Origin of the sequence: Micromonospora sp. WMMA1363, assembly GCF_030345795.1 — a bacterium.
Lineage (GTDB): Bacteria > Actinomycetota > Actinomycetes > Mycobacteriales > Micromonosporaceae > Micromonospora.
Window position 1 is genome coordinate 454,526 of sequence record NZ_JAUALB010000001.1, and the last position, 57,671, is coordinate 512,196.

General features: G+C 70.0%; 49 protein-coding genes and 1 pseudogene (2 of these 50 running past the window's edge). 35 read left to right on the plus strand and 15 right to left on the minus strand.

What is annotated here, in order from left to right; translation table 11 throughout:
* The 6 genes from QTQ03_RS02200 to QTQ03_RS02225 form a co-directional block, all read right to left on the minus strand.
* Positions 1-174: the start of a hypothetical protein gene (locus QTQ03_RS02200; RefSeq protein WP_289276476.1), read on the minus strand. The gene continues 453 nt to the left of window position 1, outside the view; 174 of the gene's 627 nt are visible here — the first part of the coding sequence; the start codon lies at positions 172-174; the stop codon falls past the left edge of the window.
* Positions 175-632: 458 nt separating this feature from the next.
* On the minus strand, positions 633-1,838 hold the full coding sequence (locus tag QTQ03_RS02205) for a phage major capsid protein (protein WP_289276477.1): 1,206 nt from the start codon (positions 1,836-1,838) through the stop codon (positions 633-635).
* Between the two features lie 81 nt (positions 1,839-1,919).
* Positions 1,920-2,528 carry an HK97 family phage prohead protease gene (locus QTQ03_RS02210; RefSeq protein ID WP_289280636.1) on the minus strand — a complete coding sequence of 203 codons (609 nt, stop codon included), beginning with the start codon at positions 2,526-2,528 and terminating at the stop codon, positions 1,920-1,922.
* Positions 2,500-3,699, minus strand: a complete 1,200-nt coding sequence (locus QTQ03_RS02215) for a phage portal protein (RefSeq protein WP_289276478.1) — start codon at positions 3,697-3,699, stop codon at positions 2,500-2,502. The genes QTQ03_RS02210 and QTQ03_RS02215 overlap by 29 nt, the downstream gene beginning before the upstream one ends.
* Positions 3,696-3,848, minus strand: coding sequence for a hypothetical protein (locus tag QTQ03_RS02220; RefSeq protein WP_289276479.1), 153 nt, complete (start codon positions 3,846-3,848; stop codon positions 3,696-3,698). The genes QTQ03_RS02215 and QTQ03_RS02220 overlap by 4 nt, the downstream gene beginning before the upstream one ends.
* Positions 3,835-4,755 (minus strand): terminase TerL endonuclease subunit, encoded by a 921-nt coding sequence (locus QTQ03_RS02225; protein ID WP_289276480.1) that lies wholly within the window; start codon positions 4,753-4,755, stop codon positions 3,835-3,837. The genes QTQ03_RS02220 and QTQ03_RS02225 overlap by 14 nt, the downstream gene beginning before the upstream one ends.
* 89 nt (positions 4,756-4,844) lie before the next feature.
* Between QTQ03_RS02225 and QTQ03_RS02230 the strand changes: the two genes are divergently transcribed.
* The 3 genes from QTQ03_RS02230 (at position 4,845) to QTQ03_RS02240 (ending at position 8,837) form a co-directional block, all read left to right on the plus strand.
* On the plus strand, positions 4,845-6,263 hold the full coding sequence (locus tag QTQ03_RS02230; protein WP_502889681.1) for an IS1380 family transposase: 1,419 nt from the start codon (positions 4,845-4,847) through the stop codon (positions 6,261-6,263).
* A 585-nt stretch (positions 6,264-6,848) separates the two neighbouring features.
* Positions 6,849-8,267, plus strand: a complete 1,419-nt coding sequence (locus QTQ03_RS02235) for an IS1380 family transposase (protein ID WP_502889681.1) — start codon at positions 6,849-6,851, stop codon at positions 8,265-8,267.
* A gap of 378 nt (positions 8,268-8,645) precedes the next feature.
* Positions 8,646-8,837, plus strand: a complete 192-nt coding sequence (locus tag QTQ03_RS02240) for a hypothetical protein (RefSeq protein WP_289276481.1) — start codon at positions 8,646-8,648, stop codon at positions 8,835-8,837.
* Between the two features lie 219 nt (positions 8,838-9,056).
* Here QTQ03_RS02240 and QTQ03_RS02245 read toward each other — a convergent pair whose 3' ends face one another.
* Positions 9,057-9,509, minus strand: a complete 453-nt coding sequence (locus QTQ03_RS02245; protein WP_289276482.1) for a phage terminase small subunit P27 family — start codon at positions 9,507-9,509, stop codon at positions 9,057-9,059.
* A 1,142-nt stretch (positions 9,510-10,651) separates the two neighbouring features.
* On the opposite strand from QTQ03_RS02245, the gene QTQ03_RS02250 reads away from it, so the two are divergent.
* The 4 genes from QTQ03_RS02250 to QTQ03_RS02260 all read left to right on the plus strand — a co-directional run bounded on the left by QTQ03_RS02250 (position 10,652) and on the right by QTQ03_RS02260 (position 13,169).
* Positions 10,652-10,912, plus strand: a complete 261-nt coding sequence (locus QTQ03_RS02250) for a hypothetical protein (protein WP_289276483.1) — start codon at positions 10,652-10,654, stop codon at positions 10,910-10,912.
* Positions 10,913-11,069: 157 nt separating this feature from the next.
* On the plus strand, positions 11,070-11,732 hold the full coding sequence (locus tag QTQ03_RS02255; protein WP_289276484.1) for a hypothetical protein: 663 nt from the start codon (positions 11,070-11,072) through the stop codon (positions 11,730-11,732).
* 56 nt (positions 11,733-11,788) lie between these two features.
* Positions 11,789-12,049, plus strand: coding sequence for a hypothetical protein (locus QTQ03_RS30560; RefSeq protein WP_502889833.1), 261 nt, complete (start codon positions 11,789-11,791; stop codon positions 12,047-12,049).
* A 538-nt stretch (positions 12,050-12,587) separates the two neighbouring features.
* Entirely contained in the window at positions 12,588-13,169 is a 582-nt protein-coding gene (locus tag QTQ03_RS02260; protein WP_289276485.1) for a GNAT family N-acetyltransferase, read from the plus strand.
* Here QTQ03_RS02260 and QTQ03_RS02265 read toward each other — a convergent pair.
* Entirely contained in the window at positions 13,166-15,133 is a 1,968-nt protein-coding gene (locus QTQ03_RS02265; RefSeq protein WP_289276486.1) for a M48 family metallopeptidase, read from the minus strand. The two genes, QTQ03_RS02260 and QTQ03_RS02265, sit on opposite strands and share 4 nt — an antisense overlap.
* Positions 15,134-15,156: 23 nt before the next feature.
* The gene (locus QTQ03_RS02270; RefSeq protein ID WP_289276487.1) at positions 15,157-15,753 is read right to left on the minus strand and encodes a LemA family protein; all 597 of its coding nucleotides are present in this window, start codon (positions 15,751-15,753) and stop codon (positions 15,157-15,159) included.
* A 193-nt stretch (positions 15,754-15,946) separates the two neighbouring features.
* Between QTQ03_RS02270 and dnaE the strand changes: the two genes are divergently transcribed.
* Complete coding sequence (gene dnaE / locus QTQ03_RS02275) at positions 15,947-19,480, plus strand: DNA polymerase III subunit alpha (RefSeq protein WP_289276488.1); 3,534 nt, start codon at positions 15,947-15,949, stop codon at positions 19,478-19,480.
* A gap of 189 nt (positions 19,481-19,669) precedes the next feature.
* Positions 19,670-20,707, plus strand: a complete 1,038-nt coding sequence (locus QTQ03_RS02280) for an aminotransferase class V-fold PLP-dependent enzyme (RefSeq protein ID WP_289276489.1) — start codon at positions 19,670-19,672, stop codon at positions 20,705-20,707.
* Positions 20,708-20,747: 40 nt separating this feature from the next.
* Here QTQ03_RS02280 and QTQ03_RS02285 read toward each other — a convergent pair whose 3' ends face one another.
* Entirely contained in the window at positions 20,748-21,608 is an 861-nt protein-coding gene (locus QTQ03_RS02285) for an SPFH domain-containing protein (RefSeq protein WP_289276490.1), read from the minus strand.
* A gap of 308 nt (positions 21,609-21,916) precedes the next feature.
* Between QTQ03_RS02285 and ruvC the strand changes: the two genes are divergently transcribed.
* The 8 genes and pseudogenes from ruvC (at position 21,917) to QTQ03_RS02325 (ending at position 31,307) form a co-directional block, all read left to right on the plus strand.
* Positions 21,917-22,444 carry a crossover junction endodeoxyribonuclease RuvC gene (ruvC, locus tag QTQ03_RS02290; protein WP_289276491.1) on the plus strand — a complete coding sequence of 176 codons (528 nt, stop codon included), beginning with the start codon at positions 21,917-21,919 and terminating at the stop codon, positions 22,442-22,444.
* Positions 22,441-23,042: pseudogene (gene ruvA / locus QTQ03_RS02295) on the plus strand (Holliday junction branch migration protein RuvA). Before ruvC ends, ruvA begins: the two are co-directional and overlap by 4 nt.
* Positions 23,039-24,103 carry a Holliday junction branch migration DNA helicase RuvB gene (gene ruvB / locus QTQ03_RS02300; RefSeq protein WP_289276492.1) on the plus strand — a complete coding sequence of 355 codons (1,065 nt, stop codon included), beginning with the start codon at positions 23,039-23,041 and terminating at the stop codon, positions 24,101-24,103. The pseudogene ruvA and the gene ruvB overlap by 4 nt, the downstream one beginning before the upstream one ends.
* 136 nt (positions 24,104-24,239) lie before the next feature.
* A complete protein-coding gene (yajC, locus tag QTQ03_RS02305; protein WP_289276493.1) occupies positions 24,240-24,584 on the plus strand; it encodes a preprotein translocase subunit YajC in 345 nt (114 codons plus the stop codon).
* Between the two features lie 230 nt (positions 24,585-24,814).
* Positions 24,815-26,776, plus strand: a complete 1,962-nt coding sequence (gene secD / locus QTQ03_RS02310) for a protein translocase subunit SecD (protein WP_289276494.1) — start codon at positions 24,815-24,817, stop codon at positions 26,774-26,776.
* A 1-nt stretch (position 26,777) separates the two neighbouring features.
* Positions 26,778-27,959 (plus strand): protein translocase subunit SecF, encoded by a 1,182-nt coding sequence (secF, locus tag QTQ03_RS02315; protein WP_289276495.1) that lies wholly within the window; start codon positions 26,778-26,780, stop codon positions 27,957-27,959.
* A gap of 85 nt (positions 27,960-28,044) precedes the next feature.
* On the plus strand, positions 28,045-28,611 hold the full coding sequence (locus QTQ03_RS02320; protein WP_289276496.1) for an adenine phosphoribosyltransferase: 567 nt from the start codon (positions 28,045-28,047) through the stop codon (positions 28,609-28,611).
* A 239-nt stretch (positions 28,612-28,850) separates the two neighbouring features.
* Complete coding sequence (locus QTQ03_RS02325) at positions 28,851-31,307, plus strand: RelA/SpoT family protein (protein WP_289280638.1); 2,457 nt, start codon at positions 28,851-28,853, stop codon at positions 31,305-31,307.
* A 150-nt stretch (positions 31,308-31,457) separates the two neighbouring features.
* Here QTQ03_RS02325 and QTQ03_RS02330 read toward each other — a convergent pair whose 3' ends face one another.
* Both QTQ03_RS02330 and QTQ03_RS02335 read right to left on the minus strand, forming a co-directional pair.
* Entirely contained in the window at positions 31,458-32,237 is a 780-nt protein-coding gene (locus QTQ03_RS02330) for a peptidylprolyl isomerase (protein ID WP_289280639.1), read from the minus strand.
* A gap of 100 nt (positions 32,238-32,337) precedes the next feature.
* Entirely contained in the window at positions 32,338-33,228 is an 891-nt protein-coding gene (locus tag QTQ03_RS02335) for a peptidylprolyl isomerase (protein ID WP_289276497.1), read from the minus strand.
* Positions 33,229-33,498: 270 nt separating this feature from the next.
* Between QTQ03_RS02335 and QTQ03_RS02340 the strand changes: the two genes are divergently transcribed.
* The 8 genes from QTQ03_RS02340 (at position 33,499) to QTQ03_RS02375 (ending at position 42,461) form a co-directional block, all read left to right on the plus strand.
* Positions 33,499-34,218: an MBL fold metallo-hydrolase gene (locus QTQ03_RS02340; RefSeq protein WP_289276498.1), complete on the plus strand. Its 720-nt coding sequence runs from the start codon at positions 33,499-33,501 to the stop codon at positions 34,216-34,218.
* Between the two features lie 52 nt (positions 34,219-34,270).
* Positions 34,271-35,599, plus strand: coding sequence for a histidine--tRNA ligase (hisS, locus tag QTQ03_RS02345; protein WP_289276499.1), 1,329 nt, complete (start codon positions 34,271-34,273; stop codon positions 35,597-35,599).
* A gap of 90 nt (positions 35,600-35,689) precedes the next feature.
* Positions 35,690-36,625 carry an acyl-ACP desaturase gene (locus QTQ03_RS02350; RefSeq protein ID WP_289276500.1) on the plus strand — a complete coding sequence of 312 codons (936 nt, stop codon included), beginning with the start codon at positions 35,690-35,692 and terminating at the stop codon, positions 36,623-36,625.
* A 290-nt stretch (positions 36,626-36,915) separates the two neighbouring features.
* Positions 36,916-37,392 (plus strand): winged helix-turn-helix transcriptional regulator, encoded by a 477-nt coding sequence (locus QTQ03_RS02355; protein WP_289276501.1) that lies wholly within the window; start codon positions 36,916-36,918, stop codon positions 37,390-37,392.
* A gap of 180 nt (positions 37,393-37,572) precedes the next feature.
* A complete protein-coding gene (aspS, locus tag QTQ03_RS02360; RefSeq protein ID WP_289276502.1) occupies positions 37,573-39,396 on the plus strand; it encodes an aspartate--tRNA ligase in 1,824 nt (607 codons plus the stop codon).
* Positions 39,397-39,606: 210 nt separating this feature from the next.
* On the plus strand, positions 39,607-40,410 hold the full coding sequence (locus QTQ03_RS02365) for an SDR family oxidoreductase (protein ID WP_289276503.1): 804 nt from the start codon (positions 39,607-39,609) through the stop codon (positions 40,408-40,410).
* A 150-nt stretch (positions 40,411-40,560) separates the two neighbouring features.
* A complete protein-coding gene (locus QTQ03_RS02370) occupies positions 40,561-41,085 on the plus strand; it encodes a winged helix-turn-helix domain-containing protein (protein ID WP_289280640.1) in 525 nt (174 codons plus the stop codon).
* A gap of 2 nt (positions 41,086-41,087) precedes the next feature.
* Positions 41,088-42,461 carry an MFS transporter gene (locus tag QTQ03_RS02375; protein WP_289276504.1) on the plus strand — a complete coding sequence of 458 codons (1,374 nt, stop codon included), beginning with the start codon at positions 41,088-41,090 and terminating at the stop codon, positions 42,459-42,461.
* On the opposite strand, the gene QTQ03_RS02380 is transcribed toward QTQ03_RS02375, so the two are convergent.
* Positions 42,426-42,749, minus strand: a complete 324-nt coding sequence (locus tag QTQ03_RS02380) for a hypothetical protein (RefSeq protein WP_289276505.1) — start codon at positions 42,747-42,749, stop codon at positions 42,426-42,428. The two genes, QTQ03_RS02375 and QTQ03_RS02380, sit on opposite strands and share 36 nt — an antisense overlap.
* 326 nt (positions 42,750-43,075) lie before the next feature.
* On the opposite strand from QTQ03_RS02380, the gene QTQ03_RS02385 reads away from it, so the two are divergent.
* The 8 genes from QTQ03_RS02385 (at position 43,076) to QTQ03_RS02420 (ending at position 53,801) form a co-directional block, all read left to right on the plus strand.
* Entirely contained in the window at positions 43,076-44,572 is a 1,497-nt protein-coding gene (locus tag QTQ03_RS02385) for a replication-associated recombination protein A (protein ID WP_289276506.1), read from the plus strand.
* 2,420 nt (positions 44,573-46,992) lie between these two features.
* The gene (locus QTQ03_RS02390) at positions 46,993-47,616 is read left to right on the plus strand and encodes a hypothetical protein (RefSeq protein WP_289280641.1); all 624 of its coding nucleotides are present in this window, start codon (positions 46,993-46,995) and stop codon (positions 47,614-47,616) included.
* 152 nt (positions 47,617-47,768) lie between these two features.
* A complete protein-coding gene (locus QTQ03_RS02395; protein WP_289276507.1) occupies positions 47,769-48,230 on the plus strand; it encodes a DUF948 domain-containing protein in 462 nt (153 codons plus the stop codon).
* Positions 48,231-48,262: 32 nt separating this feature from the next.
* Complete coding sequence (locus tag QTQ03_RS02400; RefSeq protein WP_289276508.1) at positions 48,263-48,568, plus strand: hypothetical protein; 306 nt, start codon at positions 48,263-48,265, stop codon at positions 48,566-48,568.
* A complete protein-coding gene (gene alaS / locus QTQ03_RS02405; RefSeq protein ID WP_289276509.1) occupies positions 48,565-51,243 on the plus strand; it encodes an alanine--tRNA ligase in 2,679 nt (892 codons plus the stop codon). The genes QTQ03_RS02400 and alaS overlap by 4 nt, the downstream gene beginning before the upstream one ends.
* Before the next feature lie 73 nt (positions 51,244-51,316).
* On the plus strand, positions 51,317-51,778 hold the full coding sequence (gene ruvX, locus QTQ03_RS02410) for a Holliday junction resolvase RuvX (RefSeq protein WP_289276510.1): 462 nt from the start codon (positions 51,317-51,319) through the stop codon (positions 51,776-51,778).
* Positions 51,775-52,977, plus strand: a complete 1,203-nt coding sequence (gene mltG, locus QTQ03_RS02415; protein WP_289276511.1) for an endolytic transglycosylase MltG — start codon at positions 51,775-51,777, stop codon at positions 52,975-52,977. The genes ruvX and mltG overlap by 4 nt, the downstream gene beginning before the upstream one ends.
* On the plus strand, positions 52,977-53,801 hold the full coding sequence (locus tag QTQ03_RS02420) for a shikimate dehydrogenase (RefSeq protein ID WP_289276512.1): 825 nt from the start codon (positions 52,977-52,979) through the stop codon (positions 53,799-53,801). Before mltG ends, QTQ03_RS02420 begins: the two co-directional genes overlap by 1 nt.
* Positions 53,802-53,849: 48 nt before the next feature.
* Here QTQ03_RS02420 and QTQ03_RS02425 read toward each other — a convergent pair whose 3' ends face one another.
* On the minus strand, positions 53,850-55,091 hold the full coding sequence (locus QTQ03_RS02425; protein WP_289276513.1) for a cation:proton antiporter: 1,242 nt from the start codon (positions 55,089-55,091) through the stop codon (positions 53,850-53,852).
* Between the two features lie 179 nt (positions 55,092-55,270).
* On the opposite strand from QTQ03_RS02425, the gene aroC reads away from it, so the two are divergent.
* Both aroC and QTQ03_RS02435 read left to right on the plus strand, forming a co-directional pair.
* Positions 55,271-56,449, plus strand: a complete 1,179-nt coding sequence (gene aroC, locus QTQ03_RS02430) for a chorismate synthase (protein ID WP_289276514.1) — start codon at positions 55,271-55,273, stop codon at positions 56,447-56,449.
* A complete protein-coding gene (locus tag QTQ03_RS02435) occupies positions 56,449-56,952 on the plus strand; it encodes a shikimate kinase (protein ID WP_289276515.1) in 504 nt (167 codons plus the stop codon). Before aroC ends, QTQ03_RS02435 begins: the two co-directional genes overlap by 1 nt.
* A gap of 12 nt (positions 56,953-56,964) precedes the next feature.
* Here the strand turns inward: QTQ03_RS02435 and QTQ03_RS02440 are convergent, their stop codons facing one another.
* Positions 56,965-57,671, minus strand: the 3' portion of a protein-coding gene (locus QTQ03_RS02440; RefSeq protein WP_289276516.1) for an alpha/beta fold hydrolase. The gene runs 31 nt beyond the window's last position; 707 of the gene's 738 nt are visible here — the last part of the coding sequence; the start codon falls outside the window, past its right edge; it ends in the stop codon at positions 56,965-56,967.

The following is a 57,671-nucleotide window of genomic DNA, read 5'->3' on the forward strand; positions in this document are numbered from 1 at the left end:
TGTCTCAACGGTGGTGCGGGCCCCAACGACCACAGCAGCCGGGAACCGCTGCACCGTCAAGTCAGGATCAGCCGCCCGCAACTCCTGCACACCAAACAGGAGGCCGCCAACCACCTCAACGGCGGTCATGTCCTGGACGTCACCGCCGTCCCACCGCACCGCGTACACGCCCATTGGCAGCAGCCCGGCCGGCAGCGTCCAGCCGTCCCCGTCCGGCACGGCTGGCCCGGAAACCGTGGGATCAGTGGCACCGGCCCTCGTAACGGAAACCGTCACCGTGGACGGCGACAACACGTCATCACCATCTGCAAACACGTGCCGCAGGGTCACCGAACGGCCGGTGAGGTAGCGCGCCGCCATCACCCCACCCGCCGGGGACGCCCTGGACGTCGGGCGGTCGCAGTCTCCCGGGTATCCGCCGCAGCACTCCGGCCGTCGACGTCCACCAGGACGCCGTACCCATCCGCCGCTAGGGAGACGGCCAGCCCGTCTGGCAGATCCACCGTGTCACCCTCGCTGAGACGCCGCCCATGCGTGACGCCCGGCACCGGCCGGACAATCCGCAACCGCATCGATCCTCCCTCCAAAAGCAAAAAGGAACGGGACCGTAGCCCCGTTCCCCAACGATCGACTTAGGCGGTGACAGTAAGCGCCTTCACGGAATTCACGTCCAAGAGATCACCGGAACCGCGCCACGTGACCTTGAACGCCACCACGTCACGGTCATACCCGAATTCGTCCGACCGGATAACACGCAACGTCCGTACCTGCCGAATCAGATACTTGAAGGGGTCACCGAAAACGCCGACCTTCGCGCCAGCACCAGCAATGGCGATATTCGGGTCAGTCAGCACAGGCTTACCGAGCATCGCGTCAGGCTCGCCGGCCGTTAGGCTAGGCTGCCACAGATACCGGCCGTCGGCGTCCTTGACTTTCCGCAGCACAGAGACTGCAAGATCGTTGAACATGTACACGCCAGTACGCCGATACGGGGCGGTCACCGCATACTGCAAGTCCATCAGATTATCAAACGTGACGCTGTTAAGATCGGCAGCGTTCACCGCACCGGACGCCCTCGTGAACCAGCCCCACGGCTTATTTGTGCCGTCACCGATCATCAGATCAGTGAGAGCGGCATCCGCTACCGCCTCACCAGCGTCACTAGCGAGGATCGACAGAATCGGCAAAGCCGAATCAGCCACAATTTCGGTAGTCGCCTCCACGATCACACCGTACTTGTGTGCACCGATAACCGCCTTACCCCACGACTGGTCACCCTTAGGGTAGGCGGTGTTCTCCGTGATCCGGGTCGCACCCGACACTACGGGGGTAGCCGGATTCATCGCGTTCTTGACCGGCCATTCCAAATTCTCGCCGCCATCGGTGGTCAGCACCCGGGCGCGGCTGAAAAACTGCGACCGCTCCCGCATAGCCTCAAGCACCATCGCAACAAACGTGGGCGGTGCCGTGTTACCCGCGTTCGCCGGATCGCTGGACGTCGCCGTCCGGAAGTCAAAATCCACAGCCGGGACTTCACCTCGCGCCAACCGCCGCAGATGACTCGCCTCACTGCTCACACCGCCCCGGGATTCACCCCCGGCCGTCGTAGCGAGTGCGGCGGCACGCTCGTTCAGCGCCCGATGTTCCGCTTCCCGCTCCGCACTCCGCACATGCTGCTCAGCCTCCACCCCCAGGGCGTCAATCTCGCCGTTGATCCGGGCCGCCCGCTCATCCCGCTCCGCCGCAGACAGGGCAGCGTCGTCCTGGACCGCCCGGAGCTGCGCGAACGCCGCAGCACGCTTATCGAGGGCAGCGTTAGCCGCCTCCACAAAATCCATGTAGTCCAAACCTCATTCTGCCGTGATATGGGCACCAAAAAAGGGCCCACCCATCCGGGCGGGCCCTACCTGCTTTTCGGGTTAAGCGGCCAGACTGGATAGCCGTAGACGCATCCTCAGCGCTTCCCCGGCAACATCCGGCAGACACTGTGACCGGTCGGCGGCAGCAATAGCAGCCGCGCAATCAACCGCCCGCCTACTGATCGTGCTGGGGCTGGACGGATACGCCGGATACGTCACCGGAGACACATCAAACAACTTCATGGCCCGGATGGTACGAAGCGGAAACCCATCCGCGTCTCGCGTCCAACCCTCCCCACTGGGCGCAACCAGGAAACCAAAAGATGACTGCGTGACGTCGCCACGCTCAAGAGCAACCAGCAGATCCCGCACATACGATTGCCGCTCATCCACGAAGATTTCGTACTCAAGCCCCGTGGAATCCTCAGCCAGCCGCAACGTCCCCGCACGATTCCGACCCAAAATCAGATTCGCGTCGTGGTTGACAAGCGCCCGAATGTCGTCCTCGGCGATCGACTCTCGGCCCGCCCCGGAAGCAACCATCTCCCGGAAGCCGCCCAAATCCTCACTACGCGCATCAAACGTGTACGCGTACCCGACAACCGCGACACGATTATCACCGACCGAACGGGTTGCTACCTCAGATTGCAGAATCCGACGCTCCATCATCACCCCCCGCACCCAACTCCGCCACGTTCAACGGGCGCACATGCGCGCGGCCCCTACCATCGGGGATCGGCGGCATATCCTCCAATTCCCTCACTTCGTCCAATGACATGATCCCGTTATTCACAGCCTGCGCGTAAGCGGCGAACCGTTCCGTCGTGGTCGACCGCAACCGTGCGTCAACGTTGAACCGCAGATACTGGTTTACCGGCAGCAACCCAGAGAACGCCTGCTCAAGACGCACAAGCCACGGCACCAGGGTGTAGTCAACGAAAAACTTGTTTTGCTCCTCGACCCCGGACCCCCACGACGATTGCACCGTGGGATCAAGCATGTGCGGCGGCACCCGATACAGCGACGCGATCTCAAGTTTTTGAAACCGGCGGGTTTCCAAAAACTGTGCTTGCTCGGGCGTGATGCTGATCGACTTCCACGACGCGCCGCCCGTCAGGATGCCGACCGCGTGACTTTTCTTGACACCGGCGTGGCTGTGCCGCAGCATCCGCGCCAACACGGCAACCTCACCCGGCTTAGGGGTGCCGGGATGCTCCACCACACCACTCATCGTGGTGCCCTGGGCGAAAAACCGCGCCCCGAATTCCTCGGCAGCCAACCCCAGTCCAACCGCCTCACGGGCGTAATCGATCACCGACAGGCCACGCCGCTTACCGGGCTTCACAAACGCCGGGATGTGCAGCATCTCCCGGTCGGTGAACTCTTCACCGCCCACCTGATACACCGGCACCGGAGAGCGGTCATCGACGTGCACCAACTTCGGGTCGACCGCGTACACACTAATGACCTTTCCTGAGTCGTCACGGACCGTGCGAACGAACGCGTTCCCGTCGTCACCAATCAAACTGATCATCACCTTGTGCCAAAAGGTGTACGGCTGTTGCTCCACGGGGTTTGGCCGGGACAACCACCCGGGACCATCGATGTTCTCCCGCCGACCCGTCGCTTGCCCGCGCCGGAACACGTCGATCGGTAGCGACGCCACACCGTCAGCAATCAGGGACTGGCACGCCCACACAGCCGCGAGGGTCCGCGCTTGCTCCGGGCCCACCGGCACACCGGCACCGGTCGCACGGGGCGGAGTCTCCACGTCCGTATCCCACACCGATTTCGGCCCGTACGCGTAGGCCCGCCGCTCGATCCGTTTAAACAGGCTCACTCGTCATCCACCGCCCAACCAATGAGGCACAACAGGGCACCACCGACAAGCAGACCGAGCCACACGGCGAGCACGAACCCCGCCGCTGTGATCGCGGCCAGCCCGGCGACCTGTAGACCGGTAGCCCGATGGGCGCTAATCGTCGTCATCGAGCGCAGCCACGAATTCCGCCAACGCGCTAGTCTCGTCACCCGTCACCCCCTCCCCGTGGTAACTGTCAAAATCGATGAATGACACCTCCGCGTCTCCGTCAAGAGGGATCGCAGAAACGAACAGCGCCGACACCAACGCCGCAATACCGTCGATCTTCTCGCCGGACTTACGTTTAGAAGGCCTCATCAGACCATCGCCGGTCACCTCAAGCTCGACGTTATCGGCCATCCAACGGAGCACCGGATTACCACCGTGATACAACGTCCGGTCGGCAAGACGCGACTCAATCGCCTTACAAGGATCATTCAGCCGTGGTGCCGTTTGTGGCACTTTCACGGTTGCCTGCCCACGATCCTCTAGCAACCCGATCAGGTGGGTTGCGTTCCACGGGTCATAGCCGACCAGGCGAATACGGAAATCCTCCGCATCCCGTGTAATGTGCTCAAGGATGACGCCGTAATCCGTCGTGACACCCTCAGTGACCGTCAAAAGGCCCTGCTGTTCCCAGACCTCCATACGATCTTTGAGGTTGGATCGAGCCAATACAGCAGGGCGAGGCACAAAGAAATGGGGCAGCACCGTGTAACCCGGGTCGTCCGCACTCACCGGCGACCCGGGAAACAGCAGCAGCCAAGCTGTGAAGTCCTGAGTTGAGGCTAGATCAAGAGCACCGAAACACTCCCGCCCCATGAGGTCCACCCGCGTAAGCGGGTCAACGCCGTTAGCGTCCCACACCGACATATCAAGCCAACGTTCGGCCTGGCTCACCCACTGATTGAGGCGGAACACCCGGAAAGCATTCTGCGCGGAAGGTTTCTCCGCCGCTTCCTTCGCCTCAGCCCGAAGACTGTTGATGTTCAGGAAGTCACCTAGCCTGGGCCCTTCGTTAAGGGCGGTCCACATCGTGGATCATGAAAGGAAAGGTGCCTTCTGACCTGGGAAGATAGGACTTGCTGAGGGTCTCATCTATCCCGAGGGAAGGCACCTGTCAGGTGAAGAGTACCGGAACACGACCGAAGATCATCGTCAGTAGCGATGGACGTGGCGTGGTCGGCCACGCGGGTGCCCGTTTGCTGGCCGACATCGCGGACGTAACCGGGTTGACCGGCGGGTTCAGCGAGGCCCTGGCCAGGCTGCGGCAGCGGCAGGGCGGGCATGACCCGGGTCGGGTCGCCGTGGACCTCGCGGTGATGATCGCCGACGGTGGTGAGGCGATCAGCGATCTGGCGGTGCTGCGGGACCAAGCGGGGCTGTTCGGCGCGGTCGCCTCGGATCCTACCGCGTGGCGGGTGCTGTCTGGTGTGGATGATGCTGTTCTGGCCAGGCTGCGGATGGCCCGCGCTGCCGCGCGGGAGTTGGCGTGGGCGCAGTCGGCCGAGACCCGCGACGGGCTGCCGGTGTCGATGGCGGCTGGTGCGCCGGTGTCTGGGCTGGTGCTGGATCTGGACGCCTCGATCGTGATCTGCCACTCGGAGAAGGAGCAGGCGTCCAAGACGTGGAAGAAGACCTTCGGATATCACCCGTTGTTCTGCTTCCTGGACAACACCCGGGAGGCGTTGTCCGGGCTGCTGCGCGCCGGGCGGGCGGGGTCGAACACCACCGCCGATCACATCAGCGTTCTCGACGACGCCCTGGCGCAGATCCCCGACGTCCACCGGTACGGCACCGACATCCTCGTCCGCTCGGATTCGGCCGGCTGCACGTACGGGTTCCTGCGCCATATCCGGTCGTTGCGTGAGCACGGTATGAACACGTTCTTCTCCGTCGGGGTGGCCATCGGGGAGGCGATCCGCGACGCGATCAAGCAGGCTGCGGGGCACCCCGAGCAGTGGGTACCGGCCCTGAACGCCGACGGCCAGCCACGCGACGGCGCCCAGGTATGCGAGATCACCGGCCTACTACCGGCCGACCTGCGGGCCAACTACCCCGACGGCACCCGGTTCATCGTGCGCCGGGAACGCCCGCACCCCGGCGCACAACTGTCGCTGTTCGACACCATCGAAGGCTTCCGCCACCAGGTGATGGCCACCGACACCGGCCCCGGCAACGGATCCATCCAGCATCTGGAGGCCCGCCACCGCGCTCACGCCCGCGTCGAGGACCGCATCCGCACGGGCAAGGACACCGGGTTCGGCCGCTTCCCATCCCGGGTGTTCGCCATCAACGCCGCCTGGCTGGAACTCGCCTTGTGCGCCATCGACCTGCTTGCCTGGACCCAACACCTGCTGCTCGACGGCGACCTCGCCACCGCCGAACCCAAGACACTGCGCTACCGACTGCTGCACGTCGCCGCCCGCATCACCCGCTCGGCCCGCCGCACGAAGCTGCGCATCGCCGAAGGCTGGCCCTGGGCCGACCAGCTCGTCACCGCGTTCGACCGGCTGGCCGTGCTGCCCCAGCCCGTCACCTGAACCCCAACCCCACGCCCCGACGAGTACCCCCATGGAGGAACCCGGCCACCGCGTCGGGTCCTCGCCGTGCCCATACCCCGATCGATCACCAAATGAAGATCAACAAATGCAAACAGGGCCTTGATCAACAGTTAGCGAAAGACTGAGGCTAGCGCGGGATTAGCCAGATACCAACCCGTACCGTTCGGATGCTCCGAGCAAGGCGGAACACCCTCATCCCGCCAGTCGGCATCCCGGGGGACACCCCGGATGAACACGAACCGTGCGGGGTCAATCTCGGGGTTATCCATGAGCCGTAGGCCGTACTCATGCTCGGCCAGGGCGAACGCGGCTGTCGTGTACGCCGCCGTAGTGGCGGCGATAAGCAACGGCTCTCTACGGGTACCGAAACCCTGGCGCATACTGTCCCAGAGGTGCCGATCCTTCTGGGTTAGTACCTCATCAAATAGCACAGCAGACGGGTTAGCCTGGGCCCTTCGTTAAGGGCGGTCCACATCGTGGATCATGAAAGGAAAGGTGCCTTCTGACCTGGGAAGATAGGACTTGCTGAGGGTCTCATCTATCCCGAGGGAAGGCACCTGTCAGGTGAAGAGTACCGGAACACGACCGAAGATCATCGTCAGTAGCGATGGACGTGGCGTGGTCGGCCACGCGGGTGCCCGTTTGCTGGCCGACATCGCGGACGTAACCGGGTTGACCGGCGGGTTCAGCGAGGCCCTGGCCAGGCTGCGGCAGCGGCAGGGCGGGCATGACCCGGGTCGGGTCGCCGTGGACCTCGCGGTGATGATCGCCGACGGTGGTGAGGCGATCAGCGATCTGGCGGTGCTGCGGGACCAAGCGGGGCTGTTCGGCGCGGTCGCCTCGGATCCTACCGCGTGGCGGGTGCTGTCTGGTGTGGATGATGCTGTTCTGGCCAGGCTGCGGATGGCCCGCGCTGCCGCGCGGGAGTTGGCGTGGGCGCAGTCGGCCGAGACCCGCGACGGGCTGCCGGTGTCGATGGCGGCTGGTGCGCCGGTGTCTGGGCTGGTGCTGGATCTGGACGCCTCGATCGTGATCTGCCACTCGGAGAAGGAGCAGGCGTCCAAGACGTGGAAGAAGACCTTCGGATATCACCCGTTGTTCTGCTTCCTGGACAACACCCGGGAGGCGTTGTCCGGGCTGCTGCGCGCCGGGCGGGCGGGGTCGAACACCACCGCCGATCACATCAGCGTTCTCGACGACGCCCTGGCGCAGATCCCCGACGTCCACCGGTACGGCACCGACATCCTCGTCCGCTCGGATTCGGCCGGCTGCACGTACGGGTTCCTGCGCCATATCCGGTCGTTGCGTGAGCACGGTATGAACACGTTCTTCTCCGTCGGGGTGGCCATCGGGGAGGCGATCCGCGACGCGATCAAGCAGGCTGCGGGGCACCCCGAGCAGTGGGTACCGGCCCTGAACGCCGACGGCCAGCCACGCGACGGCGCCCAGGTATGCGAGATCACCGGCCTACTACCGGCCGACCTGCGGGCCAACTACCCCGACGGCACCCGGTTCATCGTGCGCCGGGAACGCCCGCACCCCGGCGCACAACTGTCGCTGTTCGACACCATCGAAGGCTTCCGCCACCAGGTGATGGCCACCGACACCGGCCCCGGCAACGGATCCATCCAGCATCTGGAGGCCCGCCACCGCGCTCACGCCCGCGTCGAGGACCGCATCCGCACGGGCAAGGACACCGGGTTCGGCCGCTTCCCATCCCGGGTGTTCGCCATCAACGCCGCCTGGCTGGAACTCGCCTTGTGCGCCATCGACCTGCTTGCCTGGACCCAACACCTGCTGCTCGACGGCGACCTCGCCACCGCCGAACCCAAGACACTGCGCTACCGACTGCTGCACGTCGCCGCCCGCATCACCCGCTCGGCCCGCCGCACGAAGCTGCGCATCGCCGAAGGCTGGCCCTGGGCCGACCAGCTCGTCACCGCGTTCGACCGGCTGGCCGTGCTGCCCCAGCCCGTCACCTGAACCCCAACCCCACGCCCCGACGAGTACCCCCATGGAGGAACCCGGCCACCGCGTCGGGTCCTCGCCGTGCCCATACCCCGATCGATCACCAAATGAAGATCAACAAATGCAAACAGGGCCTTGATCAACAGTTAGCGAAAGACTGAGGCTAAGGCCATCGAGAGGGAAACCCGGTGGGCTCGCCGGGACCGGCGCCTACCCCCGTGTTGGGTACACAACATCGAATAGCCGAACCTCCCGGGAGGGCACAGGGCGCCCTCCCGAGACTGGCCTGATCACGTGAAGCACGCTCCGTTGTCACACAACGTGTCCTCAGCGTCGAACCCGGGCAGCGCCTCACCTCCACCATCACAACCTGACAGGAAAGAGAGAAGACCAATGTTCGACACGAAAGACCTTGAGGAAATCCGGCTAGCACTGTTCGACAAGCGCACGTCGGTCCGTGAAAGCACCGCCACCCTTGAGCAAATCGCCGGGCAGCTCGAATCCGGCGAAAACGTCTACCCGTTCGCCCCCGGCGTCGCTGGGGCGGCTGCCGCCCGACAAATGGCCGCCGACCTTCGGCAGTGAACCTCGCACATTGACCGACTTATCGGACGGATCAACGGCGAAATTTACAGTTACGACGACTGACAGCGTTTAAACGATGGGCCCCTTCGGGGGCCCCTTTTGCTTGCCCGGATGAACTCTCATCCCGTCCGCTACCTCGCTAGCCGGATGGGCACTGCACGTCCGCACCGCTACACGGACGAGCCCGAGGACTAGCGTGGACGTCTGCCCCACGGGCCATCAGAGGGCACGTAGGTGCGCGTCTAGGTCGTCCCCGCCCTCAACGTCCGCCCCGATGCCGAGGTTTTGACGATCACGGGGCGTGAAGCCGAACCGGCCACCGAATTTAAGCATCGTGTCCGATGCGTCCCGCATCACCTGAGCAGCCGGATTTTTCACCAATCCACCATCACGGCCGACCACCAAGGGCCCATGTTCGTCCAGGGCTCGCCGGGCGGAATCAAACAGCGCCCACGCCGAGCAATACACGACGAGGGCGGCATAATCAACCGCCTCGATCCGTCCAACACGCTCAAGGTAAGCCGTAATCCGCGACCACTCCGCGAAAGCCTCACCCCTGAGATCAGCCGGGGGAGACGGGCACCCCGTCTTGCTGGCCGCCTTTGCGCCAACCGGACGGTTACCCGGATTACCCTGCAACATCTTAAGGTCCGGACTCTTGCTGTCAGCCATCCCCTCACCCCCTCCGACCATTCAGAACGATTGCATAAACATACCGCATAATCATGCGGTATTCGGAAACCCCCGTGGCGAATTCCCACGAATCCGGGAAAATGTGCAGGCACAAAAACGCGCCTAAAGGCGCGGGACCAGGAAAGGGGGTCGGGAAAGTTTCAAATCCCTCCTCCCCGGAGGGGGTGTATGGTTATGCATAACCTGAGCAGGCGGAGTGTATAGATCCTGTATGGTTATGCATTACGTTTGTGTCCGCGCCCTCGGGCGCGTTGGGCTCCGAGGCTTGTGCCTTGACGGTTGGAACAGGTGGCGCAGTGAGCGCGCCACAACGCCTGTTCCATGAGTAGCGCTTTCCCCTCCGGGGTGGATGTTGGGATGGTGTGGTCTACATGGGTTGACGGTGCTCCACATTCCCAACCTTTAGGGTTGGTGTCCAGGAAGGCACGCTTCATGCGTGCCGCCTTTGCCGTGTACCACTCCGGGGGATGGGTTCGGTTGTAGGGTTCTGTGCCTTTGCGGTTTGCGAAGGGTTTTGGTGTGTGCCGCTTGCAGCGGCTCCCTTGTCCTATTGGGATGAGGGTTTTACAGATGGTGCAGGTGTTGTAACTCAATCCTGCACCTTCCTTTAATTTAAGGGCAGCCAACAGGGCTGCCCTACAATGGTTGTACTGTCTATTAACTTTATGGGCCCCTTGAGGGGGCCCTTAATGGTTGGTGGTTTCTTGGGCAGCCCTTGGGGGGCTGCCTTAGTTGGGGTTTGTTGGTGTCGGTCGGGTCGGTCGCTTCGCTCCCTCCCCTCCCTCCACTACTAATAACCGTGTCTGACGGTTGATCCTGGGACAACCAACCTTTGTGACCCCTGTCACACCTCCGCAAAGGGTGGGGGTGTTGGGGATGGTAAGGTTTGAACCAGCAGCGAATACAGCAACGGGAGTCGCATCCCGGAGCTGGGCTGGCGAACCGTGCGGTGTAGGTGTGCACTCTGGCCCTAGTACCTGTGGAGGCGTCCACGGGGAACACGGCCGGGAGGAAGGGTTCGACTCCCTTCACGGTTGCTCTGACATTTCGCCCTCGTGCCGGAGGGCGTTCTTTAGACCATGAAGGTTAGGTCTGGAACATGAGGGAAGTGAGGATGAGCGTTGCAAACTCAGACCACCACCACCACCGGAAACCCTGCCCTGCTGTTGCGCCCCTTTCGAGCGCACCGGCTCTACCCGGCTGCGTTGTCCGCCGTGGAACGCACAAAGGCTGTTGAGGGTCGGACGGCTGCTTTGGCGCTCGCCTATCGGATCGCAACGGAATTTGAAGAGTTGACCCTTCGGGAGACAGCAGATCGAATCCGCCTCGCCATGGAAACCGCCCCTGAACCCTCCGAGAAGGCCAGCGCGGATTGTGAGTGAGGCTTTATCCGTCCTCCTGTTCGCCCTGTCGCAAATGACACCGGCTGAGATCGGTTTCTGGCTTCGGAGGTTGCTCTAATGCTCGCTGTCGGTATCGCTCTCTGGCTTGTCGGTTCGGCTGTCGCCGGAGTCATTCTCGGAAGGATGATCGCCTACCGTGACCGTGATCAGTCTAACCGTTGACTGTGAACTGTTCGCCCGAGGGTTGGCTAACGCTTTAGCGTTCATTCCGGCGAACAGCCGGTTTGTGAATGTGTGGATTCGGCTTAACCCCGAATCCTTGACCATGGAGATATGCGGAACCGACGGCTACGCCGCCGGGCTCTCGACAGTTCCCCTCGATAGACACTCCGACCCTCCGGAGAGGCGGGAATTCCTCATTCGCAAAGGGAAAGCGGACACGAAGGTTGCTGAGGGTGCCGCAGGGCTAGAACGAACCGTCAGGATGGCCGGCAAAGGCCCCTGTGACGTGTCGTTTATCGACACGATCGTGCAGGTTGAACCGATGGGCGGGGAAACCCTCCGGGTTGCCCTGGTGCACGCCCCGGAGATGTTCGACTACTACCAACAGCTTTCCGAGCACATCGGGACCGCCGAGAAGCGGAGCGAAACCATGCCGGGGGTTGTCTGCCTCGATCCGGCCCTGTGGAGCCGGTTTAGCAAAGTCAAAACAGACAAAACCGGGCGCATGGCCGATCTGCTGTTTGGGGACAGCCCGCTAGACCCGGTTTTGGTGAAGATCGGTCCCGCGTTCCGTGGCCTGATCATGCCGATCGACCGCGCGGTGAACGCTAAGAACGTGGGGGCGGAAGGACTGTGATGATCCACTCACAAGGGAAGGCACGAACTATGACCATTGAGAAAACTCCGTTTGCCATGTGGCTTGACGCCCTCCGCTCGGGCGAATTCGCACAGGGAGGCGGAGCGCTCCGTCGAGGCGACAAGTTTTGTTGCCTCGGGGTCGGCTGTGAACTGGCCGCCCGGCGGGGCGTAATTCCCCCCGGGAGACTCCCGATCCGTCAGGCAACTACAGGTACGACGGTGACGCGGCCTTGCCCTCGGACGCTGTGTGGCGGTGGCTTGGCCTACCGGGTTGCAACCCGGCCATTCGGGTTGACGGCTGCCGGGCTGAGGTGACCTACCTCAACGACGAGGAAGGGGTTTCGTTTGCTGGGCTGGCGGACGCCCTGGAGGCGGAGTATCCCCACCTGTTGACCCCGACCGAGTAAGACGCCCAAACAGAGCAGGCCCCCACCTTCCGAAGGTGGGGGCCGTTGCTGCGTTTACACGCTCTCAGTCGATCGGTACAACCTGATTCCCCCGAGGGGACGTCGGGCTGCTGGCCGGGTCGGCTGGGGGCTTAGACATGCCAGCATCAAACAGGGCTAGCAGTGGAGCGCCATCCTTGGAGCAGAGCCGCAGCACCCGGACGTCGGGGCCGATAGAGACGGTGACCGGCGGCAGGTCGGCCGGCTCCCCGCACACCTGGCAGCGACGTTGAGGCATGTGCGGAGCCTAACACTCGGGCCGGAGGGAGAGCGTGCACAGGCGGTTGTGAAACACGATCCTCGGACGTCAGCGACGAGGTCATGGCCGCCGTCGGCTGACCGATGAGAACGGTCGCGCCGGGCGACGGGTCGCCCGGCGCGACCGTCCTTCCGGCATGATCTGACGGGTGCTGCGTCCTGACTTCCCGATCAAGACCGAACGGTTGGACCTGCGCCCGTTCGCGCCGTCCGACCTGACCGCTCTCCACGCCTATCTGGCCGACCCGGAGGTGCACCGCTACGTCTACAGCGAGGCTCCGGCCGATGTCGACGGCACCCGGGAGATGCTGGCGAGGCGGGAGGAACGTGCTGCCCTCCGGAGAGCTGGTGACGCGCTCCAGTTGGCGATCGTGGTGCGGCGGACCGGCGAGCTCGTCGGTGAGGTGGTGCTGGGCTGGCCCAGCCCCGAGCACCGGCAGGGCGAGATCGGCTACCTGTTGCACCCGGACCACCGCGGTCACGGCTACGCCACCGAGGCGGCCGCCGCCATGCTGCACCTGGGCTTCGGCCACCTCGACCTGCACCGCATCTACGCCCGCCTCGATGCCCGGAACACCGCCTCGGCCCGCGTCCCGCAGCGGTTGGGGATGCGCCGTGAGGCGCATCTGCGGGAGAACGAGTTCGTCAAGGGGGAGTGGACCGACGAGCTGATCTACGGGGTCCTCGCGGCGGAGTGGCGTGCGGTGCAGGGCCAGGAGGTGACCCGCTAGCCGAGGTCGAATCCGGCCAGTGGCGGCAGTGGACAGTGCAGCAGGCCGCAGATCGTCCGCAGCAGCTCGATCTCGGGCACGGTCATCGTCCCGTCGTGGCTGATCACCGCGACGGTCGCCGCCACCAGTCGGGCCTTGTCCTCCGGGCGCAGCTCGTCCAGCACCGGCCAGGCGGTCTCCAGGGCCAGGACGCCGTTGCCCGGCGGCGCGTAGGGCAGCTCCGCTCCGGGCCGCAGGATCGCCACCCCGGCGCGGAAGGCCGGTTCGGCGGCGGTGCGTCCGCCGTGGCCAACCTGAGCCAGAGTGGCGAGCAGGGCGGCCGTCGCCGAGCGGGCGTCGGTGAGCCGGCGTCGGTCGGTACGCCAGCGGGACCTGGGGTGCAGCGACTCCTGGAGTTCGTCCAGCAGCAGCCGGGACAGGCAGTACTCGGACACGTCGATCGCGGCATCGGCGCGGATCAGGGTGAACACGGCGGCCAGCAGCGCCTCCAGCTCGGTGCCGGAACGGTCGCGCAAAGCGGGGAAGGAGAGCTCGGCTAGGGGAAGCCGGAGCAGCGGGTGCAGACCAGCCTGGGCGTTCGCCTCGCGTAGGGCGGCGTCGGCCAGGTCGCGGCCGTGCCGGTCGGCCAGCCCGGCGTGCTGGCGGGACCGCACCGACGGGTCCGCGCCGAGCAGGAGACCGAGCAGCAACGGTACGACGGCCTCCCGGTCGCGCGCCCGGGCCCGCAGGTCCGGCGGGATCCGGTCGAGGATCGCCGCCGCGTGGCGGTAGGCGGTACCGGTGGGCGCGGCCACCCGGCCCAACACCTCGGCCGGCGCGACCGGCACTCGGTGGCCCTTCGCCGGCGTCGCGCCCGCGGCGTCCGCCGTCGCGCCCGCGGCCTCCGCCGCCGGTCGCGGCGCCAGCCCGAGGGCGACGTCCTCCTGCCGTCCAGCGGGGGGCGACGAGGACCACCGCCGGGCGAGCTGCCGCAACTCGGCGGGGTCGAACGACGGGTCGAGCGCCTTGATACGGTCGGCCAGCGGCGGGTGGGTGGCGAACCACGACGCGCGCCCGGTGGCGTCGCCGAAGAGCATGTGGCCCACCTCGTCGCGTTTCGGTGCCTTTAACGTGGACCCGCCGGTCAGGCCGCCGATCTTCTTGAGCGCGCCGGCGATCCCGCGGGTCTGGCGGGTGTACTGCACCGCCGCGGCGTCGGCCAGGTACTCCCGTTGCCGGGACACCGACGCCTGGATGAGCCGCCCGGCGACCACTCCGACGTATCCGGCGGCCACCATCGCCAGCCCGATCAGCGGCAGCGGGTTGGCGCCGCCGCCCCCGCCCCCGCCGCTGCGGTCGCGGCCGCCGCCCAGGACGCCGGCCCGCAGCAGGCCGCGACCGATCACCGCCAGGAAGAGGATGCCGAACAGCAGGCCCATCAGCCGGATGTTGAGTCGCATGTCGCCGTTGACGACGTGGCTGAACTCGTGGGCGATCACGCCCTGGAGTTCGTCCCGGTTGAGCCGGCGCAGCGTGCCCTGGGTGACCGCCACGGCGGCGTCGGAGGGGGTCCAGCCGGCGGCGAAGGCGTTGATGGCCGTCTCGTCGGGCAGGACGTAGATCTCGGGCACCGGCACCCCGGAGGCCAGCGCCATCTCCTCGACGACGTTGCGCAGCCGGCGCAGCTCCGGGTCGGTGGTGTCCGCCGGCACGGCCACCCCGCCCAGCTCGCGGGCCACCTTCCCGCCTCCGCCGCGCAACGCCACCGTGCGGACCAGCGCGGCGAGCCCGATCACCGCAACCGTGCCGACGGTGACCACGGCGACCAGGCCGAGCAGGTCCTGCGGCCGCCCGGCGGCGGCGTTGAACGCCAGCACCACGGCGACGTTCACCACCGCGACGATGCCCACCACGGCGAGCACGAACAGCAGCACCAGGCGCACCGACAGCCGTCGGACCCGGCGCTGGCGTTCGAAGAAGTTCATCGGTACGGCCCGTCGCGCCCAGATCAGAAGGAGACCTGCGGTGCCCGGCGCTGCTCCGGGCCCTCGGGCTCGAACAGCTCGGCCGGCCCGAACGAGAACATGCCCGCGACCAGGCTGGACGGGAAGACCTCGCGCTTGTTGTTGTAGGTCATCACCGCGTCGTTGTACGCCTGGCGGGCGAAGGCCACCCGGTTCTCCGTGGAGGTCAGCTCCTCCGACAACTGCATCATGTTCTGGTTGGCCTTCAGGTCCGGGTACGCCTCGGCGAGGGCGAACAGCCGACCCAACGTGGCCGTGAGGGCGTTCTCCGCGCCGCTGAGCTGCCGCATCGCGCCCGGCTCGCCCGGTGCCGCGGCGGCGGCGGCCTGTGCGCTGACCGCTGACGTCCGGGCCGCGATGACCGCCTCCAGCGTCTCCCGCTCGTGCTTGAGGTAGCCCTTCGCCACCTCGACGAGGTTGGGGATCAGGTCGTGGCGGCGGACGAGCTGGACGTCGATCTGGGCGAAGGCGTTGCGGTAGGCGTTGCGCGCCCGGACCAGCCCGTTGTAGATCGACACGCCGAAACCGAGCACCGCCACGACGATCAGCGCCAGGCACGCCACTCCGATGAATACGTCCACGGCCGCCTCCTCGGTTCGCGTCGGCCTGCCTGCTGATGATCGTACGTTCGCCGATCACCGACCGCCCGGTTCCCGGGCGCACCGCGCCGACGCGCTCTCCCCGCGCGGCTCGCTGGAGGAGCGTCACGGGGCGGGGATAGGGTGAGCCGACCGACCTCTTCACCACCCATGGACCGACCGGGGGGCGCCAGGCATGGGCGAATCGTTCGCGCATCTGCACGTGCACACGGAGTACTCGATGCTCGACGGCGCGGCCCGGCTCAAGGACCTCTTCGCCGAGGCCAGTCGCCTGGGGATGCCGGCGGTCGCGATGACCGACCACGGCAACATGCACGGCGCGAACGACTTCTACAAGCAGGCCACGGCCGCCGGGGTGAAGCCGATTCTGGGCATCGAGGCGTACGTCGCGCCGGAGTCGCGGTTCCACAAGCAGCGGGTGCGGTGGGGTCGGCCGGAGCAGAAGAGCGACGACGTCTCCGGTAGCGGTGGCTACACCCACATGACCATCTGGGCACGGAACAAGGCCGGTCTGAACAACCTGTTCACACTCACCACCCGGTCGTACACCGAGGGCTTCTTCGTCAAGTGGCCCCGGATGGACGCGGAGCTGCTCACCGAGCACGCCGACGGGCTGATGGCGACCACCGGCTGCCCCTCGGGCGAGGTGCAGACCCGGCTGCGGCTGGGTCAGTACGACGAGGCGCTCAAGGCCGCGGCGAGGTACCAGGAGATCTTCGGCAAGGAGAACTACTTCCTGGAGATCATGGACCACGGCATCAGCATCGAACGCCGGGTCCGCCAGGAGCTGATGGAGATCTCCCGCAAGCTCGACATCCCGCCGGTGGTCACCAACGACTCGCACTACACGCACGAGTCGCAGGCAGAGGCGCACGACGTGCTGCTCTGCGTGCAGACCGCGGCGAACGTCGCCGACCCCAACCGGTTCCGGTTCGACGGCAGCGGCTACTACATAAAGTCGGCCGACGAGATGCGCGCCGTCGACAGCTCCGATTTCTGGCAGGCGGGCTGCCGCAACACACTGCTGGTCGCCGAGAAGGTCGACCCCGCCGGGATGTTCGAGTTCCGCAACCTGATGCCGCGTTTCCCGCTGCCGGAGGGAGAGACCGAGGAGTCCTGGTTCCGCAAGGAGACCTTCGCCGGACTGGCCCGCCGCTTCCCGGACGGCGTCCCGGACGGGCACGTCAGGCAGGTCGAGTACGAGCTGGGCGTCATCATCCAGATGGGCTTCCCGTCGTACTTCCTCGTGGTCGCCGACTTCATCACGTGGGCCAAGAGTCAGGGCATCGCCGTCGGACCGGGCCGTGGGTCGGCCGCCGGCTCGCTGGTCGCGTACGCCCTGGGCATCACCGACCTGGACCCGATCCCGCACGGGCTGATCTTCGAGCGGTTCCTCAACCCCGAGCGGGTCTCGATGCCGGACGTCGACATCGACTTCGACGAGCGTCGGCGCGGTGAGGTGATCAAGTACGTCACCGAGAAGTGGGGCGAGGACAAGGTCGCCCAGATCGCGACTTTCGGCACGATCAAGGCGAAGGCCGCGATCAAGGACTCGGCGCGGGTGCTCGGCTACCCGTACGCGGTCGGCGACCGGATCACCAAGGCGATGCCGCCGGCGGTGATGGGCAAGGACATCCCGCTGACCGGCATCTTCGACCCGAAACACCCCCGGCACGCCGAGGCCGGCGAGATCCGGGGCCTCTACGACTCCGACCCGGACGTCAAGAAGGTGATCGACACCGCGCGCGGCATCGAGGGGCTGATCCGGCAGACCGGAGTACACGCCGCCGGCGTCATCATGTCCGCTGAGCCGATCATCGAGCACATCCCGCTGATGCGGCGGGACGCCGACGGGGCGATCATCACGCAGTTCGACTATCCGACCTGCGAGTCGCTCGGGCTGCTGAAGATGGACTTCCTCGGCCTGCGCAACCTCACCATCATCGACGACGCCCTGAAGAACATCGAGAGCAACCACGGGCGCACCGTCGACCTGCTCGAGCTGCCGCTGGACGACAAGCCGACGTACGAGCTGTTGGCCCGGGGTGACACCCTGGGTGTCTTCCAGCTCGACGGCGGGCCGATGCGCTCGCTGTTGCGGATGATGAAGCCGGACAACTTCGAGGACATCTCCGCGGTCCTGGCGCTGTACCGGCCCGGCCCGATGGGCGCCAACTCACACACCAACTACGCGTTGCGTAAGAACGGCCTCCAGGAGATCACCCCGATCCACCCGGAGCTGGCCGAGCCACTGGAGGAAATCCTCGGCCCCACCCACGGCCTGATCGTCTATCAGGAGCAGGTGCAGCGTGCCGCGCAGAAGCTGGCCGGCTACTCGCTCGGCCAGGCCGACCTGTTGCGCCGGGCGATGGGCAAGAAGAAGAAGGAGGTCCTCGACAAGGAGTTCGTGCCGTTCCGTGACGGCATGCGCGGCAACGGCTACTCCGACGAGGCCATCCAGACGTTGTGGGACATCCTGGTCCCGTTCGCCGACTACGCCTTCAACAAGGCGCACACCGCCGGGTACGGTCTGGTGTCGTACTGGACGGGCTACCTCAAGGCGAACTACCCGGCCGAGTACATGGCCGCACTGCTCACCTCGGTCGGTGACGACAAGGACAAGATGGCGCTGTACCTGTCGGAGTGCCGCCGGATGGGCATCCAGGTGCTACCGCCGGACGTGAACACCTCGGCCGGACCGTTCACCCCGGTCGGGAGGGACATTCGCTTCGGCCTGGCCGCGATCCGCAACGTCGGCGCAAACGTGGTCGCCGCGATCATGCGCTGCCGGGACGAGAAGGGCGAGTACGCCGACTTCTACGACTTCCTGTCCAAGGTGGAGGCGGTGGTCTGCAACAAGAAGACCATCGAATCGCTGATCAAGGCCGGAGCGTTCGACTCGCTGGAGCACCCACGCAAGGGCCTGCTCGCGGTGCACGCCGACGCCATCGACGCCTACGCGGACGTGAAACGCAAGGAGGCCGTCGGCCAGTACGACCTGTTCGGCGCCGGCTTCGGCGACGCCGACGGTGCGGGCAACACCACGGTCATGCCGACCATCGCCGAGGGGGAGTGGGACAAGCGGGACAAGCTCGCGTTCGAACGCGAGATGCTCGGCCTGTACGTCTCCGACCACCCGTTGTTCGGCCTGGAGCACGTGCTCGGCGCGACGGCGGACTGCACCATCGCCGCGCTCTCCGAGGAGGGCACCGTCCCCGACGGCGCGGTGGTCACCCTCGCCGGCATCCTCTCCGGTGTGCAGCGCCGGGTCACCAAGCAGGGCCGGGCGTGGGCATCGGCCACCCTGGAGGACCTGGCTGGCGGGGTGGAGACGCTGTTCTTTCCGAACACCTACGAGGTGATCGGGCAGTACATCGCCGAGGACGCCATCGTGGTGGTCAAGGGACGGGTCGACCGCCGCGACGACACACCCCGGATCATGGCGATGGACATGTCCATACCGGACATCAGCAGCAACCCGGCGAACAAGCCGGTCACCCTGACCATCCCGGTGTACCGCTGTACGCCGCCGCTGGTGGAGCGGCTCAAGGAGACCCTGGTCCTGCACCCCGGCGACACCGAGGTGCACGTCAAACTGCTCAACGGCGGCAAGGTCACCACACTGCGGCTGGGGCCGTTCCGGGTGGCGCCCACCACCGCCCTGATGGGTGACCTGAAGAGTGTCCTCGGTCCGGCCAACGTCAGCTGACGGGCCGGGCGGTGGTGGCCGTCCCGGTCCAAGGCCGCGTTCGGGTCGGGACGAGGCGGCCACCGGCGTTCGCGCGGGCGCCGCGTCCGTGGTCGGCTGTGCTCCCGCCGGTCCGTGGCGGCCCGTACCGGGCCAGCTGCCGCGAATTGGCGCTGCCCGCCGACGGCGGCCCTGACTACCGTCGGTCCGGTGGAGATCGAACAGGTGCAGAAGCTGTGGCAGCCCCAGCCGGGCTGGTTGAACACCGCCAGCTACGGGCTGCCGCCCGACCCGGCGTGGGCGGCGGTTCAGGAGGCGCTCGCCGGCTGGCGCGTGGGGCGCATGGCGTGGGAGAGCTGGGACGAGTCCACCGCGCGGTCCCGGGCCGCGTTCGCCCGCCTGGTCGGGGTCGCCGCCGGGGACGTGACCATCGGCAGCACCGCGTCGCAGCTGTTCGCCCCGGTGGCGGCCGCGCTTCCGCCCGGTGCCACCGTGGTCGTACCCGAGGTGGAGTTCACCTCCAACCTCTTTCCCTGGCTGGTGCAGGAGCAGCGCGGTGTGCGGGTGCGCAGCGTCCCGCTGGCTGGTCTGGTCGACGCGATCGACGCCGACACCGACCTGGTCGCGTTCAGCCTGGTGCAGTCGGCCGACGGGACGGTGCTCCGGTACGACGAGGTCGTCGCCGCGGCCCGCGCGCATGGCGCGCTCGTGGCCGTCGACGCCACCCAGGCGTGCGGTTGGCTCCCGTTCGACGCCGGCCGCGCGGACGCGGTCGTCGTCGCCGCGTACAAGTGGCTGATGGCGCCGCGGGGGGTCGCCCTGGCGTACTACGCGCCGGAGCTACGCGAGCGGATGCGCCCCGACGCCGCCTGCTGGTACGCCGGGGCCGACCCGCACGTCTCCTACTACGGCCCGCCGCTGCGGCTGGCGGACGACGCGCGGCGGTTCGACATCTCCCCGGCCTGGTTCAGTTTCGTCGGAGCGGCCCCGGCGCTGGAACTGCTGGTGGAGATCGGCGTTCCGGCGGTCCACACCCACGACCTGGCCCTGGCCAACCGATTCCTCGCCGGGCTGGGCCGGCCGGCCGGTGACAGTGCGATCGTCACCGTCGAGGTGCCGGACGCCGCGGAGAAGCTGGAACGTGCGGGGGTGCGGGCGGCGGTCCGTGCGGGTCGGGTGCGGGCCTCCTTCCACCTGTACTCCACCGAGGAGGACGTCGACCTGGCCCTCGCCGCGCTGACCGGCTGAGCCGTGCGGCCGGGGGCCGGGGCCGCCGCCCGCCCGCCGGTCACTTGGCGCCGGTGACGATTCCCGGGTTGATGCACAGCCCCGGGTTGCTGCCGTTCTTGTCGGCGATCTCCAGGCAGCGGGTCACCTTGTCGACCTTGGCGTTGGTCTCGGTGATCTGCTTCTGGATGTCGGCGTTCTTGCGGTCCTGCTCCAGGTTACGGGTCTGCGCCAGCTTGTCCTGGAAGGCCTTGATGTTGCCCTCGGTCTTGTCGTCGTGGTTGACCCGGGTGATCGTCACGGACAGGATGTCGACGTCGCTGGCGAGCCGCGTCTCGGCGCTGGTCTTGATGCTCTCGGCGAACGGCTTCAGGTCGACGTTGAGGTTGCCGGTGGCGCCGTCGATGTTCTCCAGCGGGTTGTAGGTGGCGAAGGCGTCGTTGACGGCGCTGTCGAGCTGGACGCCGACCCGCTGGCCCCGGAAGCTGTCGAAGTCGCCCTTGTAGTCCATGAACTGCTTGGGCGCGTTCTCCGGCTTGACCTGCCACTCGACGAGCACCTCGACGCAGGCGTCGGCGAGGGTGCCGGTGCGGACCCGGACGCAGTCGCCGCCGCCGATGTGGTCGTACTTCTGCCGGCCGGCGTCCCACTCGCCGACCTTCTGCCACGGCGCCACCCACTTCAGGCCGGAGCCGGTGACCTCGCCGGTCGGTTTGCCGAAGCTGGTGACGATGCCGACCGACCGGATGGGCACCGAGTGGGCGCTGGTAGCGGCGGTGGTCAGCACGGCCAGCACGAAGCAGGCGAGCGCCGCCAGGGTGGCCATGCGGCGGGCCGCCTGGTTCGGCGCGACCCGCGCCGTGATGGCGGCGACCACCAGGGCGATCACTGTGACGATGGCGAATGTGAAGCCGACGGGCATGGTAGGGGTACCTCTCGTGCGTCTGGTGTTGATCATCACCGTAGGGGGGCGGGGCAACCGTGGGCCGTGGGGTGGTCACCTGGTGGCCGGGCGCGTGCGCAGCGTTGGACGAGACCACCCTGCCCGAACAGGTCGTCGACAACGTCCTCGCCGGGATTCGCGCCCCCGGCTGACCCCGCCCGCCGCCAGTTGGGAGCGGGGACGCGGTGGGCGGGCGCTGGCGGGTGGCGTGTCCCGCGCGGCGGTACGGTCGCGGCCCCGATAGGGTGTCGAACGCATGTACTGCCGGTGGTCGGGGAGGAGGCGGCGTGCGGGTGCTCGGCGTCGACCCGGGGCTGACCCGGTGCGGGGTCGGTGTGGTCGAGGGCGTGCCGGGACGCCCCTGCGCCCTGGTCGCCTACTACGTCGTCAACACCGATCCCGGGGACGAACTGCCGGCGCGCCTGCTGCACCTGGACCGGACGCTCACCGACCTGCTGGCCGAGCACCGGCCGGACGGTCTCGCCGTGGAGCGGGTCTTCAGCCAGCACAACGTCCGGACGGTGATGGGTACCGCGCAGGCGAGCGGGATCGCGATGCTCGCCGGTGCCCGCGCCGGGCTGCCGGTGCAGACGTACACGCCGAGTGAGGTGAAGGCGGCGGTGACCGGTTCCGGCCAGGCGGACAAGGCTCAGATGACCGCCATGGTGACCCGGTTGCTGCGGCTACCCGAGCCGCCCCGACCGGCCGACGCCGCCGACGCGCTGGCGCTGGCTATCTGTCACGTCTGGCGCGGCGGCACCCGCTCGAAGCTGGCCGCCGCGGCCGACCGTGTACGACGAGGAGGAAGCCGATGATCGCCAGCGTCCGGGGCGTGGTGACCGCGACCGGTCCCGATCACGCCGTGATCGAGGTGGGCGGGGTGGGCCTGGCGGTGCAGTGCGCTCCCGGCACGCTCGCCGAGCTGCGGGTGGGGCAGTCGGCCCGGCTCGCCACCAGCCTGGTCGTCCGGGAGGATTCGCTGACCCTGTACGGGTTCGCCGACGATGACGCCAAACAGCTGTTCGAGCTGCTCCAGACGGCCAGCGGGGTCGGTCCCCGGCTGGCGCAGGCGGTGCTGGCCGTGCACAGTCCGGACGCGGTCCGCAAGGCCATCGCCAACGCCGACACCGCCGCGCTGACCCGGTGCCGGGAATCGGCAAGAAGGGCGCCGAGCGCCTGGTGCTGGAGCTGCGGGATCGGATCGGGCCGGTGCCGGTCGGGTCCGACGGCGCGGTCGGCGTCACCACCGGCGCATGGCCGGATCAGGTGCGTCAGGCGCTGGTCGGGCTCGGTTGGACGGCCGGGCAGGCCGACCAGGCGGTCGCCGCGGTGGCGGAGACGCTGGACGGGGACGTCCCGCCGGTCCCGGTCCTGCTCAAGCAGGCCATCCGACTGCTGGGCCGCACCCGATGACCGACGACAACCTGGTCTCGGCGTACGTCAGCGACGCGGAACGGGACGCGGAGTCCAGCGTCCGGCCGAAGCGGCTGGCGGAGTTCATCGCCCAGCACCGGGTCCGCGACCAGCTGGACCTGCTGCTCCAGGGCGCGATGCGCCGGGGCGACCCGCCTGACCACATCCTGCTGTCCGGGCCGCCTGGCTTGGGTAAGACCACCCTGGCCAACATCGTCGCCGCCGAGCTGGGCACCGGCATCCGGGTGACCAGCGGGCCGGCGATCGAGCGCTCCGGGGACCTGGCCGCCATCCTGACCAGCCTCGCCGAGGGTGACGTGCTCTTCATCGACGAGATCCACCGGATCGCCCGGCCGGCGGAGGAGCTGCTCTACAGCGCGATGGAGGACTTCCGCGTCGACGTCGTGGTCGGCAAGGGGCCCGGCGCGACCGCGATCCCGCTGGACGTGGAGCCGTTCACGCTGGTCGGCGCCACCACCCGGTCCGGTCTGCTCACCGGTCCGATGCGGGACCGGTTCGGCTTCGTCGCGCACCTGGACTTCTACGCTCCGGCCGAACTGGAGGCGCTGCTGCACCGCTCGGCGCGGATCCTCGGCGTGCCGATCACCGCCGACGGTGCCGCCGAGATCGCCGGCCGGTCGCGGGGGACCCCCCGCATCGCGAACCGGCTGCTGCGGCGGGTGCGGGACTTCGCCGAGGTCCGGGTGGACGGCGTGGTCACCCGGGAGACCGCGCGGGCGGCACTCACCGTGTACGACGTGGACGCCCTCGGGCTTGACCGGCTGGACCGCGCGGTGCTCACCGCGCTGGTCGACTCGTTCCGGGGCGGCCCGGTGGGCCTGTCGACGCTCGCCGTGGCGGTGGGGGAGCAGCCGGACACGGTGGAGGAGGTCTGCGAACCGTTCCTGGTCCGCGCCGGCCTGCTCGCCCGTACGCCCCGGGGTCGGGTCGCGACCGAGGCCGCCTGGCATCATCTGGGGCGTATGCCACCGAATGGTATATTCGGATCAGATACCCCTTCCGTGCCTGATCTGTTCTCCGGGGAGCCCGATCAGCCGTGATGCGAACGTGATCTGTGCCGCATTCGGTGTTCCCAGGTGCAGGGACTAGACTCGCCGCGGTCTGTACAGGACGTGAGAATCCGCCTCCACTCCGGCGCCCGTGTCGGGTCGGGGGCCAATGGGAAGGTCAACCACCGTGCTTTACGCACAATCGGCCGGCGGAGCCGGCGGCTTCACGCCCATCCTCATGATCGCCCTGTTGTTCGGCGTCATGTACTTCATGATGATCCGTCCGCAGCAGAAACGGCGTCGCGAGGCGGAGGCGATGCAGTCCGCGCTGGCCGCGGGCGACGAGGTCGTCACCATCGGCGGTCTCTACGGCACCGTTACCGAGGTCGACGACGACGCCGTCCTGCTGGAGGTCGCCCCCGGCGTGCGGTCCCGCTTCGCCCGCCCCGCGATCGCGCGGGTCGTCACCAAGGCGGAGCACCCCGTCGCGCCGGCCGCCGACGACGCGGACGCGGACGTCGTCAAGGAGTGAGACCGTCGCCCGTCCCGGTCGACGGCCGGGACGGCGCCTGCGACGTGACAAGTGGATAGTCGGGTCGACGCGGGGCGTCGGCACGTCGTGTTCCCGCCGTCGGCGCTCGCACCGGCGTGGGACCCGCGTGCCGGTCGTCGCGTCGATCCGGTCAGATCGTCGGCCGGGAAGCCCGGTCGTCACCCGCCGCCGGCAGCGTCGGCGCGACCGTACAGGGAGACAGGACAGCCGTGGCACCACCTCAGGGACAGATGCGCCCCGGACGGCAACTGGCCGTGCTCGGGTTCATCTTCGTGGTCCTCTACCTTCTGGTGTTCTTCGGAGGCGGCGCCAGCGGCAGCTGGAAGGACCGGCTCGAGCCCAAACTCGGTCTCGACCTCGTCGGCGGCACCCGGCTGACGCTGGAGGCGACCAACACGGTCGACGGCCAGGCCCCGACCGCGGAAAACCTTGAGGAGGCCCGGCAGATCATCGAGAGCCGGGTCAACGCGTTCGGTGTCGCAGAGGCCGAGGTGGTCACCGAGGGTGACCGGAACATCGTGATCTCCCTGCCGGGTGAGAACCGGGATCTGACCGAGGTCGGCAGCGCGGCCGAGCTGCGCTTCCGCAAGGTGCTCAAGGTGGCCGACGGTAGCGGCGCTGCAGCGGCCCCGGCCCCCAGCCCGACCGACTCCGGCAGCGCGTCGCCCACTCCCTCGGGTAGCGCGTCGCCCACTCCCTCGGGTAGCGCCTCCCCCGCACCGTCGTCCAGCGTGCAGGTGACCTCGTCGCCGAGCGCGGGTGGCCAGGGTGGCGGTGCTCCGGCGCCGAGCGCGAGCGCCACCCCGTCGGCGTCCCCGAGCGCCGTGGCGGTTTCGCCGAGCGCCGCGGCGGTTTCGCCGAGCGCCGCGGCGCCGTCGCCGAGCGGCAGTGCCCAGCCGGCCCCGGCGACCGTCGAGGAACAGCGCAAGGCGGTCGAGCAGAAGGTCGGCGCCGCGGCCTGGGCGGCCGCGAACGGGCTTCAGGCCCCGGTGGACCTGGCCACCGACCCGTCGCTGGCCGAGACACTCAAGCCGTTCGCGTCGCTGACCGCGCGCGAGATCGCGGTGCTGCCGGCGCAGATCCAGTTCAACGTCCCGCAGATCACCTGCGGCCAGCTCGACGCCCGCCCGCCGGCGTCCATCTCCGCGGCTGACCAGCAGGTCGTCGCCTGCGAGTACGGCAGCGTCAAGTATCTGCTCGACGAGGCCAAGGTGCTGGGCACCGACGTCAGCGACGCCGACGCGGTGCTCGACCAGACCAGCCAGTGGGTGGTCAGCCTGGACTTCACCGGCACGGGCCAGGAGAAATGGACCAACCTGACCCGCGAGGCGTTCAACAACGAGGGGCAGGCGTGCGAGGCCGGCGCGCTCGGTGACTCCGGCAAGTGCCGGGTCGCCGTCGTGCTGGACAACGAGGTGGTCTCCTCGCCGGAGATCCAGGGCGTGCTGACCGGCAACTCGCAGATCACCGGCAACTTCACGCAGCGGGACGCCAGCGAACTCGCCGGAACGCTGCGCTACGGCGCGCTGCCGGTGACCTTCGAGCCGCAGGCGCAGCAGAACGTCACCGCCACCCTGGGTGCCAGCCACCTGCGGGCCGGTCTGCTCGCGGCCGGCATCGGCATGCTGCTGGTCATCATCTACTCGTTCTTCTACTACCGCCTGCTCGGCTCGGTCATCTTCCTGAGCCTGGTGCTGTCGGCGCTGCTGGTGTTCGGGGCGCTGGTGGTGCTCGGCCGGCAGATCGGGTTCACCCTCACCCTCGCCGGGATCGCGGGCATGATCGTTTCGCTCGGTGTGGCGGCGGACTCGTTCGTCATCTACTTCGAACGGCTCAAGGACGAGATCCGGGAGGGGCGCACCCCGCGCAGCGCGGTACCGCGGGCGTGGATCCGGGCCCGCCGGACCATCATCTCGGCCAACGCCATCACGCTGATGTCCGCCGTGGTGCTCTACATCGTCTCGGTCGGCGCGGTGAAGGGCTTCGCCTTCGCGTTGGGCCTCGCCACGGTGCTGGACCTGGTGGTGGTCTTCCTCTTCCGACACCCGATCATGACGATGTTCGCCCGGACCCGGGCGTTCCTGTCCCCGCGGGTCAGTGGTCTCGGCCGGGCGCTCCCAGCCCGGAACCAGCCGGCCGCGCCCCGCAACCAGCGCGCCAAGGAGGCCTGAGATGGCTGGTAGTGGTCTCGCGAGCCGCCTCTACCGTGGTGAGGCCGGTCTCAACATCGTCGGCCGCCGCAAGGTGTGGTTCACCGTCGCCGCGGTGCTGATCCTGATCTCGGTGCTGAGCTTCGCGCTGCGCGGTTTCAGCCTCGGGATCGAGTTCGCCGGCGGCAACTCGATCCAGGTCCCGGCCAGCGTCGGCACCCTGGAGCAGGCCGAGGAGAGGGTCGGTGTGGCCCTCGCCGCCGAGGGTGACGGCGCCGTGGTGGTGACCGCGCAGAAGGTCGGCGGCACCGGTGGCGACTTCTACGAGATGCGCACGACGCAGCTCAGCGCGGAGCAGGCCAACGCGGTCAAGGCGGAAGTGGCTCGGGAGTTCGGTATCCCGGTCACCGACATCAGCGGCGAACAGGTCAGCCGGGCGTGGGGCAGCCAGGTCACCGAGCGCGCCCTGCTCGGTCTGGTGATCTTCCTCGCGGTGGTGATGGTCTACCTGATCCTGCGCTTCGAGTGGCGGATGGCGGTCGGCGCCGTCGCCTCCCTGCTGATGAACCTGATCCTCACCGCCGGCATCTACTCGTTGGTCGGCTTCGAGGTCACCCCGTCGACCGTGATCGGCTTCCTCACCATTCTGGGCTTCGCGCTCTACGACGTGGTGGTGGTCTTCGACAAGGTCCACGAGAACACCCGCGGCATCACCGCGAACAACAACCAGACGTACGGCGAGGCGGCCAACCTGGCGATCAACCAGAGCCTGATGCGGTCGCTGAACACGTCGATCGTGGCCCTGCTGCCGGTCGGCGGCCTGCTGTTCATCGGGGCCGGCCTGTTCGGCGCGGGCACCCTGAAGGACCTGGGTCTGGTGTTGTTCGTCGGTATGGCGGTGGCGTTCTTCTCCTCGATCACCCTGGCTACCCCGCTGCTCGTGCTGCTCAAGAACCAGGAGCCGCGGATCCAGGCACACAACAAGCGAGTCCTGGCCCGCCGGGCCGCGATCGAGCGCGGCGAGGCGACGCCGAAGGGCGCCCAGCGGCCCGCGGAGAGCACCAGCGAGCCGATCGAACCGGACGCCGCGCTGGCCGGCGCGGCGCCGAAGGTCGGTGCCCGGCCGGCCGGCAAACGGCCGTCCGGAGGGCGGGGCGGTCGCCCCTCCGGTGGCGGCAACCGTCCGGGTGGCAAACGACGCTGACCCGGCGTAAAGCGGACCGACGGCGTCCTTCATGCTGTGCGAGCAGCAGGGAGGACGCCGTCGTCGTGAAGGGAACGGAATCGCCGTGACGGAGACCCACAGCACCGGGGTACGAGGGGACAGCGGCCGGGCGGCCGCAGAGTTGGTGGCCGGCCGGGTGCTGGACGTGCCTGACTTTCCGAAGCCCGGCGTCATGTTCAAGGACCTGACGCCGCTGTTCGCCGACGGCGACGTGTTCCGCGAGGTGATCGACGGGATCGTGCGCCACCACGGGCGGGAGTCGTTCGACGCCGTGGTCGGCATCGAGGCGCGCGGGTTCGTCATCGCGGCGGCCATCGCGTACGCGTCGGGAATCGGTGTGGTTCCGGTGCGTAAGGCGGGCAAGCTGCCTCGCCCGGCGTACTCGGCCTCCTACGCGCTGGAGTACGGCGAGGCCACCCTCGAGCTGCACCAGGACGCCTTCACCGCCGGTCACCGGGTGCTGGTGGTGGACGATGTGCTCGCCACCGGTGGCACCGCCGAGGCCACCCTCGACCTCGTCGAGCGGGCCGGTGGTACCGTGGCGGGTTTCACGGTGCTGCTGGAGCTGGGTTTCCTCGGCGGCCGGGAGCGGCTTGCTCCGCGTCCGGTCCATGCCCTGTTGACCGTTTGAGCGGCGGAGGCCCGGGCGGATCCGGCACGGTCCGTCCGGCGGAGCGGCGAGGCACCGTGCGTGCGGGTAGCATTGCCCATTGCTGACCGGATGGGTGACTGTCCGGCAGCGGGGCGCCGGTCGGTGGGCGGCGCGGAACAACTCCGGCCCTGCGGCCGGTTGAATACGACGTCGGCCGCACGGTCGACGATCCCCGGCGAGCGGTGAGGAGGCCGGTGTCCCACGATGTCGCCCCTCCGGTGGAGGGCACGGTGCACCCGACAGGCGACGGCTCGGCGACCGACCGGAACGGTGACGCCCGGGTGACGGGTCCCGGCAACGCGGCCGGCGGGGCGGAGATGATCAGCGCGGGCGCGGGCTCCGGGAGCGAAGGGATCGTTGTCGTCCCACTCCGGGGCGGGTCGGCTGACCCCTCGTCGGTCAGTGGGTTCGCGCTCTCCAGCGCGCCCACCGGGCGGCGGGTCCGGGCCCGGTTGGCCCGGTTCAACGCGCCCTGGCAGTCGTCGCAGGTCAGCGAGGTGCTGGAGCCGCTGATCGCTACCCACCGGGAAAATCACCCGAAGGCGGACGCCCGGCTGCTTCAGCGTGCCTTCGACACGGCGGCCCGGTGGCACTCCGGCCAGTACCGCAAGTCTGGTGACCCGTACATCACCCATCCCCTCGCGGTGGCCACCATTCTGGCCAACCTGGGGATGGACACCACCACCATCGTCGCGGCGCTGCTGCACGACACGATCGAGGACACCGAGTACACCCTCGACCAGATGCGTGCCGACTTCGGCGGCGAGGTCGCGTTGCTGGTCGACGGCGTGACCAAGCTCGACAGGGTCAAGCTGGGGGACGCGGCGAAGGCCGAGACCATCCGCAAGATGGTCGTCGCCATGGCCAAGGATCCGCGGGTCCTGGTGATCAAGCTCGCGGACCGGCTGCACAACATGCGGACCCTGACCTTCCTGCCCCGCCCCAAGCAGGAGCAGAAGGCCAAGGAGACCCTGGAGATCCTCGCTCCGCTGGCGCATCGACTCGGTATGAACACGATCAAGTGGGAGCTGGAGGACCTGGCCTTCGGCACCCTGTTCCCGAAGCGGTATGAGGAGATCAACCGCCTGATCGGTGAGCACCAGCCGCAGCGCGAGGCGCTGCTGCGGCAGGTCACCAAGAAGGTGGGCACGGACCTCAAGTCCGCCAAGATCAAGGCGGAGGTCACCGGCCGGCCGAAGCACCTCTACTCGATCTACCAGAAGATGATCGTGCGGGGACGCGACTTCAACGACATCTATGACCTGGTCGGCGTGCGGATCCTGGTCGACACGGTGCGGGACTGCTACGCGGCGCTGGGCGTGATCCACGCCAACTGGCAACCGGTGCCGGGCCGGTTCAAGGACTACATCGCCATGCCCAAGTTCAACATGTACCAGTCGTTGCACACGACGGTCATCGGGCCCACCGGCAAGCCGGTGGAGATGCAGATCCGCACGTACGCGATGCACCGCACCGCCGAGTTCGGCATCGCCGCGCACTGGAAGTACAAGGAGCACAAGGGCACCCAGATCGTCGGTCCGCCGGCGCACATCGACGAGATGACCTGGCTGCGGCAGCTGCTGGACTGGCAGCGGGAGGCGGCCGACCCGAGCGAGTTCCTGGACGCGTTGCGCTTCGACCTGTCCAGCCAGGAGGTGTACGTCTTCACCCCGAAGGGTGACGTCATCCCGCTGCCGACCGGCTCGACGCCGGTGGACTTCGCGTACGCGGTGCACACCGAGGTCGGGCACAAGTGCATCGGCGCGCGGGTCAACGGCAAGCTGGTGCCGTTGGAATCGACGCTGTCCAACGGCGACGTGATCGAGATCTTCACGTCGAAGTCCGATACGGCCGGCCCGACGCAGGACTGGCTGGGCTTCGTCAAGAGCCCCCGGGCGCGTACGAAGATCCGCCATTACTTCAACAAGGAACGGCGCGAGGAGGCGATCGAGGCCGGCAAGGACGCGATCGTCAAGGCAATGCGCAAGCAGGGCATGCCGTTGCAGCGGATGCTCACCTCGGACGCGTTGATGGCGATCGCCCGGGACCTGCATTTGGCCGACGTCGCGTCGCTCTACGCGGCGGTAGGCGACAGTCAGGTCTCCGCTCAGTCGGTGGTGCAGAAGCTGATGGCCTCCTACGGCGGCGAGGAGGGCGCGGCGGAGGACATCGCCGAGACCGCCGTCGCCACCCGCCCGCCGCGTAGCCGCGCCAGCAGCCACGATCCGGGTGTGGTGGTGCGTGGGGTCAGCGATGTCTGGATCAAGCTGGCGCGCTGTTGCACGCCGGTCCCACCGGACTCGGTGTTCGGCTTCGTCACCCGCTCCGGCGGGGTGAGCGTGCACCGGGACGACTGCGCCAACGCCGAGGACCTGAGGGCGCAGGGGGAGCGGGTCGTGGAGGTGAACTGGAAGCTCACCAGCGCTTCCACGTTCCTGGTCGCCATCCAGGTTGAGGCGCTCGACCGGCACAAGTTGCTGACCGACGTGACGCGAGTGCTCTCCGAGGAGCGGGTCAACATCCTCTCCGCGACCGTCACCACCACCCGGGACCGGGTGGCGGTGAGCCGGTTCAGCTTCGAGATGGCCGACCCGAAGCACCTGGGTCACCTGCTGGCCGCGGTCCGCAAGGTCGACGGCGTCTTCGACGCCTACCGGGTGACCTCCGGCACCTGACGCCGTCGTCCCGCCCCGCCGATCTTGCATTCTTGACCCCGGAATACGGGGAGTGCCCGGTCTCGGGGCGGCAGGTGCAGGTTCGCGGGGTGGGTGGCGCCCCCGGCTGTGGTGGCCGGGGGCGCCCACGTCACGGCGCTGGGGGCGGCCTCAGCCTTGGGGGGCGCTCATGGCGAGGTCGGTGATGGTGACCTCCTTCTTCGGGTGGCCACCGCCGGCCTGCTCGGCGAAGGCCTTGTCGTCGCCGGCCGCCGCGACCTGCTTGACGATGTCCATGCCGCTGGTGATGGTGCCCAGAACGGTGTAGTTCGGGTCCAGCGGCGAGTCGCCGTAGACGATGAAGAACTGGCTGCCCGTGCTGCCCGGCTGACCGGAGTTGGCCATCGCGATCACGCCCTCCGGGTACGGGGGCCGCTTGTCGGTGGGCAGGTTCTCCTCGGCGAGTCGGTAGCTCGGCCCGCCGGTGCCGTCGGTGTCCCGCCAACCCTTGCCGGTTGCGCTCGGATCGCCGCACTGGAGCACCTTGATGCCCTCGGTGACCAGGCGATGGCACTTCGTGTTGTCGAAGAAGTTCTTCTCGGCGAGGTGGGTGAAGCTCGCCGCGGTGCACGGCGTCGCGGACCGGTCGACCTTCGCGGTGATCTGCCCCAGGTTGGTGTCGATCGTGAGCGTCTGGGCGCCGGTGTTCGGTTGCTGGTTATCCGGCAGGCCGACGTCCTTGATCTGCGGGGTCCGCTGGTCGGGCTCGATCGGCGTGAACGCGCACTGGGCTGCGCCCGACGACGCGGCCGCGTCGGTGGACGAGTCGTCGTCGCCGAGGGCGGACACCAGCCAGACGGTGCCGGCGACCACCAGCAGCAGGGCCGCGCCCGTCCCGACGATCGCCTGGGTCTGCCGACGTCGGCGGGCTCGGGCCGACCGCTCGGCCATCTCCTTTTCGAGGCGGGCGCGGGCTGCCGCGCGCTGCCGCTCTCTGGTGGACGTCACGCCTGGATCCTCCTGCGCTGTGTCGGGTTGGTGGTCTGCCACGTCAGCCGGCGCTGGGGCTGGGCGCCGGGGTGGCCGACGACTCCGTGGGAGTCGGCGTCGTCGCCGGGCTCGGTGCCGGCTCGGTGACCGTCAGGCTCTGGATGACCACGTCGTCGTCCTTGGGCTTGACCTTCGCCCCACTGCCATTGTCCACGGTCGGCCGGCCCCCGATCTTCTCGACCGTCTCCAGCCCGGAGGTGACCCGGCCGACGATCGAGTACTTCGGGTCGGCCGTGCTGAAGTCCTTGAAGAAGATCAGGAACTGGCTCCCGTTCGCCCCCGGCGTGTGGACCATCGCGACCGTGCCGCTGGGGTACGTCGCCGGCTGGTCCGGCGCCGGGCTCGCCGACGGGGACGGCGCGGCAGCGGGGACGTTCTCGTCGTGGAACGAGTAGGCCGGGCCGCCCAGCCCGCTGCCGCTCGGGTCGCCGCAGCGGACCGCGCCCTCAGTTGTTATCTCGTGACACTTGGTGTTGTCGTAGAAGGAGCGGCCGGCCAGGTGCGTGATGCTCGCCACCGAGCAGGGCGCGGCCGCGACATCGAGTTCGGCGGTGACCGGGGCGCCCTGGTTGGTGACCACGGTCATCGTCCGCGTGCCCTCGGTCGGCAGCCCCGTGGTGGCGGGGGTGCCGACGTCGGTGAGGTTGGTGTTCGCGGTGGCGTCCTGAGGTGTCCAGAGGCAGACCTCGTCGGCGGCGGTGTTCTCGGTCGGGGCGCGGTCGAAGGCGCCCAGCCCCCAGGCCGAGCCGAGCACGATCAGCACAAGGACGACGACGGCGCCGACACCGGCCTGGATCTGTCGACGACGGCGGACCCGGGCGGCCCGCCGGGCCATCTGCCGGTCGAGCTTCGCCCGCGCGAGTTTGCGCTGCCGGTCCCTGCTGGAAGCCACCCGTGCTCCCCTTCCTCTACCCTGGTTCCGAGACGGACGGGCGAGGCGCCCGCCGGGTGGGCAGGTGCGCCACGCCACACGCCCGCCAGAGTGTACGGCCAGCGGCTGGGAATGTGGTGTACGAGGTCCGGCTGCGACGATCGGGAAACGTCGCTGTTCGTTGGCGGAGTGCCGATCCCGACCGGCCGGTGCCACCGCACGCCGAACCGGGTCGCGCCGGCGACTAGGCTCGCAGGCGGAACCCGACAGCTCGACGGAAGGGGAGCGGACGTGCTCGTGGCCGGCTTTCCCGCGAACGTTTTCGGCACCAACTGCTACGTGGTCGCGACCGCGCCCGGGGAGCAGTGTGTGGTGGTCGATCCTGGCGTCGGCGTGCTCGGCCAGCTCGACGGGCTGCTGGCCGAGCACCGGCTGCACCCGGCCGCGGTGCTCCTCACCCACGGCCATCTCGATCACACGTTCTCGGTCGCGCCGGTCTGCGGCGCGCGCGGCATCGCGGCTTATGTGCACCCGGGGGACCGGGACCTGCTCGCCGACCCGGCGAAGGCGTTGTCGGCCGACCTCACCGCGCTTTTCGGGGGGCGTCTGCCGTACAGCGAGCCGGACGACGTCGCTGAGCTGACCGACGGCGTCACGTTGGCGCTCGCCGGGCTGGAGATCACCGTCGACCATGCACCCGGCCACACCGGGGGGTCGGTGCTCTTCCGGTTGCCCGGCGCCGGCTCGCCGTGGGAGGCGGACGAGATCTGCCTCTCCGGCGACGTGCTCTTCGCCGGCTCGATCGGCCGCACTGATCTGCCGGGTGGCAGTCTGCCGACGATGCTCACCAGCCTGCGGAGCAAGATCCTTCCGCTCGCCGACGACACCGTTGTGCTGCCCGGTCACGGCCCTGCGACGACCATCGGCCGGGAGCGTGCGACCAACCCCTACCTCGTCGAGGTGGCCGGGAACGACGGCGCGCGCCCGGCGGCCCCCGCCCGCGGCCTGTAGCCGCGATCGACTCTTCCCCGCGCGGACCGTGCGGGTTCGTGAACGGAGCACCATGAGCAAGCCCATGCCGATCTCCGGTTTCCCGGAGTGGACGCCCGCGCAGCGGATGATCGAGCAGTACGTCCTGGACCGGATCCGCGGCACCTTCGAGCTGTACGGATTCGCGCCGCTGGAGACCCGCGCGGTCGAGCCCCTCGACCAACTACTCCGTAAGGGAGAGACCTCCAAGGAGGTCTACCTGATCCGGCGGTTGCAGGCCGACGCCGACGGACCGGCCGGCGACGACGCCCTCGGCCTGCACTTCGACCTGACCGTGCCGTTCGCCCGGTACGTGCTGGAGAACGCCGGCAAGCTTCAGTTCCCGTTCCGCCGCTACCAGATCCAGAAGGTGTGGCGGGGCGAGCGACCGCAGGAGGGCCGCTACCGGGAATTCCTCCAGGCCGACATCGACATCGTCGACCGGGACACGCTCGCTCCGCAGCACGAGGCGGAGATGCCGCTGGTGGTCGGCGACGCGTTGCGCTCGTTGCCGATCCCGCCGGTACGCATCCAGGTCAACAACCGCAAGATCTGTGAGGGCTTCTACCGAGGCGTTGGGCTCACCGACCCGGAGGCGGCGCTGCGGGCCGTCGACAAGCTGGACAAGATCGGCCCCGCGAAGGTCGCCGAGCTGCTGGTCGAGAGCGCCGGGGCGAGCGAGGCGCAGGCCAAGGCCGTCCTGGCGCTGGCGGAGATCTCCGCCCCGGACGTGTCGTTCGCCGATTCGGTGCGCGCGCTCGGGGTGAGTCACCCGCTGCTCGACGAGGGTGTCGAGGAACTGGTCCGGGTGGTGGCGACGGCCGCCGAACACGCCCCCGGCCTCTGCGTGGCCGACCTGCGGATCGCCCGCGGCCTGGACTACTACACCGGCACCGTCTACGAGACGCAGCTGATCGGGTACGAACGGTTCGGCTCGATCTGCTCCGGCGGCCGGTACGACAACCTGGCCAGCGCCGGCACGGTGTCGTACCCGGGGGTGGGCATCTCGATCGGCGTGACCCGGCTGCTCGGCCTGCTCTTCGGCGCGGGCGCGTTGACCGTCTCGCGGGACGTTCCCACCTGCGTGCTGGTGGCGGTCGTCAACGAGGAGCAGCGCGGCGCCAGCAACCGGGTCGCCGAGGCGCTGCGGGCGCGTGGGGTGCCGACCGAGGTGTCGCCGAGCGCGGCGAAGTTCGGCAGGCAGATCCGGTATGCCGAGCGGCGCGGCATCCCGTACGTGTGGTTCCCGGGTGCCGAGGGCGCCTCGGACGAGGTGAAGGACATCCGCTCCGGCGAGCAGGTGTCGGCGGAGGTGGGTGTGTGGACCCCCCCGGCGGTGGATCTGAAGCCGCTCGTGAGCTGAACCGACCTGGTTGTCGTGGCGGATACCCCTGGCGCGTACGGACGATCGCACCTACGGTGGCGTAAGTTACGCCACCGTAGGGAGACCGTAGTGACCGTCCTCAGCCAGACCGCCCTGTTGCACGAGCTCGAAGTCGTCGTCGAGAAGAACCTCGACCGGCACCTGTCGATGGCGAAGGAGTGGTTCCCGCACGAGTACGTGCCGTGGAGCGAGGGGCGGACCTTCGACGGGCCGCTGGGCGGCCAGCCCTGGACCGAGGGTGACTCGACCCTGCCCGACGTGGCCCGGACCGCGCTGATCGTCAACCTGCTCACCGAGGACAACCTGCCCTCGTACCACCACCAGATCTCCACCCTCTTCGGCCGGGACGGTGCGTGGGGGACCTGGGTGCACCGGTGGACCGCCGAGGAGGGGCGGCACGGCACGGCGATCCGGGACTACCTGACGGTGACCCGCGCGGTCGACCCGGTGGCCCTGGAACGGGCCCGGATGGTGCACATGTCGGCCGGCTACCGCAACGCACACGACGAGCAGATGCTGCACTCGCTGGCGTACGTGTCCTTCCAGGAACTCGCCACCCGCATCTCGCACCGCAACACCGGCCGGGCGGCCGAGGACCCGCGGTGCGAGGCGCTGCTCGCGCGGATCGCCGCCGACGAGAACCTGCACATGGTGTTCTACCGCAACCTGCTCGGCGCGGCCTTCGAGCTGGCCCCGAGCCAGACGATGCGGGCGGTGGCCGACGTGCTCGCCGGCTTCCAGATGCCGGGCAACGGCATCGAGGGTTTCGCCCGCAAGTCGGTGGCGATCGCCCTCGCCGGCATCTACGACCTGCGCCAGCACCGCGACGAGGTGGTGCTGCCGGTGCTGCGGCAGTGGGACGTCTTCCGCGTTGCGGGTTTGGATTCCGACGGTGAGGCCGCCCGCGAGCAGATCGCCACCCACCTCGACGAGCTGGAGCGTGCCGCCGCCCGCTTCGAGGAGAAGCGCGACGCCCGCCGCGCCCGTCGGTCCACCGGGAGTTGACCGCCACGGCCGCGGAAGAGTCGCCGCGGCCCCGGGAGAGCGACCCGACCGCCTCACCCCGCCCCGGGTCAACCCCCCGGTCCGTCGCCGGCGCGCCGTGAGACCCCGAATGCGGTCACCGCCGGCTCTCGAAGCGGTGACCGCATTCGGGGCGGCCTACGCCCGGAGCTGGGCGGCGTTGCTGCCCGGATCGGACCAGGAGAACCCACGGCCGCGGTCCTGCATCTGTGTCATGGACCCAGCCTCGCAGGCGTTTGCTGAGTCTGTCAATCAGACCTAGCCTGGCGGGCATGAGACCCGCGGCACTGGACTGGTCGGTCGAGAACTGCACGATCGCTCGCGCGATGGACGTCCTCGGCGAGAAGTGGACCCTGCTGGTGTTGCGCGAGGTGTTCAACGGCGTCCGCCGCTTCGACGACATGCGGGTCCGCACCGGCATCCCTCGTCAGGTGCTCACCAACCGGCTGAGCACCCTCGTCGCGCAGGGTGTGCTGTGCCGGGAGCCGTACCGGGAGCCTGGCAGCCGCCTGCGCCACGAGTACCGGCTGACCCCGAAGGGCCTTGACCTGTGGCCGGTGCTGGTCGCCGTCCTGGCCTGGGGCGACCGATACCTCGCCGACCCGGAGGGCTCGCCACTGCGGGTGGCACACCGAGACTGTGGCGGCGAGGTCGGCGTCGTGCTGCGCTGCGAACACGGGCACGAGGTCGACGAACCCCGCGACAGTGTGCCCCGTCCCGGTCCCGGCGCCCGCCGCCGGTGCGCCTGAGCCCACGGTCGCCTCTCGGTTGCCCGGCCGGACGGGACGCCGCGCGTGGACGCCGAAGCTCCGCGCGTCCGGCACCCGTACGTCGAGAAGGAGCCCTTCCCCGCACCCGTGGAACGCCGGTGCGGTAGCCCTGACAGAATGCCGGGCAGAGACATTCCGCAGACGAGGGAGACGCACGTCGTGATCCGTACCCATGACGCCGGCAGCCTGCGCCCGACGGACGCCGGCACCACGGTGACGCTCGCCGGGTGGGTGGCCCGCCGGCGAGACCACGGCGGCGTCATCTTCGTCGACCTGCGCGACGGCTCCGGTGTGGTTCAGGTCGTCTTTCGCGAGGAGGACGCGCACGGGCTGCGCAACGAGTTCTGCGTGAAGGTCACCGGCGAGGTGACCCGCCGCCCCGAGGGCAACGAGAACCCGGACCTGGCGACCGGCGAGATCGAGGTGACCGGGACCGAACTGGAGGTGCTGTCCGAGGCGGCGCCGCTGCCGCTGCCGGTGGACGACCAGATCGAGGCCGGCGACGACGTCCGGCTGCGCTACCGCTATCTGGACCTGCGCCGCGGCGGCCCGGCGGCGGCGATTCGGTTGCGCTCCCGCGCCAACCAGATCGCCCGCACCCTGCTGCACGAGCGGGACTTCCTGGAGATCGAGACCCCGACCCTGACCCGGTCGACGCCCGAGGGTGCCCGCGACTTCCTGGTGCCGGTCCGTCTCCAGCCCGGCACCTGGTATGCGCTGCCACAGTCGCCGCAGCTGTTCAAGCAACTGCTCATGGTCGGTGGCATGGAGCGGTACTACCAGATCGCCCGCTGCTACCGGGACGAGGACTTCCGTGCCGACCGCCAGCCGGAATTCACTCAGCTCGACATCGAGATGTCCTTCGTCACCGAGGACGACGTGATCGACCTCGGCGAGGCGCTCGTGTCCGCGCTGTGGAAGGAGCTGGCCGGACACGAGATCGCCCGACCGATCCCGCGGATCACGTGGCACGACGCGATGGCCCGGTACGGCTCGGACAAGCCGGATCTGCGGTACGGCGTCGAGCTGACCGAGTTGACCGACTACCTGTGCGGCACCACGTTCCGGGTGTTCGCCAGCGCGATCGACGCGGGCGGATACGTTGGGGCGGTGGTGATGCCGGGCGGCGCGGCGCAGAGCCGCAAGGAACTGGACGGCTGGCAGGACTGGGCCAAGGCTCGGGGCGCGAAGGGCCTTGCCTACGTGGTGCTCGACGCGGAGACCGGTGAGGCGCGCGGTCCGGTGGCCAAGAACCTCTCCGCCGACCACCTGGCCGGGCTGGCCGACGCGGTCGGCGCCAAGCCCGGCGACGCGATCTTCTTTGCCGCCAGCGCCGCCACCCGAGAGGCGCAGGAGCTGCTGGGTGCGGCTCGGATCGAGATCGCCAAGCGCGCCGGCATGGTCGACGAGAGTGCCTGGGCGTTCTGCTGGGTCGTCGACGCGCCGATGTTCGAGCCGGTCTCCGACCAGGAAACCGCCGGAGCGGGTGGCTGGACCGCCGTACACCACCCGTTCACCTCGCCGAACTCGGAGTGGGTGGACCGGTTCGAGGAGGCCCCGGACCGGGCCCTCGCGTACGCGTACGACATCGTCTGTAACGGCAACGAGATCGGTGGTGGTTCGATCCGTATCCACCGTGGCGACGTGCAGCAGCGGGTCTTCGACCTGCTCGGCATCACGCCCGAGGAGGCGCAGGACAAATTCGGCTTCCTGCTGGAGGCGTTCACGTACGGTCCGCCGCCGCACGGCGGCATCGCTTTCGGTTGGGATCGGGTCTGCATGCTGCTCGCCGGCGCGGACTCGATCCGCGAGGTGATCGCTTTCCCGAAGACGCGCGGCGGGTTCGACCCACTGACCGGCGCGCCGACCCCGATCACGGTCCAGCAGCGCGCTGAGGCCGGGATCGACGCCAAGCCCAAGCCGCCGGCCACTGTCCACACCGGCACCGCGGGTCCGGCGGCCCCCGTCGCCGACCCCACCTGATTCGGAAGCTGCCTGGCCTACCCCTTTGAGGTCCGGCTTACCCGCCTTTTGGCGCTGCTGCGGGCTGCCGGGTTGGCAACCGTGTTCGGGCGCCCCGTTCCCGCAGCCAGCCCCGCGCAGATCATGAGGTTGACGGGTCTCGACACGGCGTGTCGGCTCCGCTAGCTTCATGATCAACCAAGTCGGCTCGGTGCGAGGAGGGGTGGCGGGGTGACCGTGCTCGTCGTGGGGGGCAGCGGGTTTCTCGGCCGCGAGGTGTGCCGGCAGGCGGCGGCCGGACGGCGGGTGGTCGGGACCTGCCACGCCGGGTTCGTCGGAGTGCCGGGCGTCGACGCGCGCCGGCTGGACGTCACCGACCGCTCCGCCGTGCGCGCGCTCCTCGCCGAGGTGCGCCCCGACGCCGTGGTCGCCACCGCCTACCGGTACGCCGACTGGGCGGTCACCGCCGACGGCGCCGCCCACGTCGCGTACGCCGCCGCCGAGGTGGGGGCGCGGCTGGTGCACCTGTCCAGCGATGCTCTGCACGCCGGGCGTCCGTCGCCGTACCCCGACGACGAGCCGCCCACACCGGTCTTCGCGTACGGGGCGGCGAAGGCGGCGGCCGAGACCGCCGTGCGGGCGATCGATCCGGGCGCGGTGCTGGTGCGGACCTCGCTGATCGTGGGGGAGGGGAGCAAGCAGGTCCAGCTCTGCCGCGACGCTCTCGCCGGCCGGGTCGCCCTGTTCACCGACCAGGTCCGCTGCCCGGTCGACGTGGTCGATCTGGCCGCCGCCGTCCTGGAACTGGTGGACTCCCAGGTGTCCGGGCCGCTGAACGTGGCCGGCCCGGAGGCGGTCAGTCGCGCCGAGCTGGGCCTGCTGGTCGCCGCGAGGCTCGGCCTCGATCCCGCGGGCCTGCAAACCACCAGCGCAGGGTCTGGGCTGCTCCGTCCCACCGAGGTACGCCTCGATTCGACCCGGGCGGCCGGCCTGCTCGCCACCCGCCTGCGCGGGATCACCGAACTTCTGTCCTGACCGCGTCCGCAGCGCCGGGTGCCACGACAGGAAAGATGTGCACAACTATTGTGCATAACTACCGTGCACAATTATCGTGCATGTGTGGCAGAGACACCGGCGAAGCGAACGGCCGTCCGGACGGTCCAGTTGGGCGGTCGCCAGGTGCGGATGCTGGCTCATCCGCTGCGGCTAAGACTGCTCGGGCTGCTGCGGATGGACGGCCCGGCGACCGCGACGCGGCTGGCCGCGAAGCTGCACACCAACACCGGCGCCACCAGCTACCACCTCCGGCAACTCGCTGACGTAGGGCTCGTCGTCGAGGAACCCGACCTCGGCACGGGTCGTCAGCGGTGGTGGCGGGCCGCCCACGACGTCAGCCGCTTCGGCGCCACCGACTTCGACGACGACCCGGACGCCCGGGCCGCGGTGGCGTGGATCGAGGCCAACTGGGTCCGGTGGATGGCGGAGCAGACCGAGCGGTGGCTGAAGGCCGCACCGGACCTGCCCCGGCCGTGGCGGGAAGCCGCCTCCATCGGCGACATGGTGCTGCGCCTCGATCCCGCTCGCCTGCGATCCCTCAACGAGGAACTCCGGCAGGTCGTCCTGCGGTACCGCGACGAATCGACAGCGGACGGGGCGGACGAGCGCGACGTGTTCGTCTTCCTGTCCGCCTTCCCCCGCGTGGAGGAGTGACGATGCCCCTCACCGCCCGTCAGGTCCGGCGGCGTTACCTCGTGCTGCACGGTCTGCGCTGGTTGCCGGTCGGGCTGGTCATCCCGGTGACCATCCTGCTCATGCAGGAGCGTGGCCTGTCGCTGACCCAGATCGGCCTGGCCGCCGCCGCGCAGGGCCTGCTCGTCCTCATCCTCGAACTACCGACCGCCGGCCTCGCCGACGCGATCGGTCGGCGGCCGCTGCTGATCGTCGCCGCGTTGGTCAACCTCGCCGCCACCGGCCTGCTCGTGGTGGCCGACACCTTCGCGCTGCTGGTGGCCGTCTGGGCGGTACAGGGCGTCTACCGGGCCCTGGACAGCGGTCCCCTGGAGGCATGGTACGTCGACAGCACCCTCGCCGCCGACCCGGACGCCGGGTACGAGAAGGGGCTGGCCCAGGGTGGTACGGTGCTCGGCCTCAGCATCGCCGCCGGTGCGCTGCTCAGCGGCGGCCTGGTCGCGCTCGGCCCGGTCGGGCCGGTCACCGCCCTCACCACGCCGGTCCTGGTGGCCGTGGTGTTCCAGCTGGTGTCGCTGCTGGCGTTGCTGACCCTGCTGGTCGAGACCCGTCCGGCCGCCGGTGCCGGGGCGCTGCGATCCTCGGTCGCGGCGGCGCCGAGCATGCTCGGTCAGGCGTTCCGCCTGCTGCGCCGGTCCCGGGTACTGGCCGCCCTGGTGGCAGTCGAGATCTTCTGGGGCTTCGGCATGGTCACCTTCGAGAACCTGCTGCCGGTACGCCTCGCCGAGGTCGTCGGCGACGCCGATCGCGCCGCGGCGCTGCTCGGGCCGGGCAGTACGGTGGCCTGGCTGGTCTCGGCCGGCGGCGCCGCGCTCACCCCACTGCTGACCCGCCGGCTCGGTGCGGCGCCCGTCGCCATGCTGCTGCACGTCGTACAGGGCGTCGCGGTGGTCGGCATGGGCCTGCTGGCCGGCCCGGTCGGCGTGCTGCTCGCCTACTTCGCCTGCTACGCCATGCACGGTGGTGCCAATTCCGTCTACAAAGGGCTCGTGCACCGCCAGGTCGACGGGCCGCACCGGACCAGCGTGATCTCGCTGACGTCGATGGTGGGGATGCCGTCCGCCGCCCTCGGCGGGGTGCTGCTCGGCATGGTCGCCGACCGCGCGGGCGTGCCCACCGCGATGCTGTTCGGCGCGGTGGTGCTGGCTGCCGCCGCGCTGTTCTACCTGCCCGTCTGGCGGGCGGCCGGCGGCTGGCGCCCGCCGACCAACGCCACGTCGGCCGATCCCGCCCGCCCCGACCGCGGGCCGGAATCAGGTGGCGCCGAGTTGGCTGACGCGGAGGCTGCGGCACCTCGTCGATCAGCGAGCCCAGTGCGGGGTGGTCGGCGTCGGTGAGGCGGACCACCGGCTGCTCCGGCTGCCCGGGCGGGGGCGTGGTGGTCCCCAGGAGGTACCACTCCCGCGCCGCACCACGACGAGGTGGCGGCCGAGGAGCCCCGGGCCGAGCCGGGGCAGGTGCAGCCACCGACCCGGGGCGAGCGTGCCCTCCGCGACGAGACCGGCCAAGACGTCGACCGCCGGCCGGGCGCGCCGGTCGCCCTGCCGGTCGTGCCCTGCGGTGTGGAAAGCAGCCAGCCCACCGTGCCGTCGCGCCGCCAGCCGCGGGGCATCCCGTCGTGCCACAGGGCAGGTCGGACGTACGCGCGTGGCCGGCCACCGAGAGCGGGGCCTGCCGTCCGACCAAGGCATTGTCCACGGTGATCCCCGCCCAGCCACCGTTCAACTGTGGAACACCCTCGGTGTCTCCTCGGGCTCCTCCTGCTCGCCCTGCACCTCGCCGGAGTGGGCCGCGGGTCGGGCAGCGGCCGGGGCCGCTGGTACTAGGGCCGACGCGTCCCGGCCGGGGCTGACCGCGACCGATCACTCCCGGTCCGGCCGGCGCTTCGTTCCGGGCTCGGCCCGTGGCGCTGGTTCTGGCGTCACCGGCCGAGCCCGGTACTGTTCCCGTGATGGAGACCGACGCCCTCTTCACGCTCGCAGGCCCCGCCGCGCCCGTGGGTCCCGTCGGCGTGGACGGCTTCATTCCGGCCGGGGCGGATTCGCCGCTGGCCGTCCGGATGCGGCCGACCAGCCTCGACGAGCTGGTCGGTCAGGAACACCTCCTTGCGCCCGGTGCCCCGCTGCGCCAGCTCGTCTCCGGCGCCGCCCCGATGTCGATCGTTCTCTGGGGGCCACCGGGTAGCGGCAAGACGACCATCGCCCACCTCGTGGCCCGCGCCACCGATCGCCGCTTCGTCGCCATGTCGGCGCTGAACGCCGGGGTCAAGGACGTCCGTGCCGTCATCGAGACCGCCCGCCGGCAGCGCCGTGCCGGAGGTGCGCAGACGGTGCTCTTCATCGACGAGGTACACCGGTTCAGCAAGACCCAGCAGGACGCGCTTCTCGCCGCGGTCGAGGACCGGACCGTCACGCTGCTGGCCGCCACGACGGAGAACCCGTACTTCTCGGTCATCTCTCCACTGCTGTCCCGGTGCGTACTGCTCACCCTTCAGCCGCTCGACGACGCGGCGGTGCGCGAACTGCTCCGCCGTGCGGTCGCCGACGAGCGTGGTCTGCGCGACGCGCTCACCCTCGAGCCCGAGGCCGAGGAGCACCTCGTCCGGCTCGCCGCCGGAGACGTTCGCAAGGCGCTGACCGCCTTGGAGGCCGCTGCCGCCTCGGCGTCCGCCGTCGGTGCCGGCCGCATCGCGCTGACCACCGCCGAGCAGGCGGTGGACACCGCCGCGGTCCGCTACGACCGCGACGGCGACGCGCACTACGACGTGATCAGCGCGTTCATCAAGAGCATGCGCGGCTCCGACGTGGATGCGGCGCTGCACTGGCTGGCCCGGATGCTGGTCGCCGGGGAGGACGCCCGGTTCGTCGCCCGCCGCCTGGTCATTTTCGCGAGCGAGGACGTCGGCATGGCTGACCCGGGAGCGCTCGGCGTGGCCACCGCCGCCGCCCACGCGGTGGAGTACGTCGGTCTGCCCGAGGCCCAACTCAATCTCGCCCAGGCCGTGATCCACCTGGCGACCGCGCCCAAGTCCAACTCGGCGACCAGCGCCCTCGGCGCCGCCCTCGCGGACGTCCGGTCCGGACGCGGCGGGCCGGTGCCGCGTGGGCTGCGCGACGCGCACTACGCCGGCTCGAAGGGCCTCGGTCACGGAGCCGGCTACCGTTACCCGCACGACGACCAGCGGGGCGTGGTCACCCAGCAGTACGTACCCGAGGACCTCGTCGGCACCAACTACTACCGGCCGAGCCAGCACGGTGCCGAGCGGACCGTGGCCGACCGGTTGCCACTGCTGCGCCGGATTGTCCGGGGGCTGCCCGCCCCAGCCGCCCACTCGCCGGAGGCGGCGCCCGTCGGTGGTGCGACCGGCAGCGGCGGTCGACCCAGGCGGGCAGACGACGGCGGGGCGCACGAGGGCGGTAGGAACGCGGCCGAGGAGGGGCACCAGTGAAGTCGCGTGGGGCGGAGCGACCCGAGGGCGGCGCCGAAGGGCGGCGCCCCAAGGGCCGTCGCTGGGGGCGGGGCAAGGCCGAGGCCGAGCCGGAGGAGCCGATCAGCGGCGAGGAGCTGGGCTGGATCGACGACCTTCGTACGGCCAAAGCGCAGCGTACGGACCTGGGCCCGGGAGACGGGCCGGTCCACCCCCCGAAGCCGCCGGAACACGCCGGACCCGATGGGCCGCCGCGCGCTTCGGCGGCCACCCCGCCGGTGCGTCGCGGCGAGGCGGAGCCACCGCGGCCCGCCCCGGGCCCGTGGCCCGAAGGCCCGGAGCCGTCCGGTCCGGTGCGTCGGGGTGACACCCCGCCCGCCGGGCCGCATCCCCGTCCGCCCGTCCGTCCGGACCAGCCGGGGCGCCGTACATCCGGACGGCCGCCGGGGGGGCCTGAGGGGCCGGAGCGCGCGCGACCGGTCTCCGGGCCAGCCGCACCGGCACCTCGGCCGCAACCCGCGCCGCCGGCCGGCTCACCGGGACCACCGTCGGTGACCGCCCCGCGCCCTGGTGCGTCGAGTGGGCCGCTCACGGGGCCGCGAGTTCAGCCCGGGCCGCCGCCTGCCCGTGGCGCGGCCGCTCTGGACGCGGGGCCGTCCGCTCCGGTGAGTGCCCCGCCCAGCGCCCAGGCAGGGCCGGCCGCCCAGACCGTTCCCGCGCCAGCCGCCGCGCCGCCCGGCCGGCGCCCGGCGGCCCGCGCGGCCGTGACCGACCCCAACCGGTCCGGCGACCTGACTGGTTCCGGAACCCGGGCGCCCCGACCCGGTCCGGCCGTGCCGCCCGTCGGTGACACGGACTCCCGGCCCGGCCCGACGCGCCGTGGAGTCGGAGCCCCCGGTATGCCACCGGACGTCGGGCAGCACCCCGGGCACGTGCCCGGGGTGCTGCCCGACGCGACCGGTCGCGGTCGGGCGCCGAGCCGCCCGCCAGCGGCCGGTCCTACCCGTCACCCGGCCGGTGACGCCGACGAACCGGTCGTACCGCGTAGCGGCAACGCCCCGCCGGTGCCGGTCCTGACGCCGCCCGCCGGCTGGCGGGCAAGCGGCGAAGCACCGGCCAGGTCGGTCCCCGGCCCGGCGCGGCAGGTGCCGGGCGAGAGCGGTGAGCGGCGGCCCGCCGGAGACCCGGCCGGCCTGGCCCACCCCACCGCCGGGCGCCGGACCCGACGGGAGGACGGCCAGCCAACCGGTGGTCGGCGTGCCGCTCCGGAGGACGTTGATGGTGCGGTGCGTGGTCGGCGTGCCGCTCCGGAGGATGGCACGCCCCGTGTCCCGGGGCCGGCCGATGTGCCCGCCTCCCCACGTCGTGCTGGTGACGGAGACGACGGCCGGCTGGCCGCCGGTGGCCAGCGGGCCCGGCCGGAGCGCCCGGCCGACTGGCTGCGGCAGGCCGGCCGCACCCCACACAACACCGATCCCGAACTGCGGACCCTCGACCGTCCGGCGACTCCGCCCGGCTCGCCGGTGGCGCCGCGGCCTGGCCCGCCGGCCGGACGCCGCGCTGCGAACCCCGATGCCGGGCGTGCGATCACCGACGGGCCCCGCCCCGGGTTCGACCCGCCCCGCGATGGTGTGGACACCCGTCGGGCGCGGGTGGGCCGTGCCCGCCCGGCTGACGGCGCCCCCGCCGGGCCGGCTGCCGCCCGCGGGGCGGCGCGGCCCGCTGGACCGGTCACCCCGGACCGGCCACGTCCACCGGACGGCCCAGCCGGCGCCACGGGCCCCGACCGGCAGCCGGCCGCTGCCCGGGGTGGCCCGGGCGATTCCCGTACCGCCGACGGAGATGCCCGACCGGCCAGGCCGCCGCACGCGCCCGCACGTCCGGACGCCGGCCCGGTCCGGGGCGCTGCCTCCCCGCCTCGCCCCGGCGTCCCGGCACCACCGACCGGGCCCGCCGCCGGCGGCCCGACACCTCCCGGCGCCGCTCGTCCCGGTGGTACGCCGGGCAGCCCGTCCGGCCCGACCCCGACCCCGACGCCGGGCGTCGCTCGTCCGGGCGGTCCACGCGGCGCAGCAAACCCGCTTGGCGTGGCCCACCCCGGGGGCGCCCCGGCCGACGGTGGCCGGCCGGAACCGACCTCTGGTGGCCCGCGCCCGGCGGCAGGGGTGGCGCGACCGGCCGGACCGCGGTCCGGGCCGGACGAGCGGCCGCCCGGTCGGGCGCTGCCACCGCAACGGGAACCCGGTCGCCCGGAGCCGTCCGGCGTGCCACCGGTGCGGCCGTCCGAGCCGGCGCTCGCCCGCGCTGCCGTCGTGGCCCCGGTGGCGGCGACCGCCGGCCCACCGGACGGTCCGCCATCGCGGCGCCCCACCGAGCCCGCGGCCGACGATGCCACCGCGCCGAGTGGATCGGGCGGGGCCCGCTCGGAGCTGCGCCGGCGGATGCGCGAGCGCCGGCGACTGCGACTGGGTGTCCTCGTCCTGGTCAGCATCGTGCTGCTCGGTGCGGTCCCGCTCTTCTTCGGGATGCGGGCGCTGAGCCGTGACCCGGTCTTCGACACCCTCGACGGGTTGGACGTCCCGAGTTGGGCGGCGGTCGAGACGGTCGACGACGTCAGCGGCAGCCGCTGGTGTCTGCTCGACTGCCGGCTGCGGGAGCGCACCCTTGAGTCCGACGGGACGCCGGAGGAGACCGCCCAGGTGTACGAGGCGGCGCTGGCGCGGGACGGCTGGCGGCGGTGGGAGGTGGAGCGCTGCCCGGAACAGGAGGAGAAGGGCAGCTACACCTGCTGGCGCCAGGACGAGCTGACTCTTGACCTCTGGGTGCGCCCGCCCACCTGCGTACCGCCGCCGGTGGACGGCGAGCCGGCGGTGGTGCCGTCGCCGGATCCGTCGACCGCAGCGAAGGAGTGCACCGGCTCGTTGGTGTCGGTGAAGGTCCGCAACGCGATCGACGACGACCGCACGCGGCCACAGCCGAGCACCGACCCGTCGCTGACCGGTGAGGATCCCTTCCCGACGCTGAGTGAGGACCCGCTCGGTGAGTTGACACCCTCACCGTCCTGAGTCGTTTTTCAGCACGGACGGTAGGGTCTGGGGCTGGCAGTCCTGCCTGCTCCCGTTGTTCGTCCCTGGGGGCGGGCGGCATGGTTGTCGTACGACGGTCGCGGCGTTCCGGTACGGCCCGGGGCCGCGGATTCGGCTCGAGGAGGACAGGCGTGGACTTTGGAGAGGTCGCGGCGCTGATCGCGGCGATCGCGTTCGCGATACTGGTGTTGATCCTGACACTGCCCATCCTGCGGCTACGGCACACGGTGGACGCCACCACCCGGATGATCAACGACCTCAACGACCGCACCGCGCCGCTGCTCGGCGACGTCAACACCACCGTGAAGAACGTCAACACCGCGTTGGAGCAGGTGCAGACCTCGCTGGACGGCGTCAACCTCCAACTCGCCAAGGTCGACACCATGACCAGCCACGCGCAGAACGTCACCGCCAACGTGGCCAACCTCGCCACCGTCGTCTCCGCAGCCGCGGCTAACCCGCTGGTCAAGGTCGCCGCCTTCGGTTACGGCGTGCGCAGGGCCGCTGCCGCCCGCCGGCACGCCGAGACCGAGCGCGAGGTCCGCGACACCATCAAGCAGCAGCGGCGGGCCGCCCGGCGCGGCAAGGGCTGACCCCGGACGGGGGCGACCAGGAGGATGAGAGCATGAGGCGGTTGTTCTGGCTCGGCATCGGGCTGGCCGTCGGCGTGGTGGTGGTCCGCAAGGCCACCCGGACCGCGCAGGCGTACACGCCGGCCGGGATCGCGAGTGGGCTGTCGGAATCCGCTGGCAGCCTGGTCGAGTCGCTGCGTAGCTTCGTGGAGGACGTCCGGATCGGGATGGCCGAGCGGGAGCAGGAAATCCACGAGGCATTCGCCCAGGGCGAGACGTTCGACGACCAGTTCGCCGAGCTGCGGGAGGACCCGCGCGTCGGCGACCGAGAGATTTTCCCGGAGGAACACCAGCGATGAAGACGGCGGAGATCAAGCGGCGGTACCTCGCGCACTTCGAGGCGAACGGTCACGCCGTGGTGCCGTCCGCTCCGCTGCCCGCCATCAGCGACCCGAACCTGCTGTTCGTCAACGCGGGCATGGTGCAGTTCGTCCCGTACTTCCTGGGCCAGCAGACCCCGTCCTATCGGCGGGCGGTCAGTGTGCAGAAGTGCATCCGTACGCCGGATATCGACGAGGTCGGCAAGACCAGCCGGCACGGCACGTTCTTCCAGATGAACGGCAACTTCTCCTTCGGTGACTACTTCAAGGACGGCGCGATCCCGCTCGCCTGGGACCTGGTGACCAAGCCAACCGAGGCGGGCGGCTTCGGGCTGAATCCGGAGCGGATCTGGCCGACCGTCTACCTGGACGACGACGAGGCGTACGAGATCTGGCGGTCGGTGGGGGTGCCGGCCGAGCGGATCGTGCGCCGGGGCAAGGTGGACAATTTCTGGTCGATGGGCATCCCCGGCCCGTGCGGCCCGTGCTCGGAGCTGTTCTACGACCGGGGGCCGGAGTACGGCCGTGAGGGCGGCCCAGCGGTCGACGAGGACCGCTACATGGAGTTCTGGAACCTCGTCTTCATGCAGTACGAGCGCGGCCCGGGAACCGGCAAGGAGGACTACCCGATCCTCGGCGAGCTGCCGGCGAAGAACATCGACACCGGCATGGGCCTGGAGCGGATGGCGTCGATCCTGCAGGGCGTGGACAACCTGTATGAGATCGACGAGGTTCGGCCGATCCTGGCCAGGGCTGCGGAGTTGACCGGCAGGCGGTACGGCGCGCGCTCCGGGCACGTGGCCAGCGAGTCACACCCCGACGACGTGCGGCTGCGGGTGATCGCCGACCACGTGCGCACCGCGCTGATGCTGATCGGTGACGGGGTGACCCCGAGCAACGAGGGGCGTGGCTACGTGCTGCGCCGCATCATGCGTCGGGCGATCCGGGCGGTACGACTGCTCGGCTGGCAGGACCGGGCGTTGCCCGAGCTGCTGCCGGTGGCCCGGGACTGCATGGCGCCGTCGTACCCGGAGTTGGCCACCGACTTCGACCGCATCTCGCAGTACGCGTACGCGGAGGAGGACGCCTTCCTCGCCACGCTGCGCGCCGGCACGACGATCCTGGACACGGCCATCGCCGAGACCCGCACGGCCGGCAAGGCGGCGATCACCGGCGAGCAGGCCTTCCAGCTGCACGACACGTACGGCTTCCCGATCGATCTCACTCTGGAGATCGCGGCCGAGCAGGGACTTCAGGTCGACTCTGAGGGCTTCCGCCGGCTGATGGCCGACCAGCGGTCTCGGGCGAAGGCTGACGCGCAGGCGCGCAAGACGGGCCACACCGACCTTTCGTCGTACCGCGGGGTGCTCGACGAGGGCGGCCCGGTCACCTTCACCGGTTACCACGAGGTCGCCCGCGAGGCGACGGTGCGGGCGGTGCTCGGCACCGACGGTCCGCGCCGGGCGGCGGTCGAGGGGGACACGGTCGAGCTGGTGCTCGACGTCACCCCGTTCTACGCCGAGGGCGGTGGCCAGCAGCCCGACCTTGGCATGATCACCGTGGCTGGTGGCCAGGTCGAGGTCCTCGACGTGCAGCAGCCCGTGCCGGGGCTGATCGTGCACCGGGCCCGGGTGCTCCGGGGCGAGGTGCGTACCGGCGAGGCTGGCTTCGCCGAGATCGACACCAGTCGCCGGCGGGCGATCTCCAGGTCGCACACCGCGACCCACCTGGTGCACCAGACCATGCGCAACGTCCTCGGCGAGTCCGCCACCCAGGCCGGCTCGCTGAACGCGCCGGGCCGGCTCCGGTTCGACTTCAACACCCCGACCGGGGTGGCGCCGAGCGTGCTGCGTGACGTCGAGCAGCAGGTCAACGAGGTGCTCCTGGCCGACCTGGAGGTGCACGCGTTCGTCACCTCGCTGGCGGAGGCGCGGCGGATCGGCGCGATGGCGCTGTTCGGCGAGAAGTACGGTGAGCAGGTGCGGGTGGTGGAGGTCGGCGACTACGCCCGGGAGCTGTGCGGCGGCACCCACGTGGCCCGGTCGGGCCAGCTCGGCCTGGTGAAGATCCTGTCCGAGTCGTCCATCGGGTCCGGTGTCCGCCGGGTCGAGGCACTGGTCGGGATGGACGCGTTCGACTTCCTTGCCCGCGAGCATCTGCTGGTCTCCCGCCTGGCCGAGCTGTATCGGGTGCCCAGCGACCAGGTGGCCGACCGGGTCGAGCAGACGGTGAGCCAGCTGCGCGACGCCGAGAAGGAGTTGGAGAAGCTGCGGGCCCAGCTGGTGCTCGGCGGGGCGGCGGCGTTCGCGGCGCAGGCCAGGGACGTGCGCGGAATCGCGTACGTCGGCACCGAGGCCCCGGAGGGCGCGGCTGGCAACGACGTGCGGACCCTCGCCCAGGAGATCCGCGGCAAGATCGACCCGGTGCGGCCGGCCGTGGTCGCGGTGGCCGCGCGGGCCAACGGCAAGGCGTCGCTGGTGGTGGCGGTCAACCCGGCGGCCCGTAGCCGTGGCCTGTCGGCGGCCGACCTCGTCAAGGCGGCCCTCTCCGGCCGTGGCGGGGGCAGCCCCGACCTGGCCCAGGGCGGCGGGCTGCCGGCTGCGGAAGCCGCCAACCTGCTGCTCACCGTCGAGAAGGCGGTCGCCGAGACGTGAGGCGTCGACCGTGGGTGGCCAGGGCGGACCATGTGGTCCGCCCTGGCCCGTTCCGACCCGGGGGTTACAGTCGGTGACTGAACTGTCCCGAGGAGTCCGGCTTGGCGTGGACGTCGGTCAGGTCCGGGTGGGGGTGGCCCGGTCGGATCCGCACGGTGTGCTGGCCACGCCGCTGGTCACGCTGGCCCGTGACCGCACCGCGGCACCCGACGCGGTTCCCAGTGACATCGCAGAGTTGGCCGCACTGGTCGTGGAACACGAAGCGGTCGAGGTCGTCGTCGGGCTTCCGGTGACCCTTGCCGGAAAGCAGGGTCCGGCCGCTGTCCACGCAACGGCGTATGCCGCCCGGTTGGGCGATGTCATTGCGCCCGTGCCGGTGACGCTCTCCGACGAGAGGATGTCCACCGTCGTGGCGTCTCGTAGGCTTGCGGAGCGTGGTGTCCGGGGACGACGACAGCGTGCGGTGGTCGACCAGGTCGCTGCGGTGGAGATTCTGCAGAGCTGGCTGGATGGGCAGCGGAGGCGGACAGGATGATCGACGATCTGGACCTCGGGTTCGATGAGCGGGAACGGGGGGAGAAGGGCCGGCATCGGCGCAGCTACGTCCGCAAGCGCAAGGGTGGGTCGGGCGGTGGGCGCGGCAAGACCGTCCTGGCCCTGCTGCTGGCCCTCGTTTTGCTCGGCGGCATCGGAGGTGGCGCTTTCTACGGCTTCGAGCGGATCCAGAGCTACCTCGTCACGCCCGACTACGCCGGCACCGGCACGGGCGAGGTGAACGTCGAGATCAAGCAGGGCGCTCTGATCGCCGACATGGCGGTCGCGCTCTACGACGCGGACGTGGTGCGGAGCACCAAGGCGTTCGTCGAGGCGGCGGAGGACGACCCTCTCAGTACGAACATCCAGCCGGGCGTGTACAAGCTGCGCAGGCAGATGAGCGGCGAGAGCGCCGTCGCTGCGCTGCTGGACTTGACGAACAAGGTCACCAACACGGTCACCATCCCCGAGGGGCGCACCGCCAAGAACGTCTACCGGTTGCTCTCCGAGAAGACCAAGATCCCGGTCGGGGATTTCGAGGCCGCGGCGAAGGATCCAGTCGCGCTCGGCGTGCCGGACTGGTGGTTCAACCGGGACGACGGCAAGAAGTCGGCGAAGTCTGTCGAGGGTTTCCTCTACCCGGACACGTACGAGGTCCCACCCACTCCGACGGCTGAGGGCATGCTCTCACTGATGGTGGAGAACTTCCTCGCCGTCGCCGACGAGATCCAGTTCGCTGACCGGGTGCAGAAGGAACGCAAGATCAGCCCGTACGAGGCGCTGATCGTCGCGTCGCTGGCCCAGGCCGAGGCGGGCAACGCCGACGATCTGGGCAAGATCGCCCGGGTCGCGTACAACCGGGTCTACAGCGGCACCTTCCCGTGCGACTGCCTGCAGTTCGACGTCTCGGTCAACTACTACTGGGAGCTGACCGGGAAGGAGACCAAGGCCTCGAAGGACATGACGCGGGCGGAGCTCTACGACGCGGAGAACCCGTACAGCACCCATGCCCAAGCCGGGCTGACGCCGACCCCGATCAACAATCCGGGTAAGCAGGCGATGGAAGGCGCGATGAACCCGCCGGAGGGCAAGTGGCTCTTCTTCGTCGCGATCGACAAGGAGGGCCACTCGGCCTTCGCGGTGACCGACGCCGAACACAACCGCAATATCGAGAAGGCCAAGGAGAACGGCGTCCTCTGATGGCGGTCGCACGGCGGGCGGCGGTGGTCGGCAAGCCGGTCGCGCACTCCCTCTCCCCATTGATCCACATCGCCGGCTACGCGGCGGCCGGTCTGAACGGCTGGTCGTACTCCCGGTTCGAGTGCGCGGAGTGGGAACTGCCCGAACTGGTCGCCGGTCTCGGCCCGGAGTGGGCTGGGCTCTCGGTGACCATGCCGGGCAAGGAGGCGGCACTCGCGGTGGCGGCCGCCGCGTCACCGGCCGCCGCCGCCGTCGGCGCGGCCAACACGCTGGTACGACGGCCGGACGGCAGCTGGTACGCGGACAACACCGACATCGCCGGCGTGGTCGAGGTGCTGACCGCGGCCGGCGTGGGCCCGGGCGCCCAGATGACCGTGCTCGGCGCCGGCGGCACCGCCCGGGCGGCGGTCGCCGCGTCGGCGCGACTGCGGGCCCGCACGGTGACCGTGGTGGCCCGGCGCGCGGTGGCGATCGACGAACTGCGCCCGGTGGCCCGGGCGGTGGGAGTACCGCTGGCCGGGGCGCCGTGGGACGAGGCCGCCACGTGGTGTGCCGCCGACGTGGTGATCTCGACCGTGCCGGCCGGCGTCGCCGACCCGCTCGCCGCCGCCGTGGCCTGGCGCCCGGACACGGTGCTCTTCGACGCCCTCTACCATCCGTGGCCGACCGCCCTGGCCGCCGCCGCGCAGTCCGCCGGCTGCCGGATCGTCTCCGGTCTCGACCTGCTGTTGGCCCAGGCGGTCGGCCAGTTCGAGCAGTTCACCGGCGTACCCGCACCTCGTGACGCGATGGCCGCCGCCCTGGCCGCGGCGCGGAGCGACTGACCGCTGGCTTCGCCACGTCGCGGCTCGTGGTCCGAACGGCCACCCGCGTCACGACGGTGGCCGTGGGTCGCCGCTCTGCCGTCGATCCCGCCGTTCCGCCGAGGCGGCCCGGAGTCGCTCGTACCAGTGCGGTGTCGTCGTCGGCTCGAAGATCCGGGCGATCACCACGTCGGTGGAGGAATGCGCCAGGATCGACAGCACCACGGTCAGCGCCACCAGGTGGAACACCTCGTCGCTGGCGGCGATACCGGCCTGGAGCACGAGCAGGCCGTACACCACCGAGGCGAAGCCCTTCGGGCCGAACCACATCGCTGCGAACTGCTCGGTGCGAGTCAGGTGCGAGCCGAGGAACGACACCGCGAGCGCGAGCGGGCGGGCCACCACGATGGCCAGGACCGCGAAGACCCAACCGGTCCAGTGGATCTCGCCGAGGAACTCCACCGAGATCAGCGCGCCGAAGACCAGCAGGGCGGCGAGCTTGAACAACTCGGCGATCAGCTCGCCGAAGTGCTCGAAGCTCTCCCGCTGCCGCTCGCCGAAGGTGGCGACGGTGATACCGGCGGCGAACGCGGCCAGGAACAGGTTGGCGTGGGTCACCAGCCCGAGCGCGAGCACCAAAAGGCCGATCGCCACCCCGTTGAGCGGCTCGTACTGGGTGGAGGCGGAGAAGAACCTCATCCTCTCCAGCCGTAGCGCGAGCCATGGCACCGCCACCCCGATCACCACGCCGAGCAGCAGCTCGGTGCCCAGTTCGTCCAGGTGCAGGTCGTCGGAGTTGGCGGCGATCGCCAGGAAGAGGATGACGAACGGCAACGCGAGGCCGTCGTTGATCCCGGACTCGACGTTGAGTAGGTGCCGCAGCCGGCCGGGCACCCGTTCGTTGCCGACCAGCGCTGCGGCGAAGACCGGGTCGGTGGGGGCGAGGACCGCGCCGATCAGCAGCGCTTCCGGCCAGCCCAGGCCGGCCACGTAGTGCGCGAGCAGCGCTGTGATCGCCAGGGTCAGCGGCAGGCCCCAGCCGAGCGCCCGGCCCGGTAGCCGCCACGCCGTCCGCAGGTCCGCGAATCCGACCCGCATGCCGTCGGTGAAGAGCACGGTGAACAGTGCCAGCTCGGCTAGGGTGGCGACGATCTCGCTGTCGGCGGTGATGTCCAGCACGCCGGTGGTGTCCGGGCCGAGTACGAAACCGGCGACCAGGAAGAGCACCGCGGTGGAGAGGATGGTCCGGTGCGCCAGGCTGGACAGCAGGACCGCGAGCAGCAGCACGGTCGCGAACGCGAAGAGCAGCACCGGTGCCTCCTGAGGAGTCGATGGATTCGTCGCCGACCGGGCTTCCCGGCACTCCGTCCATGATCATACGGGTTCGCCGTGATCCGGTCTGCCGGCCGGCTACGGACGGCCGCGTCCGCAGGGCGGGACGGGCCGGCCACCCCACGTGGACGGCGAACGGTCGTGACAGACTGGCCGCTGTGTTGCGCTGGTTGACTGCAGGGGAATCGCACGGTCCCGCCCTTGTCGCACTGCTCGAGGGGGTGCCGGCCGGGGTTGAGGTGACCACCGGGGACATCGCCGGTGAGCTGGCCCGGCGCCGGCTCGGCTACGGCCGGGGCGCGCGAATGTCCTTCGAGCGGGACGAGATCGAGATCGTTGGTGGTCTGCGGCACGGTGTCACTCTTGGCAGCCCGGTCGCCATCCGGATCGGCAACTCGGAGTGGCCGAAGTGGCGCACCGTCATGGCCGCGGACCCGGTCGACCCCGACGAACTGGCCAGGCAGGCCCGAAACGCGCCGTTGACCCGGCCGCGTCCCGGCCACGCCGACCTGGCCGGCATGCAGAAGTACGGGCACACCGACGCCCGCCCGATTCTGGAGCGGGCCAGCGCCCGGGAGACCGCCGCCCGGGTGGCGGTCGGCACGGTGGCGAAGGCACTGTTGACGCAGGCGCTCGGCGTCGAGATCGTCTCGCACGTGGTGGAGCTGGGGTCGGTCGCCGCGAAGCCCGGCCTGCGGCCGACCCCGGCCGACGCCGAGCGGATCGACGCCGACCCGCTGCGCTGCCTGGACCCGGAGGCGAGCGCGCGGATGGTCGCCGAGGTCGACGCGGCGAAGAAGGCCGCCGACACGCTTGGTGGCGTGGTCGAGGTCCTGGCCTACGGAGTGCCGCCGGGTCTCGGCAGCCACGTGCAGTGGGACCGCAAGCTCGACGCGCGGCTCGCCACCGCGCTGATGTCCATCCAGGCGATCAAGGGCGTGGAGATCGGCGACGGTTGGCTTCAGGCACGCTCGCGGGGCTCCGAGGCGCACGACGAGATCATCCCCACCGCCACCGGGGTTCGGCGGGTTACCGACCGGGCCGGCGGCCTGGAGGGCGGCATCACCACCGGCGATCCGCTGCGGGTGAAGGCCGCGATGAAGCCGATCTCCTCGCTGAACCGGGCCCTGTCGACGGTGGACGTCACTACCGGCGAGCCGGCCACCGCGATCAACCAGCGTTCCGACGTGTGCGCCGTGCCGGCGGCCGCGGTCGTCGCCGAGGCGATGGTGGCGCTGGTGCTCGCCGAGGCGGCGGTGGAGAAGTTCGGTGGGGACTCCGTCGTCGAGGCGCGCCGCAACCTCGCCGGCTACCTCGACGCTCTGTTGATCCGCTGATGGCGCCGGTCTGCGTCCTTGTCGGGGCGCCGGGTTCCGGCAAGACGACCGTCGGGCAGGCGCTCGCCGCTCGGCTCGGCGTCGAGTTCCGGGACACCGACATCGACGTCGAGCGGATGGCCGGCAAGCCGATCCTGGAGATCTTCGTGGACGAGGGGGAGACGCGCTTCCGGGCCCTCGAACGGGCGGCGGTGTCGGAGGCGCTGGCCGCCGGCTCCGGGGTGCTCGCCCTCGGCGGCGGCGCGATCCTCGCCGCGGAGACCCGCGCCGCCCTCGTCGGCCACCGGGTGGTGCACCTCTCTGTGGAGCTGCCCGACGCGGTCAGACGGGTGGGCCTCGGCGCCGGCCGGCCGCTACTCGCGATCAACCCACGGGCCACGCTCAAGCACCTGATGGAGCAGCGCCGGCCGTTGTACGCCGAGGTCGCCACCGCGACCGTGGTCACCGACGGCCGAGATCCCGCCGACATCGCCGCCGAGATCGCCGGCCAACTGAAGCGGTGAGCGTCCGCCCGGTCACCGTGGCTGTCCCGCCCCGATCCGATCCAGCAACCCGGCCAGCGCCTTCGGTTCGCTGAGCATCGGCCAGTGCCCGGTCGGCAGCGCGTGCAGGTCGCTGCCGGCCAGCCCGGCGAAGAACGGGTGCCGCTGCGTGATCATCCGTTCCACCAGCTCGAGCGGGAACGTGCAGGCCACCAGGGCGGTCGGCACCGCCCGCCCGCCGGTGCGCCGGACCGGATCGGTGGCGGCGCGCAATGGATGCCCGGTGGCCCGCCGACGCAGCAGGGTCAGGACGGCGGCGTCCAGTCCGGCCAGGTTCTGCGGGTCGCTGGTCGGCTCCCAGGCGGGCGGGGGGAGCAGGTGGCCGTCGCCGATCCGCGTTCGCAGCCGCTCCTGTTCCTCCGGCGGGTTGCTGTCGAACTGTGCCATCCCGTCGGGCATCGGCCCGCTCTCCACGTAGACCACCCGGCCGACGCGGTCCGGGATCCGGTCCGCCGCCTGCGTCACCGGCAGCCCACCACCGGAGTGGCCGACCAGGACCACGTCGCGCAGGTCCGCCGTCTCGATGAGCCGGACGACGTCCCGGGTGTGCGTCTCCAGCCCGACCTCCGGGCCGGCCAGGTGGTCCCGCTCGGCCACGCCGGTGAGCGTCACCGGGTACACGTCGTGTCCCCGTCCGCGCAGGTCGGCCGTCACTTCCTGCCACACCCAGCCACCCAGCC

Excerpts from the sequence above, each read along its gene's own strand:
- QTQ03_RS02205 (WP_289276477.1), bottom strand. The coding sequence starts at position 1,838 with ATGGATTTTGTGGAGGCGGCTAACGCTGCCCTCGATAAGCGTGCTGCG.
- QTQ03_RS02210 (WP_289280636.1), bottom strand. The coding sequence starts at position 2,528 with ATGATGGAGCGTCGGATTCTGCAATCTGAGGTAGCAACCCGTTCGGTC.
- QTQ03_RS02220 (WP_289276479.1), bottom strand. The coding sequence starts at position 3,848 with ATGACGACGATTAGCGCCCATCGGGCTACCGGTCTACAGGTCGCCGGG.
- QTQ03_RS02225 (WP_289276480.1), bottom strand. The coding sequence starts at position 4,755 with ATGTGGACCGCCCTTAACGAAGGGCCCAGGCTAGGTGACTTCCTGAAC.
- QTQ03_RS02240 (WP_289276481.1), top strand. The coding sequence starts at position 8,646 with ATGTTCGACACGAAAGACCTTGAGGAAATCCGGCTAGCACTGTTCGAC.
- QTQ03_RS02245 (WP_289276482.1), bottom strand. The coding sequence starts at position 9,509 with ATGGCTGACAGCAAGAGTCCGGACCTTAAGATGTTGCAGGGTAATCCG.
- QTQ03_RS30560 (WP_502889833.1), top strand. The coding sequence starts at position 11,789 with ATGTGGCTTGACGCCCTCCGCTCGGGCGAATTCGCACAGGGAGGCGGA.
- QTQ03_RS02265 (WP_289276486.1), bottom strand. The coding sequence starts at position 15,133 with ATGAACTTCTTCGAACGCCAGCGCCGGGTCCGACGGCTGTCGGTGCGC.
- dnaE (WP_289276488.1), top strand. The coding sequence starts at position 15,947 with ATGGGCGAATCGTTCGCGCATCTGCACGTGCACACGGAGTACTCGATG.
- QTQ03_RS02285 (WP_289276490.1), bottom strand. The coding sequence starts at position 21,608 with ATGCCCGTCGGCTTCACATTCGCCATCGTCACAGTGATCGCCCTGGTG.
- ruvB (WP_289276492.1), top strand. The coding sequence starts at position 23,039 with ATGACCGACGACAACCTGGTCTCGGCGTACGTCAGCGACGCGGAACGG.
- secF (WP_289276495.1), top strand. The coding sequence starts at position 26,778 with ATGGCTGGTAGTGGTCTCGCGAGCCGCCTCTACCGTGGTGAGGCCGGT.
- QTQ03_RS02330 (WP_289280639.1), bottom strand. The coding sequence starts at position 32,237 with ATGGCCGAGCGGTCGGCCCGAGCCCGCCGACGTCGGCAGACCCAGGCG.
- hisS (WP_289276499.1), top strand. The coding sequence starts at position 34,271 with ATGAGCAAGCCCATGCCGATCTCCGGTTTCCCGGAGTGGACGCCCGCG.
- QTQ03_RS02355 (WP_289276501.1), top strand. The coding sequence starts at position 36,916 with ATGAGACCCGCGGCACTGGACTGGTCGGTCGAGAACTGCACGATCGCT.
- QTQ03_RS02370 (WP_289280640.1), top strand. The coding sequence starts at position 40,561 with ATGCTGGCTCATCCGCTGCGGCTAAGACTGCTCGGGCTGCTGCGGATG.
- QTQ03_RS02375 (WP_289276504.1), top strand. The coding sequence starts at position 41,088 with ATGCCCCTCACCGCCCGTCAGGTCCGGCGGCGTTACCTCGTGCTGCAC.
- QTQ03_RS02385 (WP_289276506.1), top strand. The coding sequence starts at position 43,076 with ATGGAGACCGACGCCCTCTTCACGCTCGCAGGCCCCGCCGCGCCCGTG.
- QTQ03_RS02390 (WP_289280641.1), top strand. The coding sequence starts at position 46,993 with ATGCGCGAGCGCCGGCGACTGCGACTGGGTGTCCTCGTCCTGGTCAGC.
- QTQ03_RS02400 (WP_289276508.1), top strand. The coding sequence starts at position 48,263 with ATGAGGCGGTTGTTCTGGCTCGGCATCGGGCTGGCCGTCGGCGTGGTG.
- alaS (WP_289276509.1), top strand. The coding sequence starts at position 48,565 with ATGAAGACGGCGGAGATCAAGCGGCGGTACCTCGCGCACTTCGAGGCG.
- mltG (WP_289276511.1), top strand. The coding sequence starts at position 51,775 with ATGATCGACGATCTGGACCTCGGGTTCGATGAGCGGGAACGGGGGGAG.
- QTQ03_RS02420 (WP_289276512.1), top strand. The coding sequence starts at position 52,977 with ATGGCGGTCGCACGGCGGGCGGCGGTGGTCGGCAAGCCGGTCGCGCAC.
- QTQ03_RS02435 (WP_289276515.1), top strand. The coding sequence starts at position 56,449 with ATGGCGCCGGTCTGCGTCCTTGTCGGGGCGCCGGGTTCCGGCAAGACG.